The organism is Ruegeria sp. AM7, assembly GCF_056535965.1.
This window is the reverse complement of sequence record NZ_JBQFJE010000001.1, coordinates 286,928-343,436: the sequence shown is the minus strand read 5'-3', so window position 1 is coordinate 343,436 and position 56,509 is coordinate 286,928. Positions and strand designations below refer to the sequence as shown.

The window sequence follows — 56,509 nt, the reverse complement described above, 5'->3', positions numbered from 1 at the left end:
AAAATATGTCGTTCATCAAAAACTATATCGCGCAGGAGACGATAACCCGTCGTAACCTGTTGCTGGCATCAGCGTATGGTGTTGGCGGTGCAGCAATCTCTAGCATGTTGGGTGGAATGGCGCGTGCTGCCATCACGGACCCAACTGTTGCTTGGTCTTATCGCAATCGCACGAACCCATATTGGAATGAGATCGTGTCCGGCGGCGAGGCTTTTGTCGAAAGCCTGGGTAAACCTAAGGATTTCCTGACGCACCTGATCAACGAAGGCTCGTCTGAGAAATCGCTGGCTGATGTAAAAGCGCTTTTGTCCAAGACAAATGGCGAACTCGCGTTGGCCATTGACACCAACGATGCTCCGAATGCGCGTCCGGTTGTGGAATCCTGTGTCGAAGCAGGGGCCTATGTTTCGACCCTGTGGAACAAGACCGACGACCTGCACCCCTGGGATTTCGGCGACAACTATGTCAGCCACATGAGCTGGTCTGACGAAGGCCCGGCCGAGCAAACCGCGCGCATTCTATTGGATGCCATGGGCGGTTCCGGAGGCGTTGTTCATCTGGGCGGTATCGCCTCGAACAACCCAGCGATCGAGCGGCTGGCCGGTCTGAAGAACGCGTTGAAAGACTACCCGAATGCCGAGTTGCTGGCGGCAGAGCCCGCCGACTGGGATACGCAGAAAGCCAATCAGGTCATGAGCGCCTTCCTTACCCGGTATGGGGATGACATCAAGGGTGTTCACTGCGCCAATGACACCATTGCTTACGGCGTGCTCGAGGCCCTGCGCGCGGAAGGCATCGAAGATATGCCCATCGTATCCTATGATGGTAACCCGCAGGCGGTTGAGCTGGTGGGCGAGGGCAAGATCTTGGCCACCGTCTTCACCAACCCGCATTGGGGTGGCGGTATCACGGCGGCATTGGCGTATTACGCGGCCACGGGTCACTTCAAGCCCTCTGACGAACCAAACGAACACCGCGAATTCTATGGCCCGACCATCATGGTCCGCCCAGAAGACGCTCAAGCGTTCAAGGCCGAGTATCTGGACAGTGTCCCGACCTATGACTGGAAAGATTTCTGGTCCACGTCGAACGGTCAAATTCAATACAAATAATGTGATTGCGAGCCGGTCTCAGAGCCGGCTCGTACATTCGGGTTCGACTTGATCGACCACCACCAGTTCACTCAGTGGGAGGAAGCACGTGAGCAATGTGCTGACACGGGATGTACTGATCAAATGGGCGCCCCTGATCGTCCTTTTGGTTTTGGTCCTGTTCTTTACAGCGATGGAGCCGCGCTTTTTTTCACTGCGCAACTTTGCGCGGATCGGAATTTCTTCGGCTCCGGCGCTGATGGTCGCTATTGGCGTGACATTCATCATCATTATGGGATCGATCGACTTGTCGATGGAGGGCACAGTTTCGGTTTGTGCCGTGGTGTTTGCTTTTGCTTTCATTGCTTTGGGTGGCACTTTGGCGTCCTGGGCGTGGCTTGCCATCCCTCTGGCCTTGCTTGTCGGCGGGGCAATCGGGTTGGTGAACGGGCTTGTGCATGTCTTGCTGAAGATACCGTCGTTTATGGCGTCTCTGGCAATGGGTTTCGTCGGCACTGGTTTCGCGCTGCTGTTGACAGGGGGCGACCGCATCCGAGTGGAGGATGACCTGTTCCGTTCGCTGCTGACCGAGCGTTGGTTCGGATTTCCCATCATGTGCTATGTCGCACTTTTGTTTCTACTGATCGCTTGGTTCATCCAGTCCCGCACGACACTGGGCCGTAACTTCTATGCTGTTGGCGGGGGCGAGGAACTGGCTCATGCTTCGGGTCTAAACGTCAACCGCGTGCGGATCATGGGGTTTGCCCTGGCCGGTGTCTTTTATGCGGTTGGCGCGTTGTTGGCCGTAGGGCGGATCGGTATTGCCGAGACAGCGACAGGGTCGAATTTCATGTTCGTGTCGATCACCTCGGTTGTGGTGGGTGGTACTGCTCTGTGGGGCGGGATCGGCGGTGTCTGGAATACACTGATCGGCGTGTTGATCGTGAATGTCATAAACAACGGCATGGTTGTGATCGGGTTGCCCGGCTACGTGCAAGACGGTGTTCTGGGCATATTGGTCATCGCCGCGGTGGTTCTGTCGACCGACCGCAAATCCGTAACCTTCGTGAAATAGGGGCGGGCAGATGTATGAACTGATCAATGTCGACAAGAAATTCCCCGGCGTCCACGCTCTGAAATCCGTGGACTTCAAGATCGGGCGCGGCGAGATCGTGGGCCTCGTTGGCGAAAACGGTGCGGGCAAATCCACCCTGATGAAGGTCATCTATGGGGCATACCAACCCGACGGCGGCGACATCACCATCGACGGCACGAAAGTTCGGTTCCAGAACCCGCGTCAGGCGATGGATCACGGTATCGGCATGGTGTTTCAGGAACAATCGCTGATCACCAACCTGACCGTGATGGAGAACATCTTTCTGGGGTTCGAGCAGCAATTCGTCAGCTACGGCGTTATCAACTGGAAGGCCATGGCCGAGGCCGCGCGCAAGCAGTTGGCTAAGGTCAAACTGGACATCGATCCGGCGATGACAACGTCGAAACTATCCTTTGCGCAGCGCCAGTTGGTGGAACTGGCCAAGGTGCTCACCCTTGAAGAACGGATCGACGGCGATCTGGTCATTTTGCTGGACGAACCGACCTCAGTTTTGGCAAAGGAAGAGGTCGAGTTGTTATTCTCGCTTGTGCGTGAGCTGACAAAACGGGCGTCGTTCATCTTTGTCAGCCACCGAATGGACGAGGTTCTGGACCTGTCCGACCGTATCTATGTGATGAAAGACGGCGAGGTTGTAGACGTCGTCGCCCATGACGATGCGAATGTTGATGCGATCCAACACAAGATGGTCGGGCGCGATGTCGACAAGGAATATTACCGCGAGCAGAAGCAAAAACCTTATCAGGCTGAGGGACAGCCGCTGGTTGCCTTCCAGAACGTGACTGCAACGGGAAAGTACTCGGACATTTCATTCGATCTGCGCCCCGGCGAGGTTTTGTGTCTGGTCGGTACCGAAGGCTCGGGACGCGAGGCGATTTTGCGCACGATCTTTGGGCTCGAAACTCCATCTACCGGTGCCGTAAGCATCAAGGGCGTGCCCGTCAGCAAATTCAACGCGCAAGTCGGGGTCGCAAACGGCGTTGGTTACATCCCTCGCGAACGCAAGGTTGAAGGGATCGTCGCAGGCATGAGCGTTTATGAAAACATGACGCTCAGCCAGATGGGAAACTATGCCAATTCGGGCGTGTTGCGGATTGGTGAGGAAAAAACGCTGGCTCGCCGATGGATCGATCGTTTGGCGATCAAGACACCAGATGTCTACAAGGATTGTGGTGGGTTGTCGGGCGGCAACCAGCAAAAGGTTGTGCTGGCCAAATGGCGCTCGGCCGGGTCCGATATCATCCTGCTGGATCACCCGACGCGCGGTCTGGATATCGGCGCCAAAGAAGATGTCTATGACATGGTACGCGAGATGTCGGATGACGGCGTCGGCATCATTCTGGTCGCTGACACTCTGGAAGAGGCCATTGGTCTCAGCCACACGATTATCGTCCTGAAGGACGGTATCGCCCAGAAACGTTTCGATTGCAGCCCAGGGGACAAACCGTCGCTGTATGACCTTGTCCATCACATGATCTGAGGGCGAACACATGAGTTTTGAACGTATCAAACCGCATTTGCCCTGGATCACTCTGTTGGTTCTGGTTTTGGTCGTCGGGGCTGCAGATTCCAACTTTTTGCGCCCTTCCAACTTGATTTCGATGGCTGCAGATATCGTGCCGCTGTTCATCATGGCGCTAGGCATGACGTTCGCGATCTATATCGGCGGGATAGATTTGTCTGCGCAGTCGGTTGCCAACATGACCACAGTCGTGGCTACGATTGCCCTGCCAACCTTTGGCATTGGCGCCGCGTTGATCTGCATTCTAGCCGGTGTTGTTCTGGGCGGGGTTTCGGGCTTTGTCACTACGCGCTTGTTTGTGCCGTCCTTTATCTCGACTCTTGCGGTTGGCGGCATCGCCTTTTCCGCCGCACAATACATGTCAGGGCAGCGCGCGCTGTTCATGGACGCCACACTTCGGGATTCGACTTTTGGTTGGATGACCGGATCGCTGGCGGGCATCCCCAGCGAATTGTTCATTGCCGCCGCGTTGGTTCTGGGTGCATGGTTCCTGCAATCACGCACCACCTTTGGCCGTGCGCTCAAGGCTGTGGGGGCGGGGGAACCTGCCGCCGTAGCCTCGGGCTTGAATGTCAATCGCATCAAGATCATGGCGTTCGCTCTGTCCGGTGGACTGGCGGCGATTGCGGGCTTGCTGTTTGCAGTGAAATTGTCCGGAGGCTCTCCCACTCTGGCAAACGGGTTCCTGCTGCCTGCGATCGTCGCGGTTTTGGTGGGTGGGACACCGCTGACAGGTGGTGTGGGCGGAGTGATCAACACCCTGATTGGCACTCTGATCGTGGCTGTGATCCGGTCTTCGATGCTTTATTTTGAGGTCGACGCGACACAACAGCAGATGGTGTTTGGCCTTATTCTGATTGTGGCCATCGCACTGACCATAGACCGAACCAAGCTGAGGGTTGTGAAATGACCCCGACCATGCGAGCGGCGGTGCTGACCGAACCCGGTCGGTTCGAGGTCACTGACGTCGCACGCCCCAACCCAGGCCGGGGTGAAGTTCTGGTTCGCATCATACGGGTCGGGATTTGCGGGACCGACATCCATATCTTTAACGGCCACTACGCGGCCGACAGTCTGCCCCTGATACCCGGTCATGAATTTACGGGCACAATTGCCGAGTTGGGCGAAGGCGTAGCCGGTCCGACGGTTGGTGCGCCGGTTGTGGTCGATATGAATATCGGTTGCGGCACCTGCTATTGGTGCCGCCGGAATGAAATCCTGAACTGCCCCGAGATGCAGCAGATGGGTATCACCATGGATGGCGCCTTTGCGGAATACATCTGCGTCCCCGCGCGCCTTGTTATTCCAGCTCCGCAGGACACAGCTGCCGAAGTGTTGGCGTTGACCGAACCTTTGGCCTGTGTTGTGCGCTGTGCGCGTAAAGCCAACATCACATTTGGCCAGTCGGTCGTGGTGCTGGGCGCGGGCCCCATCGGTAACCTGCACGTACAACTCTTGCGTACGATTGGGGCGGCGCCGATCATCGTTGCGGATTTGTCCAATGCGCGTGTGAACATGGCGCTCGAGGTCGGGGCGGATGTTGGTGTCACCGATCCAGACCAACTGGAACAGGTGGTCAGAGATCATACGGATGGGCGCGGTGCTGATGTGGTGATCGAAAGCGTTGGCCTGCCTGCTCTTTATCAACAAGCTACCAAACTGGCTCGAAAAGGGGGTCATATTGCAGCCTTTGGACTGACCGGCGCAGGAGAGACCCTGCCTGTCGATATCCTGCAAACCATCCTGCAAGAGAATTCGATCAAAGGTTCTGTCGCTGGAATGGGGCAGGATATGCACGACGCACTGACCCTGTTGACCCACGGTCGGATAAAAACTGAACGCTTTACCCAAGCGATTTATCCGCTGGATCGCATCCAGGAAGCCTTCGACAGTTTCCAGGATCGTCCGACTGATCTGAAAACCCAAATAACGTTGACGTAAACGCCAGAGAGGGAGGAGCTCAGCATGACCGTCGAAGTCTATACATCCAAACCAGAAGGCATGATCCCAAACAGCCGTTTTCCCCTGCTGATCCATCGAGGAGCGATCCCAGGTGGCGGAGTGGATGCCGTCAAGGCCCGGTTCCGTGCAAATGGCTGGGGCAACAACTGGGAATACCCGGGTGTCTACGAGTACCCGCATTTCCATTCGACATCTCATGAATGTCTGGGATGTGCGCAGGGCTGGATGGAGTTTAATCTCTCTGTCGAAGGTTGGACTCGGGTCCGGATCGAGACTGGCGATGTTATCGTCATGCCTGCGGGTGTCAGTCATGAGATGGTCGGCCGATCCGACGACATCATGATGTGTGGCGGTTACGCCGGGGGCCGCGACTGGGATAATATTCAAGAGGCCTTTTTGACCCCGGAAATGTTTCAGGCGGCCGCCAAACGGATCATGATGCTGCCGATTCCGGATAAAGACCCCGCGACCGGTGAAATCCTGCACCAATGGCATGACGCGCCGTCCTCGGTGGATGGTGGGTGGAACGATTTCCGCGATGGCCTGGACGCCTCAGCCTGACCTATTTTTCGGAGCCCCGACAATGGACCAAAACGCACAGATACTTACACCGCCTTCCGAGCCCCGTGAATTTGGGTTCTTCATGGATGGCAAATGGGTTCCCGCCGGTGATCGTGACGTGTTCGAGCGGTCCTCGCCGGGTCATGGCGTGCCGGTCACGCGCATCCCGCGCTGCAGCGAGGATGATCTGAACGAGATCGTCGCATCGGCGCGCACGGCGTTCGATGATCGCCGCTGGTGCGGGTTGTCCGGGTCGGACCGCGCGGCTGTTTTATTGAAAGCGGCCGATCTGATCCGTCAGCGCACCGATGAGATCGCCTATTGGGAAACGTTGGAGAATGGAAAGCCCATCGCGCAGGCGCGGGGCGAGATTGGCGGTTGCGTTGGTATGTTCGAATTCGCTGCCGGTCTGGCGCGAGCTTTGCATGGGGAGAGTTTCAACAACAGCGGCGATGGCGCGTTGGGCATTGTCACCCGTGAGCCGGTTGGCGTTGTCGGCCTGATCACGCCTTGGAACTTCCCTTTCCTCATCCTGTGCGAGCGGGTGCCGTATATTCTGGCCTCTGGTTGCACCATTGTCGCAAAACCCTCTGAAGTGACAAGCGCAACGACTCTGCTGTTGGCCGAAATCCTGTCCGAGGCGGGCTTGCCGGATGGTGTGTTCAATGTGGTTACCGGATCAGGCAGCGTGATCGGCCAGAAGCTGGCGGAACACATGGATGTGGATATGCTGTCCTTTACCGGCTCGACCGCTGTTGGCCGCTCGGTCGTTGCGGCGGCGGGGCAGAGCAATTTCAAAAAGCTGGGGTTGGAACTTGGGGGCAAGAACCCTCAGATCGTCTTTGCCGATGCTGACCTAGAAGACGCAGCCGATGGCGTAGCTTTCGGCATCGCATTCAACACGGGCCAGTGTTGTGTATCCGGCGCGCGTTTGCTCGTTGAACGCTCGGTCGCAGACCAATTTGCAGGCATGGTCGCTGACAAACTGCGCAAGGTTCGCGTGGGCGATCCGTTGGACGAGCGCACCCAGGCGGGCGCGATCACGACAGACGCGCAGAACCGCACCATTCTGTCCTACATCGCCAAGGGTCAGGAAGAGGGCGCGACCCTGCTGATCGGGGGCGGAACGCCCGAAATCTCGGGCGGGCAATATATCGACCCGGTGGTATTCACTGATGTGACCAACGACATGGCCATAGCGCGCGAAGAGATTTTCGGCCCGGTTCTGGTTGTGATCCCGTTTGATACGATTGACGAAGCGATCTCGATTGCCAACGATACTGAATACGGTCTGGCGGCAAGTGTTTGGACCAAGAATATCGACAAGGCGCTGACCATCTCTCGCCGCGTTCAGGCCGGACGGTTCTGGGTCAACACAACTTTGGCTGGGGGGCCTGAACTGCCGATTGGCGGGTTCAAAGCATCTGGTTGGGGCCGCGAGGCCGGGATGCACGGCGTCGAGGAATACACGCAGATCAAGTCGATCCATGTCGAGATCGGCAAGCGGTCGCATTGGGTAGAGTAATGGCAAACGGATTTGACTATATCATCGTTGGTGGCGGATCAGCGGGCTGTGTTTTGGCCAATCGCCTGACCGAAGACGGCGCCGTCAGGGTGTTACTGCTTGAGGCGGGCGGAAAAGACAATCACCCGTTGATCCACATGCCTGTGGGCTTTGCCAAGATGACGGACGGGCCGCATACGTGGGGTTTTAACACCGTCCCGCAAGTCAACGCCAATAACCGCGAGATCCCCTATGCTCAGGGCCGGGTGATCGGTGGTGGAAGCTCGATCAATGCCGAGGTGTTCACGCGCGGCAACCCGGTCGACTATGACCGTTGGGCCAATGAGGAAGGGTGCGAGGGTTGGGCCTTCAAAGACATCCAGAAATACTTCATTCGCTCCGAACGCAATGCGATCCTGTCCGGAGACTGGCACGGGACCGAAGGGCTTTTGGGTGTGTCCAACATCCCGGACCCGCAAGAGATGACCCGCGCGTTTGTGCGATCGTGCCAAGAGGCGGGCATCCCGTATAACCCGGACTTCAACGGGGCGGTTCAGGAAGGGGCAGGCGTTTACCAGACGACCACCTGGAATGCGAAACGTTGCTCGGCTGCTGTAGGATATCTGAAACCGGCGATGTCGCGCGGGAACCTGACGGTCAAAACTGGGTGTCAGGTGCATCGGATTGTCATCGAAAATGGCCGGGCGACCGGGGTTGAATTCGATCAGGGCGGAAAGGTTGAAACCGCATCGGCGGGTCAGGAAGTGCTGGTCACTTCGGGCGCTATTGGAACACCCAAGCTGATGATGCTGTCAGGCGTCGGCCCCGCCGCGCATCTGCGCGAGCACGGGATCGAGGTGAAGCTAGATTTGCCCGGTGTAGGTGAGAACCTGAACGACCATTTCGGTATCGATATCGTGGCCGAACTGAACGGGCATTATAGTCTGGACAAGTACAACAAGCCTCATTGGGCGGCTTGGGCAGGAATACAGTATTACCTGTTCGGATCGGGGCCAGTGACCTCGAACGTGGTTGAGGGCGGGGCGTTTTGGTATGGCGACAACACAGCCCCCGTGCCGGATTTGCAATTTCATTTCCTTGCAGGGGCCGGTGCCGAGGCCGGAGTGCCCAGCGTGCCCAAGGGCAGCTCGGGCATCACGCTAAACTCGTATACTGTCCGTCCGAAGGCGCGCGGCACCGTACGTCTGCGGTCGAACAAGGTCGAGGATATGCCGCTGGTTGATCCCAATTTCCTGGGTCACCCGGATGATCTGAAAATCTCGGTCGAAGGGGTGAAGCACAGTGTCGAGATTTTCCGGCAGAAAAGTCTGCAAAACTACATCCGCAAAATTCACTTCCCCGGTGACACTGTGAAAACACAGGCCGAGTACGAGGCTTATGCCCGCCAATATGGCCGGACATCTTATCACCCGACATGTACCTGCAAAATGGGCGTGGATGAGATGGCCGTCGTAGACCCGCAAATGCGGGTGCGCGGGATTGACGGGCTGCGGATCTGCGACAGTTCAGCCATGCCCAGCCTGATTGGGTCTAACACGAACGCACCGACGATCATGATGGCCGAAAAAGCGGCGGACATGATCCGTGGCAATCACTGAAATCGATTTACCTCCCCGAACTGGCGGCGCCTTGAATGGGCGCCGCTTTTTTCTTTAGTCCCAATCGGGGGCCCAAGGCACCAAGTCTTCGGTGACGATCCGATAACCTGCCTGGGTCATGGCGTCGATCCGATCCATATCGACGTTGGACAAGATGAAATCCATCACGTCAAAATTGGCCTGAATGTTGGCGCGTTTTGTAGACATGGTGTTGATCGGAACACCCTTTTGCAAAATCCAACGCAATACGACCTGTCCGGCGGTTTTTCCGTAGCCTTGACCGATCTCGGCAAAAATCGGGTGCTTGAAAACCTCTCCGCGCGCCACCGAGCAATAGGACGACAAAGGGATGCCCGTTTCAGCGGCGGCTGCCAGAAGCACATCTTGGTTGAGCAGCGGGTGAAACTCGACCTGATTTGACACGATCGGTGTCTCGATGATCTTGACTGCGTCGCGCATCATCTGCGCGGTATAGTTTGAGACGCCGATGTTCTTTGCCAGACCCTTTGCATGAGCCTGTTCAAGCAATTTCAAAGATAGCGTGATATCCCCCCCTATAGGTGGCCAGTGCAACAGCAGGACGTCCACGTAATCAAGGCGAAGCTTCTTCAGGCTTTCTTCCACGGATGGCAGGAACGCGTCGTCACTGAAATTGTCCGGATGCACTTTGGTCGTGACGCACATTTCATCTCGTTTCAGGCCAATTTCGGCCAGTGCGTCACCAGTTTCCTTCTCATTTTCATACATTTGAGCGGTGTCAAAGGACCGATACCCGATCTCGGCTGCGATCGCCATCGAATCGCGAAGTTCTGCTCCGGTCAGGGGGAATGTACCGAAGGTACGCTGATAGGTGTTTTGAAAATAGATGTTCACGGTGATCCTCCCAAAGAACAAACTCAACAAGTAACTTATTAGTTACTTGAGGTTCGGTCAATTCCCTTGTTTTGGTTATTTTTGTTGCTTTTCGGTGCACCTGAAGGCATAACTTATAACCAATTAGTTACTTTCGTGAGGATCGCATGAGCAAGCAGATGACGGCACGCGAAGCGGCAAGTCTTGTACCTGATGGTGCGACGGTCGCGGTGAATTCTTCAAGTGGTTTGTGTTGTCCGGATGCAGTTCTGAAAGGCCTTGGCGAGCGCTTTGATGAAGAGGGCGCGCCTGCAAATCTGACGACCATTCATCCCATAGCTGCAGGTGACTTTTTTGGCACGAAGGGGGTAGATCATATCGCCAAACCGGGTCTGCTAAGTCGGATCATTGGCGGTTCTTACCCATCGGGGCCGAGCAATGCGGAACCGCCGCTTGTCTGGCAGATGATCACGGGCGAACAGGTGCGCGCGTATAACGTTCCGTCGGGTATTATCTTTGATATGCTGCGCGAGGCTGCCGCCAAACGTCCGGGTGTCCTGACTAAAGTTGGTATGGAAACCTTTGTTGACCCCGAGATCGAAGGCTGCGCAATGAACGCCGCTGCGCGTGCCGAGCCCATCGTGAAACGGATGGAGTTCGAAGGCGAAGATTGGCTGTATTTCAAATCAATGGCACCGAATGTGGCGATTATTCGGGCAACCACAGCCGACGAAAAAGGCAACCTGAGTTTCGAACACGAGGGGGCTTATCTGGGCGCGATGGAGATGGCCCTGGCGGCACGCAACAACGGTGGCGTGGTGATTGCTCAGGCCAAACGCATTGCGGCGGCAGGAAGTATCCGACCACATGACGTGCACGTACCCGGTATTTTGATCGACGCGATTGTCGAAGCGCCCGACCAGTTACAGACCACGGCTACGGAATACGATCCGGCAATTTCGGGCGAATTGACCCGCCCGATCTATAGCTTTCGAACGGCCGATTTCAACGTCGGGAAAGTCATAGCGCGCCGTGTGGCGAAAGAGTTGAAGGATGGTTGGGCCGTAAATATCGGGTTCGGCATCTCGGCCAACGTTCCGCGTATTCTGGTCGAAGAGGGTTTGCATGGCTCGGTCACATGGATGATCGAGCAAGGCGCCGTTGGCGGGGTTCCATTGTTGGATTTCAAATTTGGCTGTTCCGCCAATGCCGAGGCCTTCGTGCCGTCGCCACATCAGTTCTGTTATTTCCAGGCGGGCGGGTTTGATGCCTCGCTGCTGTCTTTCCTCGAGGTTGACAAACACGGCTCGGTCAACGTCTCGCGTCTGTCAGCCATTCCGCACCGGACCGCCGGAGCAGGAGGGTTCGTGGATATCACAGCGCGGGCGCGCAAGATCGTTTTTTCTGGCAACTTCAACGCAGGAGCCAAGATGGCCATTGAGGATGGTCAGCTGAAAATTCTGAAAGAGGGGAAAGTGGCCAAGTTTGTGGATGAGGTCGATCAAATCTCATTTTCAGGTAAGCGGGCACAGATGCAGGGGCAGGACGTGACATACGTGACCGAGCGCTGCGTGATCAAACTGACTGAAAAGGGCCTTATGGTGACCGAGATCGCGCCCGGGCTGGACCTGCAACGCGATATTCTGGATCAGGCGGCGACACCCTTGTTAGTTTCAGATGACCTTGTCCGGATGGACGCGGCCCTGTTTGACCCGGCCCTGATGGGGCTGCAACTCGCGGCGGGCTAATGGAGCATTTCCTTCTGGATATACGGGACGGCATCGCGCGGTTGACCCTGAACCGCCCCGAGCGCCTGAACGCCATGGATGAGGCGATGATGGATTCGCTCATGGCGCTGTGCCGTCAGATCGAACACACCCGGGACGCGCATGTTGTGATCCTGACCGGTGCAGGAAAGGCGTTTTGCGCAGGGGGCGATATCGACGCGTGGTCCAGCCAGTCGGCGGACACCTTCGGCCGCCACTGGCTCCGCGATGGGCATCAGGCGCTGGATGCCCTGACGCGGCTGCGACAGCCTGTGATTGCGGTGTTGAACGGGCATGTTTTGGGCGGTGGTCTGGAACTTGCGGCGTGCGCCGATTACCGCATTGCCGAGGATCACATTCGGATCGGACAGCCTGAACCGGCGCTGGGGATCATTCCCGGCTGGTCCGGCACTCAGCGCGCGGTTCGGCGGTTCGGTGCCCAGCTTGTCCGGCGCATGGCGCTGTTCGGTGAGCAGTTCTCGGCCCATGATGCGTTGACCGCGGGGATTGTGGATCAGGTCGTCGAAAAAGGGCAGGGCCTTGCCGCTGCGGATGAGCTGGCCAACCGGATGCGCCATCGTGGGCCGGTGGCGACAGAGCTTGTCAAAATGCTGATCAACGCCGCTGAGGGCGAGGAACGTGAGCGTGTTTTCGAAGCGCTGGCAGGTCGGATCGCTGCCGTCCAACCCGAGTTGAAAACCGGTTTGGCCGCGTTCAAGGTTCGCAAAAAACCTGATTTCTGGTAAGCATCAAATCATGAGGGCCTAAATATGATACGTCACCTTGTTCACCTGCGCTTTAAGGACGACGTGTCCGACGAAGAAAAGGCCACGCTCTATCGGGATCTGGCCGGCCTGTCGGGTCATATCGAGGGCATTCTGGATTTCCAAAGCCGAAGCAATGTGTCGGTCGAGACCGATCTGGTGCGGGGCTTCAATGACATGTTCTGGTTTGACTTCCGCGACGAGTCCGTGCGCGATGTTTATTTGGTCGACCCTGCGCATCAGGAGGTCGGAGGCCGGATCGTGGCCAAAACGGTCAATGGCCCGGACGGTGTATTCGTGTGTGATATCGAGGTGTAGAAGACGCGGCTACACCAATGTCAGCAACAGGTGCGGAACCGGTCCACGATCACGTCCAATACCTCGTTTGGGTCGCGTTTCCACCAGTTGCCGGCCGAGAAGATCTCGACTTCGCACAGCCCTTTGTAGCCTGCGTGTTCTACAGCGGAGCGTAGGGCCCGAAGATCCGCGACACCGTCGCCCATCATGCCGCGATCCAGCAGGATATCCGTGGTATCGGCCAGCCAGTCACACAGGTGATAGCCCAGAATGCGCCCGTTCGCGCGTCGCGCCAATGTATCGGCCAGCGTTGTGTCCCACCAGACATGATAAACGTCGAGGGCAATGCCCACATTCGGTGCGCCTATCGCATCGCATACATTCAAAGCATCGGCTGCTGTCATCAGGCAAGTGCGGTTGCCCGCGGTGGCGGGGTTCAGCGGCTCGAGCGCCAGGTTTACGCCGCGGTCGGCTGCATAAGCTGCGGCCCGTGCGACGCGGTCCGCCAGGATTTTCTGGCTGTCCAGAACGCCCTTGGTGCCAGGCTCTGGTCCGCCGGTGACAATGGTCAGGACATCCGTGCCAAGCCCTGCTGCTTGGTCGATAGAGAGGTGAAAGTCATCCATGATCTGTTGGTCCGACGGCAGCGCCAGTGGTCCGGTCAGGAACGGCGTTCGGCATAGGCCAACCACTTGCAGCCCGGCTGCGCGGACCTTGTCGCCGATCTCGGCCTCACGTCCGCCCAGTTCTCGCCGCCAGAAGGTGATGCCTCCATACCCATGCGCGGCACAGGCGTCGATGATCTGCTCGGGCGACCATCCCGCACCAAACCCGTCCAGATTATGGCCCAGTGTCGCGGTATTCAGCGCGAGTGCAGAATGATCCTGCGAGAAATCGCGCATCCGGATCAGACCCCGTAGAGTTTCAGCATGTGGCGCATCCGTTCGACGGCCAGATCGGGATCGCGCAGCAAACCGCATTCGTCAGCCATTTTAAAGCAGTCAGTAAAATAGGGCAGAGACCGCGTTGCCTGCGCCCCATTCAGCATGATGAAGTGATCCTGAAACCCGTTCAGCCAGGCCAGGAATACTACGCCCGTTTTATAATATTGTGTGGGTGCCCGAAAGATATGGCGTGCTAGCGGCACAGTGGGGTCCAGCGTGGCGCGAAAGGTTGCCGCGTCACCTTCGCTCAGTTTGCTGATCGCATAGGCGGCCGCTGGGGCAAGTGGATCGAAGATTCCAAGCAGGGCATGAGAATATCCCTGATCATCACCTTCGATCAGTTCGGGGTAATTGAAATCGTCGCCGGTATACATCCGAACGCCAGCGGGAAGGCGGCGACGCATGACGACCTCTTTTTCAGCGTCCAGCAGCGAGATTTTGATCCCGTCCACCCTGTCCGCATTTGCGCTGATAACGGTCAAAGCGGTGTTCATCGCATCTTCAAACGCGTCGGAACCCCAGTACCCGGTCAGTTGCGGATCAAACATCTCTCCCAACCAGTGCAGGATGACCGGTTCGTCACAGGCGGCCAGAACATCACTGTAGACCGAGATGTAATCCTCTGGACCCCGGGCCACCCTGGCCAGCGCACGCGAGGCCATCAGGATAATGCGACCGCCAATCTTTTGGATGGCTTCGACCTGCTGCAGGTAGGCGCGGCGCACGTCGTCCAACGTCTTGGCATCTGCAGGATCAAGGTGGTCGGTGCCGCACCCATTCCCGACCAGGGCATCCGGCAGTTCCTCTTTGGTGCGCCGGATCAGTTCTAATGCGCCTGTCCAGTCCAGACCCATGCCGCGTTGGGCGGTATCCATCGCTTCGGCAATGCCCATCCCCATATCTGCAAGATAGCGTCTGAACTCCAACGTCTTTTCCCAGTCCACACGGGCTGGACCCGTAGGGTCGTGGTCGCCGAACGGGTCTGCGACCACATGCGCCGCAGAATACAGCACCCGTGCGGAATTCGGCGTCAGTTTCGAGGGCGCAACCGGCGTGCCTGTCAGGTGATAGTCCTGCAAAGCGCCGGTTGTATCGGGAAGCTGAATTTTCATCGAAACACCTTAGAACCGAGGGACCAGCATACCGGCATCCGCCGAGATCGCCTGTCCGGTTGTGTAGGGAAGCTTGCCGCTGGCCAACGAGGCTATGATGCGCCCCATATCTTCGGGCTGGCCGACGCGGGGGAACAGGGTCAGGCCATCTTTGGCGCGCTGATCATACATCTCGATCACCGGTGCGGTCATATCGGTTGAGATCAGTCCGGGCTGCACGTCATAGACCGCGATATTCTCCTGGCCCAACCGCACTGCAAAGGTTTTCGAGATCATCGCAGCGGCTGCTTTCGAGGCGCAGTATTCCGCACGCGGCGCCGCCACCGCCACGGCGTTGGATGAGGTGACATTAACGATGCTGTGGAACGCGTTGGCGTCGCGCGTGCGGCTTAGCAGCCGCTTGGTGAAGGCTTGCGACAGAAAGAACATCGCTTTGGTATTCACAGCCATGCAGCGATCATAGCTTTCTTCGGTCACTTCAAGAAGATCACCGCGTTGCATAACGCCAACGCCTGCATTGTTCACCAAGGTCGTAAGCGGGCCGATTTCTGCCTCGATTTCCGCCAGCTTGCTATCGTGTACGGCGATATCGGACACGTCGAAAGGTGCCGTGACGACCGGTACGCCCATGGCGCGAATGGTTTCTGCGGCAGCTGCAAGTTCGTCATCCGCAACGGGGCCGTTCAGGGCGATCGAGAACCCCTCGTGCGCCAGTGCAACCGCAGCGGCCAAACCGATCCCACGGGACGACCCGGTCACAAGTGCGGCCTGAGCTGTCATGCTGCGGCCCCTTTCGCCAATAGCTCTCGCGCGATGATCATACGCTGAATTTGATTTGTGCCTTCGTAAATCTGCGTGATCTTGGCGTCCCGGTAAAGGCGCTCGACTTCGAACCCCCGGATATAACCAGATCCGCCAAACACCTGCACCGCGTCCGAGGATCGCTGCACGGCCATATCCCCAGCAAAACACTTGGCCATCGAGCACGCCTTGGTCGCATCCAGCCCGGCGTCGATCTTGTAAGCGGCGGAATGTACCAGCAGCCGGGCGGCTTCGACATCTTTGGCAATATCGGCCAACAGCCATTGAACGCCCTGGAAATCCGCAATTTGCTTGCCGAATTGCTTGCGTTGTTGGGCATAATCAGTGGCGGCCTCCAAGCCGGCCTGGCCAATCCCAACGGCCAACGCAGCTATGCCGACGCGACCCTTGTCCAGCACGCTCATCATCATGTGGAACCCGCGTCCCTCAGTGCCCAGCAATGCGTCGGCGGGTAGCCGGACATCGTCAAAGGACAGGGGGCCTACCTGACTGGCGCGCTGGCCCATCTTGATCTCTTTCGGCCCGCGCGTCACACCCGCTGCGTGCAGATCGACGACAAAGATCGACATGCCGCGATGACCGGCTTCGGGATCGGTTCGTGCAAGGACAAAGCCCAGATCAGCCACGGGCGCGTTGTGAATCCAGATTTTACCACCGTTCAGAACCCAGCTGTCCCGATCGCGTACGGCTGTTGTTCGGATGCCGGACACATCCGTGCCAGCCTCGGGTTCGGTGATACAGTAAGCGGGGCGCAATTTGGCAGCCAGCAGGTCAGCCAACCACTTATCCTGTTGGTCCGCGGTGCCGTGGCGCACCAGCAAGGTGGTGACCAGCTCCAGCAATCCACACTGATCCGCAATGGAGGCATAGCCGCGCGAAAGCTCTTCCATCACCAGTGCGTAGGTGATCGTGTCAAAGCCGGGTCCGCCCATTTCTTCTGGAACGCAGATTCCAAACAGGCCCAGCTCGGCCATTTGGTCGTAGATTTCGGCTGGAAAGCGGGAATCCCGATCCAGCTCTTCGGCCAGTGGTCGGATCACATTGTCGGCGAACTGGCGGGTCATGTCCCGGACCTGAATGTGGGTTTCCGTGAGAAACATAGTTGCGTCCCATAATGTAACTAATCAGTTACTAATATGCGTTGCACCCCTGCTGCGTCAAGTGGGTTGATCGCGTCAGTCGATTGCGATAAATAACCAAACAGTTACTTATTTGAAGTGCAGTTGGGCGGGCGTAGGCTTGCTTTAGGGAGGCTTGCATGAATCCGAACACAAAAAACAAATTTGGCCGCGTCGATCTGGAGGTTACCGCATTTGGCTTTGGTACCGCGCCCATCGGGAACATCTTTCGTGAGATCGACGAAGAGACTTCGGATGCGATGATCCAGCATTCGTGGGACAAAGGCGTTCGGTATTTCGACACCGCGCCGATGTATGGCCACGGGCTTTCGGAATTGCGAACAGGCCAAAGCCTGCGCTGGAAGAACCGGGACGATTATGTGTTGTCGTCCAAAGTTGGCCGCGTACTGAAACCGGCCAAACGCAGTGATATCAATTTTGAACCGTGGACCAATGCGGCCCCATTCACGATGCATTTCGATTATACCTATGACGGTGTTATGCGATCCTTCGAGGACAGCCTGCAGCGCATGGCGCTGGAGCGGATGGATATTTGCTTCATCCACGATATCGACGTTTTTACCCGCGGCGACGAACAGCCTGAGGTGTTCAGACAGGCGATGGATGGGGCTTGGAAAGCACTGGAATCTTTGCGTGATCAGGGTGTTGTCAAAGCCATTGGCGTTGGGGTGAATGAATGGGAGGTCTGCCACGCCGCACTCGAGCAGCGAGACTTTGACTGTTTCCTGTTGGCCGGGCGCTACACGCTGCTAGAACAGGATGCATTGGATAAGTTCCTGCCTTTGTGTGAAGAACGTGGCGCGGCCGTGGTTGTAGGAGGAGGTTTCAACTCGGGCATTCTGGCAACGGGCGCGAAAGACGGGGCCAAATATAACTACGCTCCAGCCCCGGCCGAGATTATGGAAAAAGTTCGCAAGATCGAGGCGGTCTGTGCAGACTACGACGTGCCATTGCCCGCCGCTGCATTGCAATTTGTTGTAGCGCACCCGGCAGTTCCCACCTTTATGGCAGGCACCCGCACGGTCGAACAACTGGACCAGAATCTCAACTGGTTCAGCCACGACATTCCGGCTGCCTTCTGGGCGGATCTGAAAGCCAAAGGGTTGTTGCGCGAGGACGCGCCCGTTCCGCAATGACCAAAGGGCTTTCAGCGGGGCAATACGGGTACAACGACCTAAATGTCGGCGACGTGATGAAAACCGGTTCTGCTACGATAACCACGGACTTGATATCGTCCTTTGCTGACCTGACCGGAGACAAATACGCCTTGCACATCGACGACGACGTGGCGCGCGGGCTTGGGTACAAGGCTCGCGTTGCGCATGGGCTGTTGGTGCTGTCGGTTGTCGATGGGCTCAAGTTTCAATCGGATGCGAAGCCGGCAGGTCTGGCGTCGCTTGGGTGGAACTGGCGTTTTGAACAGCCTGTCTTTGCCGGAGATGAAATCAGAGCCGAGTTGACTGTAACCGCCAAACGCCTGACTTCATCGCAAAGTCGCGGCATCGTCACGTTTCAGTTCAATGTGTTCAATCAACACGATCAAATAGTGCAATCGGGCACCAATGACCTGATTTTTGACCTGTAGGTGGAGGCGATATGGTTGTTTCGATCCCTAGGCGCGTAATTTCCCAGATGGCGGCAAATAAGGCTGTCCAAACGGCCTTGGCGTTTGCTGATGAAAATGGGTGGAATGTCGCTGCGATCGTGGTCGACCTGAACGGGGATATGATCGCGGCGGGCCGCATGGATAAAACCCCCGCACCCGTTATGGCTTTCGCAATGGATAAGGCCCGAACAGCTGTGTTGGGCAAGCCCACAACCGAATTCGCCAAGCGAATGCTGTCCAGCGCCGAATTGAACCTTGGCATGGTCAACCGTCCGGGTCTATGTGCTTGGGACGGTGGCTTGCCGATCCGCGAAGATGGCGAGCTGATAGGTGCAATCGGTGTGTCGGGGGCGGCTGGACCTGACGATGTTAAATGCGCCACAGCAGGCTTGGCGTCTATTGGGCTATAATTCGGCAGTGTTTGCACACAAGACATTCAGGAATAAAAGTGTCACCGGCACGCCTGTCATTCACGCCGATAATGCGTCCCATTCCAAACCGAACTTTTGCAGGTATTTGCGTAAACGATCTGCGTCGTTTTGGGTTGTCCTCCTTTGACGGGATACGGCAAATAGTGTGCGGCCTGCCGCGCTGAGGCTAGGCGAGTTTCGGCATGTTTGAATTACCTTGGCCAGTTGGGCCAGATCAAACGGATCGATATCGTCGACCGCCGGCCCCAGAAGATCTCGGACCAATGCAAACTCGGCATCCTGCGCCGAGGCGCGCCAGTCAGATTGCAGGGTCCGGATTTCCTCGGTCACCATGGAACGCGTAATGCGCCCTCTGGGCGCTAGGGTGCACAACCGTTTCACTGAACTGCTAAAATCGCGGAAGTTTCCCGGCCACGGAGTCGCGGGGTTGGTGGCGAACCGGACGAAAGCGTCGCGTGCGTCGACATTGAAGCCGACCTGAGTACCCATTGACCGTTCAGCCCGCCCCAGTTCGAAAGCAAGATTGGCCTCGACATCTTCGCGGCGGTCGCGCAACGCAGGCAACGTGAAGCTCCACATATTCAGACGAGCCAGCAGGTCAGAGCGAAAAGCGCCCTCGGCGGATAAAACTCGCAGATCTCGGCTTGCACCTGCTATGACCTGAAACCGGGTGGACACCTCGTGGTCCGAGCCCAAGGGATAGAACCGCCCCGTTTCAATCGCATGCAACAGGATGGATTGTTCGTTCCATCCGAGTTCGTCAATCTCATCCAGAAACAGAACACCCCCATCCGCTTCACGCAATAGCCCGCTTCGTTCTGTGCCTGCCTGACCCGTAAAGCTGCGCCGCTGCCCAAACAGTGTTGCCATGGCATCGGGGCCATTCAATGTGGCGCAATTGACGTGAACCATCCGGCCCTTGACCCGCCGCCGATCCAATTTGAGGTTGTAAATCCGCTGGGCCAGTTCTGTCTTTCCCGTGCCGGTTTCTCCTAGCAACAGGATGGGTTCGTTCGAGTTGCTGGCGATCAGCTCTATCCGGTCAATCAGTGCGTTATATCGCGGATTGCGCGTTTCAATTCCGCCCTTCAATTGGTCGCTGTACTCGCGGGACAATTGGTCGAAGCGCTGCTGCAGGGCGTTGTACCTGCTGAGGTCAAGGTCAATGATGTCGAACTTAGGGATGGCGTCATCCGGTCCGGGTGGCCCTGTCTGGATCAGTCGCGCGGGGATGTGGCGACTTTCAGTAAGCAAAAACCAACAGATTTGTGCCACGTGGGTGCCGGTGGTCAGATGGACGTGATACTGCTCGCGATCTTCGTCGAACCCATAGGCGCGGGCAAAGTCGAAAAGCTTGCCGTAGACCTCCTGAAAATCCCAAGGATCGGCCAGGTCCATACGATGCAACAGAACTTCGGTTTGGGGTGACAGCTCTTCGATCTCGCGTTTTATCTGATGGGCGAGGCGATTGAACTTGTGGTCGTGCAGCAACTCAAGCCGATCGACGTTGAAGTGGTCATGGATGGTCAAGCTGGGCGTCGGTTTCCAGCGCCGCTTCTTGCCCATGTCCAGCTGCGTTCCTAGGAATCCAATGACAACGTTTTTCATGGTCTATCTAAATTTATATCTTACGATCTTGTTTTATCGTATCTCTGGTTGTGAATTTCATCAATAGTCAGGAATATCAATTAAAAACAACAAGATACCACGTTTTTAGTTTCTTTTCTTGTCGCGAGCCGTTCCGTGCCAAAACATCCTCACAAACCAATGAGGATAAGGAAATGGCGAACAAATCCGTGTTTGCATCGTTGAAGGGCCGGTTGCTGCCAAAGGCAACTGCAGTGAACGCTCATGGCGCTCCGGCTTATGCGTATTCCGATGCCCATGCTCTGGCACAGGTCGCCGTGACCGGGACTTTCGGGGGCATGTTTTATCAGTCGCCGCAAGAAGAACTGGAATACGTTCTGGATGTGGCTGAAACCGTTGAGCCAAAGTACCTGGCGCAGGCTGCGATCTATGCCCGTCAGTCGGGATATATGAAGGACATGCCTGCTGTCTTAATGGCTGTTCTGGCCCGGCGTGATCCGGTTCTGTTTCGGGCGGCTTTCACTCGCGTGGTTGATAACGGCAAGATGCTGCGCACGTTCGTGCAAGTTATCCGGTCGGGTCAAACGGGACGCAAGTCTCTGGGGTCGGCACCGAAAGCGATGGTGCAGACCTGGTTGAACACAGCGTCTGACCGGGCGCTGCTGAATGCCAATATCGGGAATGACCCGTCTTTGGCGGACGTGATCAAGATGGTGCACCCGAAACCGGCCTCGGCCGAGCGGGAGGCGCTGTTTGCCTGGATCGTCGGGCGGCCGTGCAATCTGGCATGGCTGCCGCAGGCCCTGAGGGATTGGATCGCGTTTCGGGAAACGGGCACGGGTCCGCTGCCGGACGTACCGTTCCAGATGCTGACGCAACTGGAGCTGACGCAGGTCCAATGGGCGCGGATTGCGCGCAAGGGCTCGTGGCAGATGGTGCGGCAGAACCTGAACACATTCCAGCGTCACGGCGTTTTCGACGTGGCCCGCAACGTGGATCACGTGGCTGCTTTGCTGCGCGACCCAAAAGCCATCGCCAAGGCACGGGCCTTTCCGTACCAGTTGATGGTGGCCGCGCAAAACGTGGTGCCGGATATGCCGCGCCCGATCGTGGACGCGCTGCACGACGCGATGGAGATCGCCGCGCAGAATGTGCCGCAGGTTGCGGGGCAGGTGGTTGTGTGCCCGGACGTGTCGGGCTCGATGACGTGGTCCGTGACCGGGTATCGTCCGGGGGCGACCTCGGCCGTGCGGCACGTGGATGTGGCGGCGCTGGTGGCGGCGTCCTTCCAACGGGTGAACCGCGGGTGTCAGGTGTTGCCGTTCGATTTCGACGTGCGTGATGTGCGTCTGGAACCGCGCGACACGATCCTGACCAATGCCGAGCGTCTGGCCGCACTGGCCGGAGGTGGGACGAACTGTTCCGCGCCGCTGGCCTGGCTGAACAAGCGTGGTCGCGCACCGGATCTGGTGGTGTTTGTGTCTGACAACCAGTCGTGGGTGGATGCCCGCGCTGGTGGTCAGGCCACAGCGATGTTGAAGGAGTGGGAGGTGATCAAGCGTCGCAACCCGAAGGCCAAGCTGGTCTGCATCGACATTGCCCCATACGGGACCACGCAGGCGCAGACGCGTGCCGATGTGTTGAATGTCGGCGGGTTCTCGGATGCGGTCTTTGACCAGATCGCGGCTTTTGCCAGCGGTCAAACCGGCCCGGATCATTGGGTCGCTGAGATCGAAAAGATCGACGTATAAACAAGGCTCGGGCGGTGCGCCGCCCCGGCCATCAGAACAACATCAGGCAGAATGCCGGTGGGACTACATCGCTGTTACCGATCCGCGCCCGTTGCGGGCGCTGTCTCACCACCCCTTGTCTGCCTGACCCGAACAAAAGGACGTATCTCGGCGAATGCCGGTGGAACTACAGATTTCGACTCTCCAGGTCGCGGGTTCGAATCCCGCTCGTCCGAGCCCCACGGGGACGGACGGTAGCTCAGTCGGGTAGAGCAGGGCGTTTCACCAAACTCTTGTCGTCGAGACCCAAAACGAAAGGACACCCCCGGCGAATGCCGAAGGAACTACATGGCACCTCAGGGACAGGTCGAGCGGGTTCAACTCCCCTCCGTGCCGGCGCCCATATGGCAAACGCATCTGCCCATTCAGATGCGGGGCGGGCCTCCCGAACTGTTTCTTCCCCACTTGTCGCCGGGGCCTGAATTTGAGTGAATATGATGATGGAAAACACATTTGATCCCGTAACGGGCGAACACCTGAAAGACTGGGGGCATCGCCCGGGCAAGCAATTCCCCGCACTGCTGGCGCGCGCGAATGAGATGCGCGCCGAAGGCTTTGGCCTGGTGCGCATCCGGCAGGAGCTGGAGGGCGAGATCCCTCCGATCCCACCAACAATGGATCTGCGCGGGCCCGGCGAGGTGCAGTTTCACGAGAATATCGACGCCAGTGCCCCGGATGAGGAAGACAATGTCGACAAAGTCCGCGAAACGATGACCGCGCTGATGCGGACCCCGACGATTGAGGCCGGGGCGATCATGCCCGATGCTTGTCCGGCCGGTCCGATCGGCACGATCCCGGTTGGCGGCGTCGCCGCGGCGCGCAATGCGATCCATCCGGGGATGCACTCGGCCGACATTTGCTGCTCGGTTATGATCACCGATCTGGGGAATGCTGACCCAAAGGCCGTGCTGGATGCGGCGCAGTCAGTGACCCATTTCGGTCCGGGCGGTCGGCCGCAGGGCAAGCGCTTCACAACCTCGCTGAAACTGCTGGATGCGTTCCGTGAAAATCCGTTTTTGGACAACCCGAAATCGCTGCGCATGGCGCAGGAGCATATGGGGACGCAAGGCGACGGGAACCATTTCCTGTTTGTCGGCAGGTCACGCAAAACCGGGCGGACGGCGATTGTGACCCATCACGGCTCGCGCGGGCCGGGGGCAGTTCTGTATAAGAACGGCATGGCCGTCGCGCATCGCTTCCGCAAGGAGCTGTCGCCGGGTACGCCGAAGCAAAACGCCTGGATTCCGGCTGACACGCAGGAGGGGCGCGACTATTGGGATGCCCTGCAACTGATCCGCAAATGGACCAAAGCCAACCACAACGCGATCCATCAAGCAACGGTTGAGGTCGCGCGTGTGGGCGATGTCGGGGACCGGTATTGGAACGAACACAACTTCGTCTTCAAGCGGGGCGATCTGTTCTATCACGGCAAGGGCGCAACCCCAGCGTGGGGTGATTATGCCGCCGATGCGACCGGGCTGACTCTGATCCCGCTGAACATGTCCGAGCCGGTTCTGGTCGTGCGCGGCAAAGATGCGGGTCATGGTCTGGGCTTCAGCCCACATGGGGCGGGGCGGAATTTTTCGCGTTCCGAACATAAGCGCCGGATGGGGTCCGTTACGCCGGATGAGATGTTGAAGGCGGAAACCGAAGGTCTGGATATTCGCTTCCATGCCGGCGGTGTGGATGCCTCGGAACTGCCGTCCAGCTATAAAAGCGCGGACAGCGTTGTGGCGCAGATCAAATCCTATGATCTGGCCGAGATCGAGGATTATATCGACCCCTACGGCTGCATCATGGCCGGTGATGTGCCGCCGTTCTGGAAAAACAAGAAGAAAGGCCGCAGGTAGCTGCGGCCTTCGTCATTTGTACGCGTTGGTCGGGATTTTGATGAAGCCCTCATTTGTATCTAGCTCGGTCGTTCCCGAAAGCTCTAGTCAGCTGTGCTTCGCCAGCTGGTTGGGGTAATAACCAGCCCGGCCGACGTCTGCGGGTCGCAGTTGATTTAGGTTAAATCCTCAACCCGTGCGTCAGGTGCATTTCGTTTAACGGATTCGATCCCGTTGTCGCGTGCAGAGGTGGTTGTGTAGCTTTCGCTTGTGCCGATTACCTGACCATTGCTGGCTTTCAGATTGAACATATGGCCACCGGATTTGGTTTCCTTGCGTTCGAATCTTTCGTCGCTCGGTGCGTTTGTCTTGACGGATGAAATACCGTTCTCGGCGCTTGCTTTCTGGACATAGCCTTCGCTGGCCAGAATGATCTCACCGTTTCCGGCTTTCAGCCGAAACCTGAACTCTCCAGCCTTGTCTTTGTAAATCTCAAATTTGCCAGCCATGTGATATCCCTCAATACTATTGCAATCCTTGCTTGCGATGTTGCTACGTTTGCAACGCGGCAACAAGAGTTTTCAGGATATTCAGGGTTTGCACGTGACTAGAGCCGAGATTCATCAAAGACGAGCCGCGATTGCATTGCCCGACTAATCTGAATTTACCGCAATCAAATGAGCGATTGGTAGGATTTGCGCTGCGATCTGATCTCTGAGTTGCGCGAGTGTCATATCGTCATTCTTGATGAACTCGACGAAAGCCTGATTCAGGGCATTGAAGATCAGCGTACCCAAGTCTGACGTAACAAGGCTTTGGCGCACTTGGCCCCGGTCTTGCAGGGCGGCGATCAGCTCGGTCACTTGTGCCGCGAGGCGGCGATCCTGCTCTGCGTAGCGCCGACCGCTTGGCGTATTGGGGTGCTCGATTGAATGCGCGATCGCCGCACGCCACATCTCTTTCGAGAGATATTCGAGGGAGTGGTCGTAATACTGGTAAATCAGCCCTAGGATCGCGTCCTCGACGCGTAAAGGCGGGTTTGCCAGGATCGGCGCGCCCGCTGTGATGACCTCTTCGACCTCCATGGCGACCGTGGCGATCAGGATGTCCCCTTTGGTTTCATAGTAGTTGTAAACAGTGCCGACCGAGACCTCGGCCATCTCAGCCAGATCTTCGATTTTCACGGACCGATACCCGTGTGACCGGAATTTCGCAGACGCAGCTTCCAGGATGCGCCGCTCGCGCGCCGCCTTTTGCCGCTCTCTTAATCCTGCCATTTGGAAAAACGACCTCGTTTGGCATAAATCTAAGTTTAGAGTTGACTACAAAGGTGAGGCTGTTCAAGTTTTTTGTGACAGACCCGGAAAAAAACAGGGCAAACCGAAATCAACAGGAGATGAAACGAATGCAAATTGGACGTAAAATCCTTGGTGCGTCGGCGCTGGCCCTGATGGCTGGTACGGCCTGGGCCGAAGGCGAACTGAATGCTCTGGTGTGGTGCGACCATACCGATCCCGAACTGATCGCTCCGTTTGAGGCGAAGCACAACGTCAAGGTCAATCTGCGGGAATACGAGGGAACGGGGGCGGCACTTGCGTTGCTCGAGCAATCTAGACCCGGCGACTGGGACGTACTTGTGGTCGACGGGATCGATGTGTTTCGCGCTGTTGAGGCTGGTGTTCTGGCCCCGCTGCCCGAGGGCGCGATCTCGACTGCGGATTACTTCCCCGAAGTTGTCATGGCCGAAAACAACACCATTGACGGCGTGACCTATGCCGTGACCGAGAAATTTGGCTACAATACGATCTCGTACAACTCGGCCAAGGTCGATCCCGCAGATATGGAAAGCCTGAGCACTGTCTGGTCCGAGAAATACGACGGGCGGATTTCGATCTATGACTACTACCTGCCCGTGATGGGGCTGGCCGCCATTGCCGAAGGCATTGCAACGGACGCAATTGGCGCGGGAGATCTGGCAAAGATCGATGGTGTCCTTTCAACCATGCGAAGCCGAGCTGCCTCGGTCGCGGGGGTGGTTGCGGCGCAAACGGCACTGGCGACAGGCGAAGTAGATATCGTTGTGGGTGGGGGTGAGTGGCTGACGGCCGTGCTCGCCTCGGAACAGCCGGAACTGACATGGACCATCCCCAAGGAGGGCGCGGTTCGCTGGGCGCAATCCATCGGTGTGGTCGAGGGGGCCAGTAATCCCGATCTGGCGGTCGAGTTCATCAAATACATCACCAGCCCCGAAGGGCAGGCCCGTCTGGCGACATCTTCGTGCTTTTGGGGAATGCCCGCAAATGCCAAGGCCGGAGACGTTCTGACCGACGCACAAAAAGACATCCTGCGCTGGGATCAGCAGCCTGACTATCTGGCGCTGACACAGCTTTACCCTGCACCGGATGCAGATCTGGACATCGAAATGCAGGATCTGTGGCTGGAAACTCTGCAGCAGTGAACATATCCAAGGACCAGGTGCGCGGCTGGGGCTTTGTAACCCCGGCCCTGGTGTGGACCATCGCCTTTTTCATCGTGCCTTTCGTTGTGATGGGCGCGATGAGCCTTGCTTCGCTTGAAGGGCGAACGCTTGTTTGGGATCTGTCACTGGCCAACTACGCCAAGCTGCTTGAAAAGAAATATCTATGGCGGGCGATCCTGGTTTCGCTGGAAATCACACTGACGGTGACGGTGATCTCGGTCTTGCTGGCTTATCCGCTGGCCTGGATCATTGCGTTTCGGGTGTCGCCACGCTGGCAGCGCTTGGCCTTGCTGCTGGCGATCCTGCCGTTCTGGACATCTTATGTGGTGCGATCCTATGCGTGGCTGCTGGTACTGGCGCGTGAGGGTGTGGTGAACGAAACGCTGATGTGGATCGGAGCCATCGCCGAGCCGATCACACTGGCAAATACGCGCTTTGCGACGGTGACGGGCTTTGTGCATTTCTTTGTCATGCTTCTGACCCTGACGATCTATGCCAACCTGATCCAGCTGTCCCCGAACTATCGCCGGGCGGCAATGGACCTTGGCGCCAACGCGTTTCAAACCTTCCGGCACGTGATCCTACCGCTGACCTTGCCGGGTATCGTCACGGGGGCGTTCCTGACTTTTGTCCTATGTATCGGCGACTACGTCACGCCGCAGATTCTGGGCGGCAATACCGAATTGACCGTGCCACAGGTCATCATGGTGCAACTGGGACGGCGTGCGGATTTCCCGCTGGCTTCGGCGCTGGCCATTGTCTTGATGAGCATCGTCGCGCTGGCCTATTTGCTGTCCGCCCGCTGGTTAAGGCTTGACCGGCTATGATGCGCTTTCTGCCCTGGGCCTACCTGATCGCCGCTTTTGTATTTATCTACCTTCCGGTGGGCGTGCTGGTCCTGTTCTCGTTTCAGGAAGGATCGCTGCCAGTACCACCGTTCAACGGGCCGTCCCTGCAATGGTACCAGACTATTCTGGGGGACGAGGATTTGATGGCGGCGCTGCGCAATTCGATCCTTGTCGCGTTCGGGTCGTCTGCGGTTGCCGTGGCGCTTGGGTTTCTGGCGGCATACGGGCTTGCGCGGCACGTTCTGCCGGGATCGGCCCTGATCCGAGGGCTGCTGATCGCACCCCTGACGGTCAGCTACCTGATCGTCGGGCTGGGCCTGCTGATCGTTCTGACGCGCTCGGGCTTTGGCGTTTCTCTGTGGACGGCGGCCATTGGCCACGTGGTTATCAACCTGCCGCTGGCTTTCGCCATCATCTATGCCTCGATGGGAGCGCAACAGCAAAACGCCGAGCGCGCCGCCCGCGATCTGGGCGCGTCCGAGTCCAAGGTGATCGCGTTGATAACAGTACCGATGTTGCTGCCCTCGATTGCGGCGGCCTTCTTCCTGTCGGTCACGTTAAGCTGGGATGAGTTCATCATCGCCTTCCTGCTGACCCGCTTTGATGTAACCCTACCGGTTGAGATCTGGTCTCTGCTCAGATCGGGCCTTTCGCCGCAACTGAACGCAATCGGCAGCTTTGTCTTCCTCATATCAGTGGCCGTTGTCTTGCTGCTGGAACTCACCATCTTTCGGAAAGGCCGCCAATGACCGCGTCTGTCACGTTTTCGGGTCTCAATCACTGGTTCGGTCAGTTTCAGGCGCTGTCCGGGATCGACCTGCAGATCGAGGCCGGTGAATACGTGACTCTGCTGGGCCCGTCCGGCTGCGGTAAGACCACTCTTTTGTCGATCCTTGGTGGCTTTCTGGAGCCTACCCAGGGCCGTGTGCTGATCGGCGGTCAGGACATGACCCGCGTAGCGCCGGTCAAACGTCCCACGACCACGGTGTTTCAGGATTATGCCCTGTTCCCGCACATGTCCCTGCGCGACAATGTGGGCTTTGGCCTGCGTATGAGCGGTATGGGTCGGAAAGACCGCCACGCACGCGCCGAACAGATGCTGGATCTGGTTGGCCTGAAGGATGCGGCGCTCAAACGTCCTCATGCGCTGTCCGGTGGGCAGCGACAGCGCGTCGCCCTAGCGCGGGCGCTGGCGGTCAATCCGGACGTTCTGCTGCTTGACGAACCGTTGGGCGCGCTGGACCTCAAGCTGCGGCGATCCATGCAGGACGAGTTGAAAAGCATTCAGCAACAGATCGGCACAACTTTTGTCCATGTTACCCATGATCAGGAGGAAGCCATGGCGATTGCCGACCGGATCGTGGTTATGAGCCGGGGCCGGATCGAAGATCACGGTACCCCGGACCGGGTCTACCGCTATCCGGCAACCCTGTTCACGGCGGATTTCATGGGCGAAAATAACCACATTTCAGGTGTGAAATCCGGGGCGGGTGTTGAAACGCCGTTTGGACTTTTGCCAACCCTGAACGCCCCGGCCTCGACCAAAGCCGCAATCTGCCTACGCCCCGAGGATATCCGCGCCGACGATCAAGGCTCGTTCCCGATGGGGCAGGCTACGGTGACGGCGGCGGCGTTTTTCGGAACCTATTGCCGGGCGCATCTGTCGCCGGCCTGTGCCCCTGACCTGAGCCTGACGGCCTATCTGGCCCCCGACCGCCACTGGGCGCAGGGCGATGTGGTATCGTTATCCGCAGATGTCGAGAATTTTCGCCTGTTCGAACCGGAGACCCCCTGATGCAGCGCGCGCAACCGCAGGATTGGTACCGCACCACCCGCAAAGGTGAAGACGTTACCCTGATCGATGAGCCTTTCATCACGCCTTTCTATCGCTGCAACATGTGGCATGTACGTGGACGCGACCGCGATATGCTGGTCGACAGCGGCATGGGCGTTGTGTCGCTGCGGACATGGGTGCCTCTGGTGACCGAACGTGCGTTGACGGCGGTCGCAAGCCACACCCATTTCGACCATATCGGCTGTCATCATGAGTTCGAGGACCGCGCGGTCCACAGGGCCGAGGCCGATATTTTGGCCAACCCGACGCGCGTGGCGACGCTGGCCGACCCCTACGTGACGGATGAGATTTTCGACTGCCTGCCGCCATTGCCCTACCGATCCGACACATATGCGGTCAGCGGTGCGCAGGCGACGCGACTGTTGGACGATGGCGATATCGTCGATCTTGGGGACAGGCATTTCGAGGTGATCCACACGCCGGGTCATTCGCCGGGCGGAATTGCTTTGTGGGAGGCCGCGACAGGCATCCTGTTCTCGGGCGATATTGTCTATGATGGCGAGTTGATCGAAGACACCTATCACAGCAATGCCCAGGACTACTACCGCTCGATGGTGCGCTTGTATGATTTGCCGGTGGAAACCGTGCATGGGGGTCACTTCCCCAGCTATGGCCGAGACCGCCACCGCGAAATCATTCGCGCGTGGTTGGATGGAAAGAACGCGTCGACGGCGTAAGGCTTTCAGTTTTTTGCCATGTAGGTCACGACCCCGTTGCAGATCGTAGCCTCAACGGTGGTTTCGCGTGCGTTGTCATCCGTCAGCACCCGGTCCAGAACTACGATATCAGCTAGCATGCCGGGGGCCAGACGCCCGAACTGATCATCGCGGCGGCAGGCATATGCCCCTTCGCTGGTATAGGCGGCTAGGGTATCTTCAAAACTCAGTCGCTCGTCCTTTTGATCGGCGTCCCAGACCTGCCGGGTCAGGGCGATGTCGATCCCGGTCAAAGGTGGCAGGGCGGCAATCGGCCAATCGCTTGAGAAACAGACCCGCGCACCCGCCTCTTTGAGCGTCCGCCACACATAGGCGTCAGGCCATTGGTCCCAGCCGATGATCGAGGCCAGAGGCTCTAGCGGGAAATCCCCGCATCCCGGCGGATGCGGCGGCATGAACGAGGCGACCACATCAAGCGCGGCAAAGCGGGGCCGGTCTGCAGGGTCGAGCAATTCAATATGTTCCACCCGGTGCCGATTACCCTGTGGGCCGTTGGCAGAGTGGGCGGCCTCATAACCGTCCAACACCACGCGCACGGCCCCATCCCCAATGGCATGAACCGCGATTTGGAACCCGCGCTTGTCCAGTTCCACCGCCAGATCGGCAAATTGGGCCGGGTCATGCAGCGGCGCGCTTTTGTGGCCGGGTGTGTCGGGGTAATCCCGCAGCCGGTATCCGGTGTGCACGTCCAGCGTACCGTCCATGAAAAACTTGACCCGGTTGCACCACAGCATCGGGCTGTCCAGCTTACGCCGCATCTGCTCGGCTATTTCAATGTTTTCGACGGGTTCGCCGGGCGTGAAGTGATAGGGCAGCTCAAGCCGGCAACATAGATCGCCTTCGGCCTCGATCTCTTGCAGAAGACTGGCCTGGTACAGGTTGCCGTCCATATTGATGATCGTCGTGATACCGTGCTGGGCGCAGTATTTCAGCCCTTCGCGCATCAATGCCTTGTCGGCCTCGCGCTGAGCTTGCGTCACTTCTTGGGCCGGTTCGACCCCCTCCAGCCCCAGAACCTCGCGCCCACCATGGCGGCCAAGCGCCTGTATCGTGGCAACGGCCGGAGGCTCAATCAGCGTGCCAGTGGCGATCCCGTCCGCGTCCAATTCAATATGCGAACCCGGTCCCAGATCGCGCCCCCACAAAACATTTGCAGCCTGTAGCGCTGCGGTATTTGCCCAGCCGTTGTGAAAATCCGCGCTTTGCAGCAACAGCGGGCGATCGGGGTATATCGCGTCAAGAATATGCCGGTCTGGGTTTTGGCCACCGTCAAAACTCGCATAGGCCAGACCCTGTGCCACAAGCAGGCTGTCATCAGGGTTTTGTGCGGCAAACTCCCGAATGGCGCGGGTCAGGCCTGCAGTGCCGGTGATCGTCTCAAGCCGTAATACCTTCAGGGAATAGGCGCCGAAAAACAGATGCATATGGCTTTCGACAAAGCCCGGCAGAACCGTTGCGCCCTCGGCGTCGAGGACCCGAGTGTCGACGGTACATAATGCCTTGATCTCTTCCGTTGAACCAACCGCTGCGACCCGATCCCCCGACACGAATATCGCCTGCTGCCGAGGGCCACCGGGCTCCATCGTGCGCAGATCGGCATTCACGATCGCAAGCGAAGAGGTCATGCGCGCGGCTTTCGACTAAGGGTGGGTAAGGTTCAGTGTCACGGCGTCCGACAAATAGGGGTTCTCGTCGCGCGATTGGGCATAGGCATCTGGATCAATCGAAGCCGAGATCACCTGCCCGCCTTCCCCCGCAAAACCCAACTGCTGACCGTCCGGGGCCACGATCGAGGACATGCCCTGATAGGCATAGCTTTCGTCAGAGCCCGCGTGGTTGGCATAAACGACAAAGACCTGATTTTCGAAGGCGCGTACCGGCACAACCTGTTGCGTGATGAACGCTCCGGCTGGGCCTTTGGCCATTGCGGTCGGCACAATGATAACCTGTGCCCCTGCATGCGCTAACCGACGCACGTTTTCAGGAAATTCGATATCGTAGCAGATCAGAAAGCCAAGGGTCAGACCGGCCATTGTGGTCATCACCAAAGACCGCTCGGGCGTCTGGAAGATACCTTTTTCATAGGGGCCATACAGACAGTTCTTGCGATAGATCAGCGGACTATCAGGGTCATCACGGTCGATGATCAAGGCGCTGATATAGCGGGCGTCGCCATCGGCCTCGGGGAAACCGGCAACCAGGCTGACGCCGCTGTCACGCACTACCTGCGTCAACTGTTGAACCCATGGTCCATCTTTTGGTTGCGCCAGATCGCGCAGAACTGCACCGCGCCCGTATCCGGTGATGGCCAGTTCGGGCGCAACCAGCAGATCGGAATCCGAATCGTGCAGGGCTTGTTCGATTTGGGCTAACCGATCCTCGGTGCTGCCTCCGGCTTGCATCTGAAATGCGGCGATCTTCATGGCACACGTTCCTATGTTCCGGCGCAGTTCGATCAAATTTTCAGCGCCCGCGGTCGTGACCGTATTCAGCGCGCCCGATTTTGCAAATAGTGCGTTGCAAAACGATACATTTCTCTGGCTCAATGCAAGGATGAAAATCACGGGTTCAGACATCCATCTATTGGCCGTTTTCGACAGTGTTGTACGCAACCGTGGCTTCTCGGCGGCGCAGGTTGAGCTGGGCCTCAGCCAGCCCACGATCTCGAACCACATAACCGCGCTTGAGGAACGTTTGGGCGTACGTCTGTGCCAGCGCGGGCGGCGCGGGTTTTTGCTGACTGAAAAAGGACAGATGGTGCATCAGATCGGTCTGGCGCTGATGGACTCGCTGGATCAGCATTCGACGCATCTGGCCGAGTTAAAAGGCAATCTGGTTGGGCGGCTGAAACTAGCTGTTGTGGATGCCACCACAACCGATGAGGCGTTCAAACTACCCCAAGCGATCAAACAGTTCACCGAGGCCGCCCCGGCCGTGCGTATCGACCTTGTGATTTCCGAACCGCAAGATATTCAGCAAGGTGTACTGGACGGTACCTACCATATCGGATTTGGTAGTTTTGACAATGTAAGTAATGGCTTAAGTCTAACGGACCTGTACCGCGAACATCATGCGCTCTATTGTTCGGACACTCATCCGTTGTTTGTGGTTCCGGAACACGCCCTTGGTGATGATGCCATTGCCCTGCACGCTTGGGTCCATCGCGGGTATTGGAACCAGCAAAGGCAAAAGACTCAGCATTCCTCGGACCGAGACCTTTTTGCGCAAGAAATCGAAGCGCAGCTGATCCTGATCCTCAGTGGGGCATATATCGGGTTGTTGCCGCTGCATCTGGCCTCGGGTTGGGAAAAGCAGGGGCGGTTGCGGCGCTTGCCCAACAGCAGCCGTGATTATTCTTGCCCCATGCAGATCGTCACACGGTCCGGAGCGGTACCCAAAGTAAACGGACTGTTCATCCAGACCCTTCAACAAATGTATGAGGGGGAATACATTGTTAAATGACAATGTAAGGGTTTGCGCATCGCTATTTTTTGGCCCAACCGAGCCAATTAGGGTCAAAAGGACTTTCGTATGACCTCAGCCGCAGGAACCATAATGCCAGACACGACCGAGCCGCGTTACAACCAGCCTTTGGGTGGCAACGACATGCCCCGTTTCGGAGGCGGCACGACAATGATGCGCTTGCCCGCGCAGGCAACCGCCGCCGGGCTGGACGCTTGTTTCGTGGGCATTCCGATGGATATCGGCACCTCGAACCGGACGGGCACGCGTCACGGGCCACGTGCGATCCGGGCCGAAAGCTGCATGTTGCGGCCCTTCAACATGGCCACGGGCGCGGCACCTTTTGCTAACATGCAGGTTGCCGATATTGGCGATGTGGCGATCAACACGTTTGATCTGAAGAAAACCATGGACATCATCACCGAGGCCTATGATGAGATACTCAGCCACGATGTAGTTCCGATCACACTGGGCGGTGATCACACGCTGACCTATCCGGTGCTGCGCGCGATCGCCCGCAAACACGGTCCGGTGGCCTTGATCCATGTGGATGCGCATTCGGACACGAATGACGAAATGTTTGGCGAAAAGATCGCCCATGGCACTCCGTTCCGCCGTGCGGTCGAAGATGGGCTGTTGCAGAATGACAAGGTGTTCCAGATCGGCCTGCGGGGGACGGGTTACGCGCCCGATGATTTTGACTGGGGCCGCAATCAAGGCTTTACTGTCATTCAGGCCGAGGAGTGCTGGCACAAATCTCTGACCCCCCTGATGCAGGATATCCGTGCACGGATCGGAGATGTGCCGACCTACCTGACCTTTGATATCGACAGTCTGGACCCGGCCTACGCGCCCGGAACCGGGACGGTCGAAATGGGCGGGCTGACCAATATTCAGGCGCTCGAAATCGTGCGCGGTTGTGCAGGGCTGAACCTTGTCGGCGCAGATCTGGTCGAGGTCTCGCCGCAATATGATGTCAGCGGCTGTACTGCGCTGATCGGGGCCAATCTGGCCTATGAAATGCTTTGCGTCCTACCCAAAAACCGGACCAACTGAACAAAACCAACAGGAGATCACAATGCCAACCACTTTTTCTCGTCGCCGATTTCTAGGTACCGCCGCCGCAACTGGGGCTGCCACACTGGCCGCGCCAGCCATCGTTCAGGCGGCGCAGCCGCTCAAGGTTGGAACCTATGGTGGGTTCTTTGAAGACAGCTTCAAGCAGTTCATCTTCCCCGAATTCACCAAGGCCACCGGGATCGAAGTGAACTCGGTCGCCGTTCCTACCGGCGAGACATGGCTGGTGCAGATCAAGAACGCTGCCCGCGCCAAGACCGCCCCGGCGGATGTGTCGCTGATGGCGGGTATTCCGCGCAGCCACGGGGCGGATCAGAACGTGTTCAAGGCTCTGGACGATTCCAAGATTCCGAACCTGTCCAACATGCCTGACCGGTTTAAGGACCGCTATGACGACGGTACTCTATACGGCGTCGGCGCGGTGTCGTGGTACATCACTCTGTGCACCAATTCAGACGAAATCCCTGACGCGCCGGATAGTTGGGCCGCGCTGTGGGATGAGACCTACAAGGATCAGATCGGTCTGCTGGGACTCGCGTCGAACTCGCATATGCTCGAAGTGACGGCGGCCACTTTCTTTGGTGGTACGGATATTCTGGACACCAAGGACGGTATCCAGCAGGTGTTCGATAAGCTGTCCGAACTCGTTCCCAATGTGCGGCTTTGGTACAAGGACGAAGGCGCGTTCCAGCAGGCGTTGCAGGATGGTGAGATTCCGATGGGCCAATATTATCACGATGTGGCGGGTCTTGCCGCTGCCGAAGGGTTCCCGGTGGTCTCGACCTTCCCGAAAGAAGGCGCGGTTGTGGACTCGGGCTATTGGATCGTGCCCGAACACGCCCAGCCGGTGGATGAGATTCACGAGTTCATCAACTTCATCTCGGCAGCTGAAACGCAGGCCCTGTTGTCGCGCAACGTGGGCACCGCGCCGGTCGTCGACCCCGCGCTGACCGATTTGACCGAAGAAGAACTGGCGGCCGTCAGCAGCCCCAAGGCCCCGATCGTGCCGCGCTATGACATTTACAAGGATCACGCGAACTGGATTTCCGACACCTGGAACCAGATGATCGCGGGCTAACACCACTCACGACACTGGCCCGCCCCGCGCAGGTGGGGCGGGCCGCTTCCCTTGTTGAAAGAAAAGACCCCAATGCCCGGTTTAAGCATCGAAAACGTCACCAAGAAATTCGGCACTGTGACGGCCGTCAAAGATGTGAACCTTCAGTTCAATACAGGCGAGATGATCTGTTTTCTGGGCCCGTCTGGTTGTGGCAAGACCACTCTGCTGCGGATGATCGCCGGGCTGGACGAACCCACGCAAGGCACGATCCGGTTCGAGGATCAGGACCTGACCGGAGTGCCTGTGCATCAGCGCAATATTGGTATGGTGTTTCAGTCCTTTGCGCTGTTTCCGCATCTGAATGTGGGCGAAAACATCAGCTATGCGATGCGCATTCGGGGACATTCCCGGTCGGAATGCGAGGATCGCGCGCGGCAGCTGCTGGATATGGTGCACCTGCCAGGGCTTGAGGACCGCAAGATCTCGCAGCTGTCGGGCGGTCAGCGTCAGCGCGTGGCGATCGCGCGGGCCTTGGCGCTGAACCCACAGGTGTTTCTGCTGGATGAGCCGATGTCGGCGTTGGATGCCAATCTGCGCGAGGTCATGCAGATTGAGCTGCGCAAGCTGCAGCAAGAGCTTGGGATCACCACCGTCGTCGTCACCCACGACCAGACCGAGGCGATGACGATGGCCGATCAGATCGTGGTCATGGGCAAGGCGCAGGTGCTACAAACCGGCACCCCGATGGAGATCTACAAGACCCCGGTCGACAAATTCGTGGCCGGGTTCATTGGCACCAGCAACCTGTTGCCCGCCAAAATGTCGGGGCCTGACAGCGTGCATGTTAACGGGGCCGATCTGATGGTGGGCGGCAACACTGGAACCTTCACCAAGGGCGATGAGGTATTGCTGATGACCCGCCCGGAAGAGGTGTTTGTGCATCATCCCTCGGACGTGGATGTGGCCAATTCGGTCACGGGCACGGTGACATTCGTGCGCGATATCGGGGCCACGATCGAGATTTTGGTGGATTGCGCCGGGCATGAGGTGATCTCGGTCCTGACGCCAAAGGACTGGCCCAATGTTAAAGTGGGCGATCAGGTCCATGTAGAAATGCCCGCTGCGGCCTGCAGCGTTCTGGCGGTGTAGGAGGGAGAGGATGCAGACAAGCGCGCTTTCCCGCTATATCGGCCTGATCCCATCCTCGGTGATGATCGGGGCGTTTTTTGTGATCCCCTTCGTCCTGATCCTGCTGACCAGTGTATCCACACCAACCGATGATGGCGGCTATGCCACCAGTTTTGACCTGCAGCATTTTGAACGATTTCTGACGTGGTTCTACATCGAACGGGCGCTGTTCTCGGCAGGTCTGTGCGCGCTGATCGCGGTGCTGAGCCTGCTGATAGCGTATCCCTTCACCTATTTCCTGACCACGTTCCCTCCGCGCTCGCAGACCTTTTGGTTGATCTACATTCTGGCGCAGCTGTCACTGTCCGAAGTGCTGATCGCTTTCAGCTGGCAAATTCTGCTGTCCCGCACCGCAGGCGTGGCCAACATACTTGTCTGGATCGGGGTGATCGAGAAAAGCTTTGCCATGACCCCCTCGGCGGGCGCTGTGGTAGCCGCGCTGGTCTATCTGACCGTGCCGTTTTCGGTTCTGCTGTTGTTTCCGGCCCTCAGCCGGTTGGACAGAAGCCTGATCGAGGCATCGCGCACGTTGGGGGCCTCGCCTTTGCGGACGTTTTTCACGGTGATCATTCCCGTTACGCGGCCTGCGATCATCTCGGGCGGGGTGACGGTATTTGTGCTGACGCTGGGGGCCATCATTGTGCCGCAGGTTCTGGGCAAGCCCGAACACTGGACGCTGTCAGTGCTGATCACGGATCAGGCTATATTCAATTTCAATATGCCCTTTGCCTCAGCGCTGGCGGTGGTGCTGCTGACCCTAAGCGCCACGGTCATCTGGCTGGTCACGAAATTCTCGGGGAAAAAGACATGAGGGCACTGCGCAGTATCTATCTGGCGCTGTTCGCGCTGTATCTGATCGGGCCGATCCTTGTGATTGCGGCCGTTTCTTTCAACGCCAAAAAGTTCCTGGCCTTCCCGCCGCGCGGCTTTTCCTTCCGCTGGTATGCCGAGGTTTTCGTGGCGAATGATTGGTTCACGGCGCTGAAAAACTCGGTCTTCATCGCCTTCGCCTCGGCCAGCCTGTCGGTTCTGATCGCGATGCCGGTGGCCTATTTCGCGTGGCGCTATGGGCTGCGCTATGCCAAGGCGCTACTGGCGCTTGGGGTGGCACCGTTTATCCTGCCGCCCGTCATCATGGCGCTGGCTTTCCTGTTGTTTTTCACCGGGATCGGTCTGAACGGGCTGATGATCAACGTCATCATTGCTCATGCGGTTTTCCTGCTCGCGCTGCCTTTGGTCACGATCTCGCTGGGATTGGAAAGCGTCGATCACGCGCTGATCGAGGCCAGCCAGACCATGGGCGCATCAAACGCGGTGGTGTTTCGCACGGTGATCTTGCCGATTGCGGCCCCTTTTGCCTTTGCCGGGTTTGCATTCTGCTTTGTCCTCAGCCTGAATGAATACATTATCGCACTGATGACCGTGGGCTTTTCGGTCGAGACGCTGCCGATTAAGATTTTCAACGCCCTGCGCTATGGCTACACGCCGGTCATTGCGTCGATTGCGGTGATCTTCATGGTGATCAACATTGTGATCTTCGCCCTGATCGCGCGGTTCTCGAACCTGGCTCGTATTTTAGGCGCGATGGAGTAACCGAGCCATGCCCCATGATCACGACCCGTTGGAAGAAGGCCCCGCTCTGCGCGTGCGTGCGCTGGAAGAGTTGATGGTGGCCAAAGGCTTGGTCAAACCCGAAACGCTGGACAGTATCGTTGAATATTATGAGCGCGAAACCGGCCCGCGCAATGGCGCGGCTGTTGTGGCGCGGGCGTGGACAGACCCAGAATACAAAGACTGGCTGCTGCGCGACGGAACCGCCGCGATCAACGCGATGGGGTTCAGCGGCTTTCAGGGCGAACATATCCGGGTGGTCGAAAACACCGATGCTGTGCACAATGTCATCGTTTGCACCTTGTGTTCGTGCTATCCGTGGCCGGTTTTGGGCCTGCCGCCCACATGGTACAAAAGCCCCGCCTACCGGTCGCGTGTGGTGCGTGAACCTCGTGCGGTTCTGGCGGAATTTGGTGTCAGCCTGCCCGATGAGGTGCAGATCAAGGTTTGGGACAGCACGGCCGAGATCCGCTATCTGGTTCTGCCACGCCGCCTCGACAGGACCGAGGGGCTTTCCGCTGCGGAACTGGCTGATCGTGTCACCCGCAACGGCATGATCGGCACGGCTTTGGTTTAGGGGCAGGGTATGGACGGCATTCATGATATGGGCGGGATGCACGGGTTTGGACCGGTTCCCTGCGATCAGGATCGGGCCTTTGATCACGATTGGCAAAAGCGCGCTTTTGCCCTGACCGAGGCTTTGGCGTGGTCTGTGCCTTTCTGCGCCGATGAACACCGCGCGGCAATCGAACGGATTGCCCCCGCGGATTACCTGCGGCTGGATTACTTTGAAAAATGGACCGTGGCCGCGACTGCGCTGGTACAAGCTGCGGGTCTGGTTGACCCCCAGGAAGTCGCGTCGGGTCTGAAACGGTTCGATATCCCGCAGGGTGATCATCCGGCGGTCGGTCCGGCTGACATACTGGCGGCCACCAAGGCAGGGGCCGAGATGACATTCCCCCCAACCACTGCCACGCCACGCTTTGCCGTCGGTCAGTCGGTGCGCGTTCTGGCCAACAGTCCCGTTGGTCACACGCGGGCGCCTCGTTATGTGCGCAACCACGTCGGGAAGGTCATCGCCGATATGGGGGTGTTTCAGTTCGCCGACTCGATGGCAAGCGGGCAAGGCCCTGACCCTCAGCACTGCTATACGGTCGAATTTTCGTCCAAGGATTTGTGGGGCAGTGCTGCAGACGCCAATGGTTGCGTCTGTCTTGATCTTTGGGAGAGTTATCTTGACGATGTGTGACGCCCATGACGTGGCGTTGCAAAACGTCCGTCGCTCGATCCCCGGGCTGGATGAAAACGGCCCTTTGTTCCTTGCTCCATGGCAGACTCGGATATTCGCTCTTGTCGTGGCCATGGTCCAACAAGGGCATTTCCCCTGGGCGACGTTCCAATCCCACCTTGCGGCCCTGATCACAGAAACGGAAAAGTGCAACAGCGCAGGTACGGCACGGGCCGTGGAAACGGCTTACTTCGATTGCTGGCTGCGCGCTGTAGAGGATACCTTGACCAGTGAGGGTTCTCTGAATGCACCGGAATTGGAAAACAAAATTTTGGATATTCAGCAAACAGTGGCCAAGATCAGAGCGGCACAGTTTGCGTAGATCCAAAGGTCCAGCGTTCGGGATTAGCATCGGGGTAAAGGCGGCAGGTCCTTCTGCTTAGATCACGGATTTGATGCGTCCCTATCGCTCGGCTGTGGTGATAAAGAAATAGACCCACTCTCCTTTGAAGTCGGGGTTCACGTCCCGAGCTTCGGCGACGCGAGATTTGAGGAACTTAAGGTAAGCATCTGCCGGTTCGATTAGTGGGCGATCCTGTTGGTATAGCGGATCTGACGCAGCAAAGGCGACGGCGATTTCCTGTCCGTAAGGTGGACCTATCGTGATGAAAAGGCCGGGATCACCCGGCGCGGCCGCGCCCACGCGCAATGCGGACTTTGCGAGTGTCGGCTGCATCGGGGTTGATGCATTCGGTCGCAAATGGATGACTTGCCCTTGGGCATCAAAGTAGTCGACATAGACGTATGCGTCGTAGTCTGCTCCGGTCAGATCAAGAACCAGTTGTTGACCGTTAACATAGCGAAACGCACGCGCATGGACATCTTCCCCGATCAATAGTGGATTGGTGATCTGGTCCGTTGATTGCGGCAAGCCAATATCGGCTATTCCGCTGAGTGCGCCGCATTGCGGGCGGGGCAGGATGCGCAACTTGTCCTCAACCTGAATGTTGGTACCCATCTGCGTCTGAAGGGCGGCCAGAACCGGGTTACGCAATCCATCCTCGGGGATATGTCCAATAAGCTGCAAAGTGTTTGTGTTTGGCTGAAACTGAACCTGCAGCCGTGCGCAGGGTACTTGAGCCAAAAGCCCATCGATCCCGTCGCGCAGATTTTCGGCCGATTTTCCGGCATCTTCCGGCTGCATAAAGCTTTGGATCGCGGCCAATGAGACCGGGTCTATCGGTCCTTCGCCAGAGGTTGAAAACACCTCGGATGCGGCAGTTTGCGGGATGTCGGGAACCGTTTGTGTCAGGACGACGGGTTGCGGTTGCACGGATTGCGAGACGTCCGCAGTGGGTTGCGCCGGAGGCACGGTTTGCGCCAGCGGTTGCTTCAATGAGACCGGATTGGCCTGTACCGCAGCAGAGACCAACTGCGATGCGGGTAATGCTGTCGCTTGCAGTGGCTGAGATGTGGCGGAAACGGGCTGCGCGGGGTCGAGCGTTGCCTCAGACGCCGACAATGTATCGGTGTTCGGAATAGTCACTGCAACTAGCTGCTGAGGAAGCTGAGCGGCAGTCGCTGTTGACTGTCGGATCGTGCTTTGGCCCAGCTGCGCGCCCGAGGCGTCCTTGGTTTGAGCGGTTTCTGAGTCTGGTTGGGATTCAACGGCCTCGCTTTGTTTTACCCGGTGGGCCGACAGCTGCATTTGTGTTTCGGGAACCGGCTGTTCAACAACCGGTTCGGGTTCGACGCTCCAAATCAGGGCGATGGCGCCTCCGACATGCAGGGCGAGTGAAACGATCAGCCCGATACCCCATAAGACGGCCCCCCGGATCATTGCGCCGCTCCCGGAGGGGTTACGACCAACACCACATCGCGGGCGCCCATAGCCTCAAACTGAGCAATACGGGGCAGGATTGATCGCAACGTTGCTTCGCGATGCGCATTGATGCGGATCAGAATGTCTGGTTGGGCCAACAGCAACGACTGAACGCGACGCTCGATGTCTTCCGGCGCTACGGTCTCACCGTCCAATGCGATTGTGCCATCTGCTGCCACCGAGATTGTGATGCCGCCTGCGGGCATGTCCGCGCCGGTCACCGCGACGGGCGGAGCCACGTCAAAGGGTGCCGTGGCATCCATACGACCGATCAGCATGAAGAAGACCAGCAAAAAGAACACAACGTCGATCAGGGCAATGATCGTTTCGGGGTGGTGACGTGGGCCAGGGCGGGTGATTTTCACGGGCTAGCCTCCAGTCGAACCACGCGCATGTTCACTGTCCCGGCCTGGGTGACTGTATCCATGACCGAGACAAGGGATTGTAGCCTGGCCCCTCCGGTAGGCAGCACAATGACCTGAAGACCGGGGTCCCGGCTGAGGCGTCGGGTCAATAGGTCGGACAAGTCATCATGCGATACCGCTTGGCCCTGATGAAACGGAGCTCCGTCCGTGCCTATGCGGATCAGTAACGTTTCAGCTGCGCCCTCTCCGGCCGTCCCTTGTGAGGGACTGTCGCGTTGCGCCAGCGCCGGGATCATGTCGAGGTTCAAATACGTCGACGTAACCATGAAGAACACCAGCAAGATCAACATGACGTCGATCATCGGCACCAGCGAGATCAATGGCCGGGTTGGCTTGCGTCTGTTCAGGCTGAGATCGCTGTCCATCGACATCTTCCTAATGCGCGCCGCGCTCCTCCAGTACCATGAGTTGTCCCACCGCGTTCTCGATGGATTGCGCGCCGGCTTCGGCCCGACCTGACAGTAGTGAAGCCCCAATCGCGGCTGGAATGGCGACCACCAACCCTGCTGCAGTCGTCAAAAGTGCTTGCCAGATACCACCTGCCAGAACCGAGGCATTTGCAGCGCCCTGTGCCAGCTCGAGCTCTTGAAAAGATTGGATCATGCCGGTCACTGTACCCAGCAAACCCAGCAGGGGTGATATCATTGCAATCAATTCCAGCACGCGAATCCAGCTGTTCATTGTGGCAAATTCCAAATTGCCGCGCCGTGTCAGCTCGGCCATTAAGGCGGGGCCTTTGAAGCCGTCGATAAGCCCCTGCATCGCGTAGGCACACACCCGGTCCGCTGGGGATTTGCCCGCGGCGACAGCCTGCTGCGCTGCTTGCCGTTCGCCCTTGGACCATTGAACAAAAGCGGAGTCCCTTACTGGTCCGCCCGAATTGACAGGGGCCAGTTTGATCACTTTGACGACGATTACGGTCAGAGACAGCAGGGATAGCAGCCCCAGAATGGCGATGATTGGGCCTCCGGTGCCCAAGTTTTCCAAGCCCGGCATGACTTATTGCGCCAGATTGGCAGCGGTCTTGCTGTCCAGCGCCAAAAGCGGGAAGCAATCGACAGGGTCAGAATTCTGCGGTTTGCATACAGGCAGGTCGTGCAGCAGAATTTCAGAAATATCCGAGCACTCAATCTCGGGGATTTCGAACAGTTTCAGAGTGGTCCGCTGAACGGGCAGAGGGGCGGCGTCAATCGACAGAAGCCGGTCGATCACCCCATCTTTGTCAAGGATCGCGAGCGACATTTCAAATTCTTCGAAACTGTTGTCTGTCTGATTGCGAAAAAGGAAAAATGCGCGGCAGCCTCCGGCTTCGCCGGGTTCGAATTTGTTAAGCTCGATTGAAAGCCTGCTTTCGTCCGCCTGCGCCATTAAAGCTGCACATGAAAGCGCGATGGCTGCAATAAGTCTTGTTCTCATTCTTCTCCCCATTCCCGATTGGCGGCCTTGCGCCGTAGTTCCGAAACACCGCGTCGTCCGACTTTGAGCAATCATTGCAGCATTGAACCGCAGGCAAGAAGAAAAAAATACATTGCAACTACATCTAAATCCGTCAGCCAAAAGAAAAATCGTGGATGCCCACCGTAGCGGCCAAGCAATGTCTTAGAAAAAACGTATTTTTTAGGTTTGACTTTGTGCCGGGTGTGCGGCTGATTCAACACAATGACTGGGCTTAAAACGTGAAATGTGTGCAAGTTTTGTCACTCTGTGAAATAGTTCATATTGGTAGTCGGGAACATCACGTTAAGCGGTGCCAACAAACGAAAAAGCGGTTCTCAACCGCCACGTTATTGGGGAGAGTATGAATTTATCGTCTTATCTGGAGCCCAGAAACGGAGACCAGCCGAGCGGCGAAAACCTGGAATATGATCCGGCGTTTACCGATCTGGAAATAGCTGCGCAGCCCGGCGAAGAGCGGCAAATGGGTGACGAGGTCGTCGCTGCCGAAGAACAGGACTGGGGTGATGTCGAGTCCAAAGCGCTGGCGATCATGGAGCAAAGCCATGACCTGCGTGCCGCAGTTTATCTGGCCGAGGCCGTATTGCACACCAAGGGCCTGCCTGCATTTGCGACCTCTCTGAATTATATCAAATCCCTGCTCGAAGATTTCTGGGAGACATGTCACCCCGAGCTGGACGAAGATGATGGCGATGCGACAATGCGGATCAACGCGGTGCGTGGTCTGGCTTCGTCGGATCGCATGGTAAAAGCGCTGCGTCGCACGGGTCTGACGGACAGCCGTATGTTTGGGCGCATGACTCTGCGCCACTTGGACGTGGTGGATGGCCGGATCAATATGCCCGCCGATCTGGATGACATCCCGGACGCCAACAGCGTTGCTGCAGCCTTCAAAGACACCGATGACGAGGTGCTGTCTGCAAATGCCGATGCGGTTTCGTCAGCACTTGAGGATGTCAGCGCGATTGACGCTGTGTTCTCGGACAAGACGCCGGGAGAAGGCCCCGATCTGGATCCTTTGATTGTGGCGCTAAAGAGCATCAAGCAAGCACTGGCCCAATATGCCGATGTTGGTGAGGTTTCTGCCGATGACATGGCAGAGGCAAGCGTTTCAGCGCCTTCTGCGGCCCCGACTGGTGGTGCGGCAGCGCCGGCACCTGCGGGCGGGGGTGCGATCAATTCGCCCGACGATGTGACCCGGATGCTGGATCGCATTATGGACTACTATGCGCGGTGCGAGCCATCCAGCCCGCTTCCCATTTTGCTGGAGCGGGCCAAGCGATTGGTCAATGCCGACTTTCTTACGATCATCGAAGACATGGCCAAGGAAGGCCTGGACGAAGTACGCCAGATTGGTGGCCTGAAAGATGATGATGACGATGGATTTTAATCCGCGCCCGGCAGCGCCGGGGCGGGGACCGAAACAAAAAACTGACGGATGAATCGAGGAGCAACAGATGGCTGACAGTTCACAAAAATTCATAGCCCGGAACAGGGCTCCGAGGGTTCAGATCGAATACGATGTGGAGCTTTACGGAGCCGAGAAAAAGGTGCAGCTGCCCTTCGTTATGGGCGTCATGAGCGATTTGGCCGGTAAGTCCGAGGTGGAACAGCCTGCGGTTGCCGACCGGAAATTCCTGGAGATCGACGTCGACAATTTCGATGACCGGATGAAGTCGATGGCGCCGCGTGCAGCGTTTACCGTGCCGAACACGCTGACCGGTGAAGGTAATTTGGCTGTGGATATCACCTTTGAAAGCATGGACGATTTCAGCCCCGCTGCTATCGCCGCCAAGGTTGCTCCGCTGAAAGAGCTGCTGGATGCGCGGACGCAGCTGTCCAACCTGATGACGTACATGGACGGCAAGACCGGGGCCGAGGATCTGATTTCGAAAATCATGCAGGACCCCAGCCTGCTGAAAACACTTGCAGCCCAGCCCAAACCGGGCGGCGACGCTGCCGAGGAGGAATAAAAGATGGCCGATCAAGAAGCCAATGTAGAAGCCGCCGAAGGCGCAACAGCGTTTGGATCCTCAGAGTTCGAAGCGCTGCTGACCAAGGAATTCCGTCCGAAATCGGATCAGGCGAAAACGGCCGTGGAAAGCGCGGTTAAGACGCTGGCCGAGCAGGCGCTGGCCAATACCGGCCTGATTTCGGATGACGCTTTGCGCTCGATCGAAGGGATCATTGCCGAGATCGACAAGAAGCTGACCGAACAGGTCAACCTGATCTTGCACCACGAAGAATTCCAACAGATGGAAAGCGCGTGGCGCGGCCTGCATTATCTGGTGAACAACACCGAAACCGACGAGATGCTGAAAATCCGCGTGATGAACATCTCGAAGAAAGACATGCACAAAACCCTGCGCAAATTCAAAGGGACCGCATGGGATCAGTCGCCGATCTTCAAGAAACTCTATGAAGAAGAATTCGGCCAGTTCGGGGGCGAACCCTATGGCTCGCTGGTGGCGGATTACCATTTCGACCACAGCCCGCAGGATATCGAACTGTTGGGTGAGATGTCCAAGATCGCCGCTGCGGCGCATGCGCCTTTGATCACCGGGGCCAAGCCGAGCCTGTTCCAGATGGACAGCTGGTCGGAACTGGCCAACCCGCGCGATCTGACCAAGATCTTCCAGACCCCGGAATACGCCGCATGGCGCTCCCTTCGGGAAAGCGAGGATTCCAAATATGTCGGTCTGGCTATGCCGCGTTTCTTGGGGCGTTTGCCTTACGGTTCTAAAACCGAACCGGTCGAGGCATTTGCGTTTGAGGAAGACACAAGCGGTGCTAACAGCGACAGCTATAGCTGGGTGAACGCGGCCTATGGCATGGCGGTCAACATCAACCGCTCGTTCAAGGAATATGGCTGGTGCTCGCGCATTCGCGGTGTGGAAAGCGGCGGTACGGTCGAAGGCCTTCCCGCACATACCTTCCCAACCGACGATGGCGGCGTGGATATGAAGTGTCCGACCGAGATTGCAATCTCGGACCGGCGCGAGGCGGAATTGGCCAAGAACGGCATGATGCCCCTGATCCATCGCAAGAACAGCGACTCGGCGACGTTTATCGGCGCGCAGTCGCTGCACAAGCCTGCGGAATACGATGATCCGGATGCAAGCGCCAACGCAAACCTTGCCGCGCGCCTGCCGTATCTGTTCGCGACCTGCCGTTTTGCGCATTACCTGAAATGTATGGTGCGAGACAAAGTCGGGTCATTCAAAAGCCGTCAGGACATGGAAAGCTGGTTGCAGGACTGGATCAACCAATATGTTGACTTCAACGCCGACATTTCCGCCGAAGCCGAAAAGGCGCGCAAGCCACTGGCCTCGGCCGAGGTTGTGGTCGAAGACGTGGAAGGAAACCCTGGATATTACACGTCCAAGTTCTTCCTGCGGCCGCATTACCAGCTTGAGGGGCTGTCCGTATCTCTGCGATTGGTATCAAAGTTGCCATCAGAAAAAGCAGGTTAAATCAAAAACTTCGGCGGCGAGTGAAGTGGTTCACTGCCGCCGAATCAAACCTCGAATATCTCAGAGTCATCTCTAGTCCTTAAAGGAAGGTAAAATGGAAAACGTATTCATCAAAATGGACTTCCCTGGTGAAGCCCGCGAAAAGCAGCATACTGACTGGATCGCCTGTAAAGAGATCAGCTGGGAAGTTGCGCGCACCCTCGATATGGGCGACATGGGGACCACTCAGCGTGGATACGCGAACGCGAATTTCGGCAAGGTTTCGTTGACAACCGAACTCAGCAAAGCATCGGCCAAGCTGATGACCTATGTTGCATCGGGCAAAGCCAATGGTGAGATGACAATCCACCTGTGCCGGTCGGGCGACGACGAAAAGAAAGGCATGGAGCCTTATCTGATCTTCACCCTGCGTGACGCGATCGTCGACAGCTATTCGGTGTCGGGTGGCGAGGAATCGATTCCGTCGGAAAACTGGACCGTTGCGTATCGCGGTATCTCGATCAAATACCGCATCGCCGATTTCAAAACCGGCAAGCTCAGCGATTGCAACGAGTTCAAGTGGAACCTGGAAACCGGCGACGTCAGCTGATTTTCACCACGATCCGGGCTTTGGCGGCGCATGTCGCCCAAGCCCTCTTTAATTATTATCCTGACGACGCGAGGGCCGCATGACGCCGGAAGACCATCTAAGAACAGGCGATCTGACTGCCACGCTTACTGCGCTGCAAGACAAAATCCGCGCCAATCCCGCAGATGCCAAACTGCGGATTTTCCTATTTCAGCTTTTGTGCGTTATGGGCGACTGGAAACGCGCAATCACGCAGTTGAAACTGAGCGCCGAAATGGATGAGGCGGCCACGATGATGGCCAAGACCTACCGCGAGGCGATCATCTGCGAAGTGTACCGCGAAAAGGTTTTTGCAGCCGAAAAGACACCCATGGTTTTCGGCGAGCCCGAAGAGTGGCTGGCCCACCTGATCGAAGCGCAGAAACTGACGGCCGGAGGTAATTTCGAGCAAGCTGCCGAAATGCGGGCGAAAGCCTTTAATGCAGCCCCGGCAACCTCGGGAACTGTCAACGGTGAGGCATTTGAATGGATCGCTGATGCAGATATGCGTCTGGGTCCGGTTCTGGAAGTTATTGTAAACGGTCGTTATTTCTGGCTCCCGTTTTCACAAATCGCCCGGTTAGAGATCGAAGCCCCCAGTGATCTGCGCGATGCCGTCTGGACGGCCTGCACATTGACTGTCGCCAGCGGCGGAGAAGTCGCTGCGCTGATCCCGACACGGTATCCCGGTACAACCCAGCAGGGTGATGATGCAGCACGTTTGGCGCGGGCGACAAGTTGGATGGATGCGGGCTCTGATACATTTGTGGGCGTGGGTCAGCGTCTGCTGACAACGGATCAATCCGATGTCGCCTTGTTGGATGTGCGCGAACTGGTACTGAACGTGGCCACCGAGGCCGGGGAAACGGCAGGAGATGGCTGAGAAGACCCTTGCCGAACGCCTGCAGCCTTCGCTTCTTGATCGGCTGACGGACGATGCGCCGGACCAGCAAAAAGAGGGTCGCGACGCACGTGTGATCGACGTCGGAAGGCTTAGGGAAATCATCCAGCGCGATTTGTCTTTGCTTCTGAACACCACTGATCAGTCCGATCTGATCGATGAAGACGTTTACCCGCACGCGGCGAAATCTGTCCTCAACTATGGCATTCGCGAGACGTCGGGCGCCTTTTCCACATTGCGGCAAGCGCAACGTATTCAGCGTTCGATTTCCGATTCCATCGAGGTTTTTGAGCCACGGATCGTTAAGGGTTCAGTTGCAGTGGATTTGCGTTCTGAAAAGGGCTCGGGTGAAATGCATGTTGAATATGACATCCGTGCCGTCATGTGGGCGCAACCGATGCCCTTGGAACTCTATTTGCGCAGCCGTGTAGATATAACGACCGGCGAAGTCGCAATCGAGCGGAGTTGACGTAATGGACACCCGTTTGCTTAAGCACTACGAAACCGAACTGGCCTTTCTGCGCGAAATGGGGGCCGAGTTTGCGGCCGCTTACCCCAAGATCGCGTCGCGTCTGGGCATGGAGGGGATTGAGGTCGTCGATCCCTATGTAGAACGGTTGCTGGAAGGCAGCGCCTTTCTGGCGGCCCGGGTTCAGTTGGAACTGGACATGCAGTTCCCGGCCTTTACCTCGAACCTTCTCGAAATCGTGTATCCGCATTATCTGGCCCCTACGCCCTCGATGATGATTGCCCAATTCGAGCCTGACATTGGCAACGCGGCGCTGAAAGAAGGTTATGAAATTCCCCGTGGTACGACGCTGCGTTCGCATTTGGCCGAAGGCGAACAGACAGCATGTGAGTTCACGACCTCAGCCGATATGACGCTGTGGCCCATCGAGATTACCGAGGCCGAGTATATCGACGGTCGAGGTGAACTGGTCGCAGCTGGGGTCGCAAAAGAAACTGACGCACGGGCTGGTATAAGGCTTCGTCTTAATCGGACCGATGGCGAGCCCATGTCAGAGCTGGCCTTGGACAGGCTTGTACTGCATCTGGACACTCAAAGCGGCAAAGCTTGGGCGCTGCACGAACTTCTGGCGACACAATGTGTCGGTTTGACTGGACGGTCGACGGATCGGCGTGCTGACTGGACCGTCCGCTTGACTGGAGCGGATGCGGTTCCCAAAGGGTTTGAACGGGAAGAGGCCCTTTTGCCGACGCCGCGCCAATCCTTTGATGGCTACCGGTTGCTTCAAGAATATTTTTCAATGCCTGAACGGTTTCTGTTCGTAGAGCTGACAGAGTTGCAGCCAGCGTTGCGGCGATCAACGGGTACCGATGTCGACATCTACGTTCTGTTGCGCGACGGGATGCGTGATGTTGCTCCGGCGGTCGCACCTGCAGCGTTCGCGTTGAGTGCTGTTCCAGCCGTCAACTTGTTTCGTCGCAGATGCGACCGGGTGCACATTACCCAAATGGATATCGAACATCACGTCGTTCCTAACCGAACAGCAGGGCTGGACTTTGAGATTTTCGCGATAGACCGGGTAACTGGAATTCAGTCCGACGAGGAAGGGGACGTCCCATTTCGTGCCTTTTACAGCGAAACTGATCTGACGGCTGCGGGCGATAATCATTCGGCGTACTACACGGTCAAACGCCGTATGCGTCAGCGCAATGAAAAAGAGCGTCTGCGCGGCGTGCGCACCTCGTATCTTGGATCCGAGGTGTATCTGTCTTTGGTAGACCGGGCCGAAGCACCTTATCCAGGAACGCTGGATCAGTTGGCGGTCGAGGCTTTGTGTTCGAACCGCGATCTTCCCATGCTTCTGGCAGCAGGTGGCGCGGATGTTTTCCACTTGCCCGAAGGGGGCCCAGTCAAATCCGTGCGCACACCGGTGACGCCCACACGCCCTCATGCAACGCTGGCACAAGGCGACGCGGCCTGGAAACTGATTAGCCATCTGAGCCTGAACTACTTGTCCATCGCCGGCGACGGCAAGGAAGGCGGCGCTGGGGCGCTGCGCGAATTGTTGGGAATTTACGCCCCTCTGGGCAACCGCGTGACGGAAAAGCAACTAGAAGGTGTTGTGTCCGTTAGCAGCCGTCCGATTGTGCGGCGCATGAGCGACGAAGTTCTCAGCACCGCCGTTCGCGGGCTTGAGATCACATTGGGCTTTGATGAGAGCTTTTATGAGGGCACCAGTGTTTATGTTCTGGGTGCGGTGCTGGAACGGTTTTTTCGAAAGTACACAACCATCAACAGCTTTACGGAAACTGTTCTTAAGACCGAAAGACGAGGAGAGATTGCCAGATGGCGACCAGCGGCGGGCCTGGGCAGGGTCATTTGAACCTGCTTGCCGCTCTGGCGGCACATCCTGAAAGGCATCACGTCTTTCAGGCGCTTCGCGTGATCGAGGCGCATTACGCCGACGCGCCGCGTCTGGGTGAATCCCGCCGTCCGCACGAAGACAAGGTGCGACTGGGTCAGGACGTGTCGTTGGCCTTTCCGCCCACCACTCTGACCCGGTTCGAACCGGCAACGGATGGCGCACCCGGCAAGCTGAGCAATCTGTTTTTTGGCTATTTCGGCCCGCAAGGGCCTTTACCGCTGCATCTGACGGAATTCGCTCGCGACCGGTTGCGCAACCACCGAGATCCGACCTTTGTTGCCTTCGCCGACATGCTGACGCATCGAATGATGAGTTTGCTTTACCGGGCATGGTCGGCTGCTGAACCAGCCCCCAGTTTTGACCGTGGGGATGATCCCTTCGAACAACGCGTTGCCGCTTTGGCCGGGTTCAAAGGAGACGGGTTCGATGACCGGGACGAAATGCCTGACATGTTGCGTCGGTTTTTCGCCGGACATCTGGGATCAGGAACCAAGACCGTCGAAGGGCTTATAGCGATTCTGTCTGATTATTTCGGCGTCGAGGCTCATGTGCAGCAATTCGTCGGCAGCTGGCTTGAACTTGAACCCGACGATACATGGCAGTTGGGTGGACCCGTGCGTTTGGGGCAGTCCACAAGTATTGGCAACCGGGTCTGGTCGCGCTCTGCCAAGTTTCGCATCCGACTGGGGCCGGTCTCTTTCGAGGATTACAAACGCCTTCTGCCCGGAGGTTTGTCGCAAAAACGGCTCGAGTCCATTCTTCGCACGTATGTCGGTGATACACTGGATTGGGAGGTCAATCTGGTGTTGGCCGGTGACGAAGTCCCACGTGCCTCGCTAGGCGGTACGACGCAGCTGGGCCATACAAGCTGGATCAGAACCCGCGACGACCCGGATGAAATGCGTCCGGATGTCGACGATCTGATCCTCTACCCCGGATACATGAACCAAGAATTTGAGGCCGCTGAACCGGTCCACAACGAGAGGTAATGAAGATGACGGAAATCAGCCGCGTGTCGCTGTTCGGCAAGCTGAACAAGCTGGGGTATCAAGCGATCGAAGGGGCCACTGTGTTCTGCAAGATGCGGGGTAACCCTTATGTCGAAATCCAGCACTGGCTGCACCAAATCCTGAATGGTCAGGACAGTGACATTCACCGCATCATCCAGCATTACGATCTGGACCCCGGCAAGATTGCGTCCGAACTAACCCGTTCGCTGGATATGCTGCCGCGTGGGGCGTCCTCGATCTCGGACCTGTCGGACCATCTGATGGACGCGATGGAGCGGGGCTGGGTCTGGGGCTCGCTTCTGTATTCCGACAGCAAGGTGCGCACCGGCTATCTGATCCTTGGTATGCTGAAGACGCCTGCGTTGCGCAACATTCTGGCCAGCATGTCGCCAGAACTGGCCAAGATCGGTGCCGATGATCTGGCCGACAAGTTTGCCGAAGCCACCGAAGGCTCGCCCGAGGACACGCTGGGCGCGCAGGATGGTTCAAACGTCGGTGGCGGGGCCGAGCCCGGCGAGGCCAGCGGCGCGATGGCCCCCGGTGCCATGGGCAAGGGTGAGGCGCTGGAGCAGTTCTGCACCGACCTGACCGAACAGGCTCGCAACGGTGAGATTGATCCGATCGTGGGGCGTGACGAAGAAATTCGACAGATCGTCGATGTGCTGATGCGCCGCCGTCAGAACAACCCGATCCTGACCGGTGAGGCCGGGGTGGGTAAGACCGCCGTGGTCGAAGGGTTCGCTCTGCGGATTGCGCGCGGCGACGTGCCGCCCGCGTTGAAAGATGTACGCCTGTTGGTGCTGGATGTGGGCCTGTTGCAGGCCGGTGCCTCCATGAAAGGCGAGTTTGAAAACCGACTGCGTCAGGTGATTGACGAAGTTCAGGCCAGCCCGACGCCCATCGTGATGTTTGTCGATGAAACCCACACCTTAGTCGGGGCAGGGGGTGCTGCAGGAACCGGTGACGCGGCCAACCTGCTGAAACCGGCGCTTGCACGGGGCACGCTGCGCACCATCGGCGCGACCACATGGGCCGAATACAAGAAATACATCGAAAAAGACCCGGCTCTGACCCGGAGATTCCAAGTCGTGCACGTTGAGGAACCCGATATCCCGAAAGCGGTTCTGATGATGCGCGGCATTGCCTCGATGCTGGAAAAACACCACCGCGTGCAGGTTTTGGATGAAGGGATCGAAGCGGCGGTGACTCTGTCCGCCCGTTATATTCCCGCTCGGCAATTGCCGGACAAATCGGTCAGCTTGCTGGACACGGCCTGCGCGCGGGTCGCGGTGTCTCAGCACGCGGTTCCAGCCGAGGTGGATGACAGCCAACGGCGGATTGAGGCCCTGACCACCGAGTTAGAGATCATCGAACGGGATGAAACCGCTGGATATGATGTCGCCGACCGGCGTGAGGCGGTGAATGCCGCGAAAGAGGCAGAAGAGGCGCGTTTGGCCGAACTCAACGGGCGTTGGGAGGCTGAGAAGAAAGTGGTCGAGGAGATCCTCGACCTGCGGGCCAAGCTGCGCGCAGGCGGGCAGGAGGTCGAAGGCACCGGCACCGCCGAGGGCGAAGCCGCAACCGACGAAGCGCCGGATGTGCAGCCCATCGACCGCGATGCGCTGCTGGCGGAGCTAAAAGCCAAGAACAACGAGTTGGAAGAACTGCAGGGCGACAGCCCCCTGATCCTGCCCATCGTTGATCATCAGGCGGTGGCGAGTGTTGTTGGTGATTGGACAGGCATCCCCGTGGGTCGCATGGTCAAGGATGAGATCGAGACAATCCTGAACCTTGAAACCCGTCTGGCCCAACGCGTCATCGGTCAGGACCACGCGATGAAGATGATCGCTAAGCGGGTGCAGACCAGCCGCGCGGGGCTCGACAATCCCAACAAACCCATTGGTGTCTTTATGCTCGCAGGTACCTCGGGCGTGGGTAAAACCGAAACCGCGTTGGCGCTGGCCGAGGTGCTTTACGGTGGTGAACAGAACGTCATCACCATCAACATGTCTGAGTATCAAGAGGCCCATACGGTCAGCAGCCTGAAAGGCGCGCCTCCGGGTTATGTCGGCTATGGCGAGGGTGGCGTTCTGACTGAGGCGGTGCGGCGCAAGCCGTATTCCGTGGTGCTGTTGGATGAGGTCGAAAAAGCCCACCCCGACGTACACGAGATCTTCTTTCAGGTTTTCGACAAGGGCGTGATGGAGGATGGCGAGGGCCGCGTGATCGACTTCAAAAACACGCTGATCCTGTTGACCTCGAACGTCGGCACCGAAATGATCATGGATATGTGCGCCGATCCCGACCTGATGCCGGAACCCGAAGGCATGGCCAAGGCGTTGCGCGACCCGCTGCTGAAAGTGTTCCCACCTGCGCTGCTGGGACGTCTGGTGACGATCCCCTATTACCCGCTCAGCCCCGATATGCTGGGCGAGATCACCAAGCTGCAACTGGGCCGCATCAAAAAACGCGTGCAAGAGGCGCATGGCGTGCCGTTCGAGTACACGGATGCGGTGGTCGAAGAGATCGTCAACCGCTGTCAGGAATTGGACAGCGGAGGGCGTATGATCGACGCGATTGTGACCAACACGATGCTGCCCGATATCTCGGCTGAATTCCTGAAAAGAATGATGGAGGGCCAAGAAGTTAGTAAAGTCGTGATCAATGTCACAGACGGCGACTTCACTTATGGATTTGACTGAGCGAGACCGCGCTTTTGACGGATCACAAACCAAAAGAATTTCGCCAGTGGAGGACCCCCTAGATGGCAAAGACAACAGTCACCAAACATAAGTTTTACGTCGTCGATCTGATCCGATCGAAGCCCAAGCTGGAATACATCGAAATCCCGAAATACCGGGTCGATGTGGCGTTTGAAATCACGAAATCGGGCAAGCTCAAGAAACCCGATCCGGTACCCTCGACGGCGTTGAAACGTTTGGAAGACGCCGGCCGGCAAGTGCTGGATGATTACGAAAAGACCATCACTCAAGAAGCTATCCGACTGGACAAGAAGGTCGGCGAATTGATGAAGACGCCTGGGAAAAAGTCCCAGGCTGAAGCTGAAAAGCTAATTCAAGGCGTCAACCAGTCGATCAAGAATGCCATGGCTTCCGCCGAAAGCGCGGCCCAGGTGGCGATCGAAAAAAAGCTGAAAGATGAGGCCAACAAAGACAAGCTGCTGAAAGAAGCGCGCGTCAAAACCACGGTCAAAGTGACCATGGGTGTGGTCAAGATCAGCGGAGCCGTCGCGCGTTTGGTGGCAACTTCAGGTGCGGATGCAATGGCGTATAAGACCATCGCCAAGCAGGTCTATTCCCTGGGCAAAGAGCTTCAGCAACAGCTGAAGGGCGAGGAAAAGCTACGTAAGGATTTGTACAAGGCAATCCAGAACTACATGAAGCTGCGCGAAAGCGTCATCATGCAGGCGGCAGAGCGTCAGGGCATTACGGATACTTCGGGTATTTCTGTGAAAAAGCCTCTGGAAGCGATTAAGAAGTTCACCGCCAAAGCGGTGGCGATGGGTGAGGAAGTCACCAAAGGCAAAGACCCCAAGACAATCGCAAAGAACATGCTGGATTTTGCGGCCAAGGCAGTCAAAGGCAAGGCGGATGACGCCAAGAAAGCCAGAGAGAAATATCGCGAACACACGACGAAGACGCGGCATAAAGTTGATGACCTGGGCGCATCTGCAGACAAGCTCATGAAGGCTGCCCGCGGGTCGAAAACCCTGAAAGAAGGCATCAAACTGGGCGCGGAGTGTATGAACGTGAAACGCTCGGCCAGTGAATTGTCGAAAAAGCTGGAAGATCGGGAAAATTTCCTGACCGAAATGAACACTCTGATGGAAGGTAACGGACTAAAGGTGGATGACACAGCGATCATCGACAAGATCAAGGCGCTGGACAAGAAAACGATCGCGACAGAAGCCAAGAACATGTTCACCAACATCAAGACCGTGAAAGGTATGATCGACAATATCAGTGATGCTGTAGGGTGATCGACATCTAAAAAGGCCGGGCGCATCACACGAGCGCTCGGCACAAGCAAGACGACAGGAGGCAAGGGTGGAAGACGGTATCGAGAAGAGCGAAACGCTCCGCGAAACCGTGCGCGCGTTCGTCGAACGCAAGGCGGTAACCAACACAATTCTGGGTGTGATCATTTTCAACGCAATCACGTTGGGACTGTCCACCTCACCTTCGGTTCAGGCCAATGTTGGCCATGTCCTTCGGGTTATCGACACTGTCGTGCTGGGAATTTTTGTGGCGGAATTGCTTCTCAAATTCTACGCTTACCGTCTGAGCTTCTTTAATAACGCCTGGAATATTTTCGATCTTGTGGTTGTAACGCTTGGCCTGCTGCCCAACCGTGATGGGTTGTCGGCGCTTAGGGGGTTGCGTGTTATTCGCGCGATGCGATTGCTGTCAGTCATTCCGCAGATGCGGTCGGTGGTGCAGGCGCTGCTGGACGCGCTGCCGGGGATGGGCGCGGTGATCATCATGATCTCGATCGTGTTCTATGTCT

Annotated in this window: 56 protein-coding genes (1 of these 56 only partly in view); 41 read left to right on the top strand and 15 right to left on the bottom strand. The window is 57.6% G+C overall.

The genetic code is table 11. The features are described 5' to 3' along the window. The first annotated feature begins 5 nt into the window (after window positions 1–5). The 8 genes from ACR3EG_RS01500 (at window position 6) to ACR3EG_RS01465 (ending at window position 9,373) form a co-directional block, all read left to right on the top strand. Window positions 6–1,112, top strand: a complete 1,107-nt coding sequence (locus ACR3EG_RS01500) for a sugar ABC transporter substrate-binding protein (RefSeq protein WP_170356329.1) — start codon at window positions 6–8, stop codon at window positions 1,110–1,112. An 88-nt stretch (window positions 1,113–1,200) separates the two neighbouring features. After that, the gene (locus ACR3EG_RS01495) at window positions 1,201–2,166 is read left to right on the top strand and encodes an ABC transporter permease (protein ID WP_170356330.1); all 966 of its coding nucleotides are present in this window, start codon (window positions 1,201–1,203) and stop codon (window positions 2,164–2,166) included. Window positions 2,167–2,176: 10 nt separating this feature from the next. Next, window positions 2,177–3,685 carry a sugar ABC transporter ATP-binding protein gene (locus ACR3EG_RS01490; protein ID WP_480482286.1) on the top strand — a complete coding sequence of 503 codons (1,509 nt, stop codon included), beginning with the start codon at window positions 2,177–2,179 and terminating at the stop codon, window positions 3,683–3,685. Window positions 3,686–3,695: 10 nt separating this feature from the next. Beyond that, window positions 3,696–4,637: an ABC transporter permease gene (locus ACR3EG_RS01485; protein WP_480482284.1), complete on the top strand. Its 942-nt coding sequence runs from the start codon at window positions 3,696–3,698 to the stop codon at window positions 4,635–4,637. Next, on the top strand, window positions 4,634–5,668 hold the full coding sequence (locus tag ACR3EG_RS01480; protein WP_480482283.1) for a zinc-dependent alcohol dehydrogenase: 1,035 nt from the start codon (window positions 4,634–4,636) through the stop codon (window positions 5,666–5,668). Before ACR3EG_RS01485 ends, ACR3EG_RS01480 begins: the two co-directional genes overlap by 4 nt. Window positions 5,669–5,692: 24 nt before the next feature. Beyond that, the gene (locus tag ACR3EG_RS01475; RefSeq protein WP_480482281.1) at window positions 5,693–6,250 is read left to right on the top strand and encodes a hypothetical protein; all 558 of its coding nucleotides are present in this window, start codon (window positions 5,693–5,695) and stop codon (window positions 6,248–6,250) included. A gap of 22 nt (window positions 6,251–6,272) precedes the next feature. Continuing rightward, window positions 6,273–7,775, top strand: coding sequence for an aldehyde dehydrogenase family protein (locus ACR3EG_RS01470; RefSeq protein ID WP_480482279.1), 1,503 nt, complete (start codon window positions 6,273–6,275; stop codon window positions 7,773–7,775). Continuing rightward, window positions 7,775–9,373, top strand: coding sequence for a GMC family oxidoreductase (locus ACR3EG_RS01465; protein WP_480482277.1), 1,599 nt, complete (start codon window positions 7,775–7,777; stop codon window positions 9,371–9,373). The genes ACR3EG_RS01470 and ACR3EG_RS01465 overlap by 1 nt, the downstream gene beginning before the upstream one ends. Before the next feature lie 54 nt (window positions 9,374–9,427). On the opposite strand, the gene ACR3EG_RS01460 is transcribed toward ACR3EG_RS01465, so the two are convergent. Continuing rightward, window positions 9,428–10,246 (bottom strand): aldo/keto reductase, encoded by an 819-nt coding sequence (locus ACR3EG_RS01460; RefSeq protein WP_480482275.1) that lies wholly within the window; start codon window positions 10,244–10,246, stop codon window positions 9,428–9,430. Window positions 10,247–10,392: 146 nt separating this feature from the next. On the opposite strand from ACR3EG_RS01460, the gene ACR3EG_RS01455 reads away from it, so the two are divergent. Genes ACR3EG_RS01455 through ACR3EG_RS01445 form a run of 3 tightly spaced genes read left to right on the top strand, consistent with a single transcriptional unit; the run spans window position 10,393 to window position 13,073 of the window. After that, window positions 10,393–11,973, top strand: a complete 1,581-nt coding sequence (locus tag ACR3EG_RS01455) for an acyl CoA:acetate/3-ketoacid CoA transferase (protein WP_480482273.1) — start codon at window positions 10,393–10,395, stop codon at window positions 11,971–11,973. Further along, a complete protein-coding gene (locus ACR3EG_RS01450) occupies window positions 11,973–12,737 on the top strand; it encodes an enoyl-CoA hydratase/isomerase family protein (protein ID WP_480482271.1) in 765 nt (254 codons plus the stop codon). The genes ACR3EG_RS01455 and ACR3EG_RS01450 overlap by 1 nt, the downstream gene beginning before the upstream one ends. Window positions 12,738–12,761: 24 nt before the next feature. Then, the gene (locus tag ACR3EG_RS01445; RefSeq protein ID WP_209197651.1) at window positions 12,762–13,073 is read left to right on the top strand and encodes a Dabb family protein; all 312 of its coding nucleotides are present in this window, start codon (window positions 12,762–12,764) and stop codon (window positions 13,071–13,073) included. 20 nt (window positions 13,074–13,093) lie between these two features. On the opposite strand, the gene ACR3EG_RS01440 is transcribed toward ACR3EG_RS01445, so the two are convergent. Genes ACR3EG_RS01440 through ACR3EG_RS01425 form a run of 4 tightly spaced genes read right to left on the bottom strand, consistent with a single transcriptional unit; the run spans window position 13,094 to window position 17,030 of the window. After that, window positions 13,094–13,954: a sugar phosphate isomerase/epimerase family protein gene (locus ACR3EG_RS01440; protein WP_480482269.1), complete on the bottom strand. Its 861-nt coding sequence runs from the start codon at window positions 13,952–13,954 to the stop codon at window positions 13,094–13,096. Window positions 13,955–13,959: 5 nt separating this feature from the next. After that, entirely contained in the window at window positions 13,960–15,108 is a 1,149-nt protein-coding gene (locus ACR3EG_RS01435; protein WP_480482267.1) for a dihydrodipicolinate synthase family protein, read from the bottom strand. A gap of 9 nt (window positions 15,109–15,117) precedes the next feature. Continuing rightward, window positions 15,118–15,888, bottom strand: a complete 771-nt coding sequence (locus ACR3EG_RS01430) for a 3-ketoacyl-ACP reductase (RefSeq protein ID WP_480482265.1) — start codon at window positions 15,886–15,888, stop codon at window positions 15,118–15,120. Then, window positions 15,885–17,030 (bottom strand): acyl-CoA dehydrogenase family protein, encoded by a 1,146-nt coding sequence (locus tag ACR3EG_RS01425; RefSeq protein ID WP_480482263.1) that lies wholly within the window; start codon window positions 17,028–17,030, stop codon window positions 15,885–15,887. The genes ACR3EG_RS01430 and ACR3EG_RS01425 overlap by 4 nt, the downstream gene beginning before the upstream one ends. 158 nt (window positions 17,031–17,188) lie before the next feature. Here ACR3EG_RS01425 and ACR3EG_RS01420 point away from each other — a divergent pair, with 158 nt between their 5' ends. The 3 genes from ACR3EG_RS01420 to ACR3EG_RS01410 are packed head-to-tail and all read left to right on the top strand — an operon-like array spanning window position 17,189 to window position 19,085. Beyond that, a complete protein-coding gene (locus ACR3EG_RS01420) occupies window positions 17,189–18,205 on the top strand; it encodes an aldo/keto reductase (RefSeq protein ID WP_480482261.1) in 1,017 nt (338 codons plus the stop codon). Next, window positions 18,202–18,654, top strand: coding sequence for a MaoC family dehydratase (locus tag ACR3EG_RS01415; RefSeq protein WP_480482259.1), 453 nt, complete (start codon window positions 18,202–18,204; stop codon window positions 18,652–18,654). The genes ACR3EG_RS01420 and ACR3EG_RS01415 overlap by 4 nt, the downstream gene beginning before the upstream one ends. Before the next feature lie 47 nt (window positions 18,655–18,701). Then, window positions 18,702–19,085 (top strand): GlcG/HbpS family heme-binding protein, encoded by a 384-nt coding sequence (locus tag ACR3EG_RS01410; protein WP_480482258.1) that lies wholly within the window; start codon window positions 18,702–18,704, stop codon window positions 19,083–19,085. Between the two features lie 60 nt (window positions 19,086–19,145). Here ACR3EG_RS01410 and rtcR read toward each other — a convergent pair whose 3' ends face one another. Then, complete coding sequence (gene rtcR / locus ACR3EG_RS01405) at window positions 19,146–20,714, bottom strand: RNA repair transcriptional activator RtcR (RefSeq protein ID WP_480482256.1); 1,569 nt, start codon at window positions 20,712–20,714, stop codon at window positions 19,146–19,148. A 173-nt stretch (window positions 20,715–20,887) separates the two neighbouring features. On the opposite strand from rtcR, the gene ACR3EG_RS01400 reads away from it, so the two are divergent. After that, complete coding sequence (locus tag ACR3EG_RS01400) at window positions 20,888–22,444, top strand: vWA domain-containing protein (protein WP_480482254.1); 1,557 nt, start codon at window positions 20,888–20,890, stop codon at window positions 22,442–22,444. Between the two features lie 479 nt (window positions 22,445–22,923). Then, a complete protein-coding gene (locus ACR3EG_RS01395) occupies window positions 22,924–24,333 on the top strand; it encodes an RtcB family protein (RefSeq protein ID WP_480482252.1) in 1,410 nt (469 codons plus the stop codon). 155 nt (window positions 24,334–24,488) lie between these two features. Here ACR3EG_RS01395 and ACR3EG_RS01390 read toward each other — a convergent pair whose 3' ends face one another. Beyond that, a complete protein-coding gene (locus tag ACR3EG_RS01390; protein ID WP_170356350.1) occupies window positions 24,489–24,821 on the bottom strand; it encodes a YegP family protein in 333 nt (110 codons plus the stop codon). A 144-nt stretch (window positions 24,822–24,965) separates the two neighbouring features. Next, window positions 24,966–25,589, bottom strand: coding sequence for a TetR/AcrR family transcriptional regulator (locus tag ACR3EG_RS01385; protein ID WP_480482250.1), 624 nt, complete (start codon window positions 25,587–25,589; stop codon window positions 24,966–24,968). A 128-nt stretch (window positions 25,590–25,717) separates the two neighbouring features. Here ACR3EG_RS01385 and ACR3EG_RS01380 point away from each other — a divergent pair, with 128 nt between their 5' ends. Genes ACR3EG_RS01380 through ACR3EG_RS01360 form a run of 5 tightly spaced genes read left to right on the top strand, consistent with a single transcriptional unit; the run spans window position 25,718 to window position 30,171 of the window. Beyond that, window positions 25,718–26,770 carry an extracellular solute-binding protein gene (locus ACR3EG_RS01380; protein ID WP_480482248.1) on the top strand — a complete coding sequence of 351 codons (1,053 nt, stop codon included), beginning with the start codon at window positions 25,718–25,720 and terminating at the stop codon, window positions 26,768–26,770. Further along, the gene (locus ACR3EG_RS01375) at window positions 26,767–27,618 is read left to right on the top strand and encodes an ABC transporter permease (RefSeq protein ID WP_480482246.1); all 852 of its coding nucleotides are present in this window, start codon (window positions 26,767–26,769) and stop codon (window positions 27,616–27,618) included. Before ACR3EG_RS01380 ends, ACR3EG_RS01375 begins: the two co-directional genes overlap by 4 nt. Continuing rightward, entirely contained in the window at window positions 27,615–28,388 is a 774-nt protein-coding gene (locus tag ACR3EG_RS01370) for an ABC transporter permease (protein ID WP_480482245.1), read from the top strand. The genes ACR3EG_RS01375 and ACR3EG_RS01370 overlap by 4 nt, the downstream gene beginning before the upstream one ends. Next, window positions 28,385–29,434, top strand: coding sequence for an ABC transporter ATP-binding protein (locus ACR3EG_RS01365; RefSeq protein ID WP_480482243.1), 1,050 nt, complete (start codon window positions 28,385–28,387; stop codon window positions 29,432–29,434). Before ACR3EG_RS01370 ends, ACR3EG_RS01365 begins: the two co-directional genes overlap by 4 nt. Further along, a complete protein-coding gene (locus tag ACR3EG_RS01360) occupies window positions 29,434–30,171 on the top strand; it encodes an MBL fold metallo-hydrolase (RefSeq protein ID WP_170356356.1) in 738 nt (245 codons plus the stop codon). Before ACR3EG_RS01365 ends, ACR3EG_RS01360 begins: the two co-directional genes overlap by 1 nt. Before the next feature lie 5 nt (window positions 30,172–30,176). Here the strand turns inward: ACR3EG_RS01360 and ACR3EG_RS01355 are convergent, their stop codons facing one another. Both ACR3EG_RS01355 and ACR3EG_RS01350 read right to left on the bottom strand, forming a co-directional pair. Next, on the bottom strand, window positions 30,177–31,835 hold the full coding sequence (locus tag ACR3EG_RS01355) for an amidohydrolase (protein ID WP_480482241.1): 1,659 nt from the start codon (window positions 31,833–31,835) through the stop codon (window positions 30,177–30,179). 15 nt (window positions 31,836–31,850) lie between these two features. Next, window positions 31,851–32,633: a carbon-nitrogen hydrolase family protein gene (locus tag ACR3EG_RS01350; RefSeq protein WP_480482239.1), complete on the bottom strand. Its 783-nt coding sequence runs from the start codon at window positions 32,631–32,633 to the stop codon at window positions 31,851–31,853. 130 nt (window positions 32,634–32,763) lie between these two features. Here ACR3EG_RS01350 and ACR3EG_RS01345 point away from each other — a divergent pair, with 130 nt between their 5' ends. From ACR3EG_RS01345 to ACR3EG_RS01305, 9 genes are all read left to right on the top strand, one after another. Continuing rightward, a complete protein-coding gene (locus ACR3EG_RS01345) occupies window positions 32,764–33,672 on the top strand; it encodes a LysR family transcriptional regulator (protein ID WP_480482237.1) in 909 nt (302 codons plus the stop codon). Between the two features lie 93 nt (window positions 33,673–33,765). Then, window positions 33,766–34,728 carry an agmatinase gene (speB, locus tag ACR3EG_RS01340; protein WP_480482235.1) on the top strand — a complete coding sequence of 321 codons (963 nt, stop codon included), beginning with the start codon at window positions 33,766–33,768 and terminating at the stop codon, window positions 34,726–34,728. Between the two features lie 22 nt (window positions 34,729–34,750). Then, entirely contained in the window at window positions 34,751–35,827 is a 1,077-nt protein-coding gene (locus ACR3EG_RS01335) for an ABC transporter substrate-binding protein (protein WP_480482233.1), read from the top strand. 72 nt (window positions 35,828–35,899) lie between these two features. Next, window positions 35,900–36,958, top strand: a complete 1,059-nt coding sequence (locus tag ACR3EG_RS01330) for an ABC transporter ATP-binding protein (protein WP_480482231.1) — start codon at window positions 35,900–35,902, stop codon at window positions 36,956–36,958. Between the two features lie 10 nt (window positions 36,959–36,968). Further along, entirely contained in the window at window positions 36,969–37,808 is an 840-nt protein-coding gene (locus tag ACR3EG_RS01325; RefSeq protein ID WP_480482229.1) for an ABC transporter permease, read from the top strand. Continuing rightward, window positions 37,805–38,590 (top strand): ABC transporter permease, encoded by a 786-nt coding sequence (locus tag ACR3EG_RS01320; protein WP_480482227.1) that lies wholly within the window; start codon window positions 37,805–37,807, stop codon window positions 38,588–38,590. Before ACR3EG_RS01325 ends, ACR3EG_RS01320 begins: the two co-directional genes overlap by 4 nt. A gap of 7 nt (window positions 38,591–38,597) precedes the next feature. After that, window positions 38,598–39,185, top strand: coding sequence for a nitrile hydratase subunit alpha (gene nthA, locus ACR3EG_RS01315; RefSeq protein WP_480482225.1), 588 nt, complete (start codon window positions 38,598–38,600; stop codon window positions 39,183–39,185). 9 nt (window positions 39,186–39,194) lie between these two features. Beyond that, complete coding sequence (gene nthB, locus ACR3EG_RS01310; RefSeq protein ID WP_480482223.1) at window positions 39,195–39,857, top strand: nitrile hydratase subunit beta; 663 nt, start codon at window positions 39,195–39,197, stop codon at window positions 39,855–39,857. Further along, window positions 39,850–40,218: a nitrile hydratase accessory protein gene (locus ACR3EG_RS01305; protein WP_480482854.1), complete on the top strand. Its 369-nt coding sequence runs from the start codon at window positions 39,850–39,852 to the stop codon at window positions 40,216–40,218. The genes nthB and ACR3EG_RS01305 overlap by 8 nt, the downstream gene beginning before the upstream one ends. A gap of 81 nt (window positions 40,219–40,299) precedes the next feature. Here ACR3EG_RS01305 and ACR3EG_RS01300 read toward each other — a convergent pair whose 3' ends face one another. From ACR3EG_RS01300 to ACR3EG_RS01280, 5 genes are read right to left on the bottom strand one after another with little or no spacing between them, the layout of a single operon-like run. Next, window positions 40,300–41,676, bottom strand: coding sequence for a DUF4384 domain-containing protein (locus tag ACR3EG_RS01300; protein WP_480482221.1), 1,377 nt, complete (start codon window positions 41,674–41,676; stop codon window positions 40,300–40,302). Continuing rightward, window positions 41,673–42,083, bottom strand: coding sequence for an ExbD/TolR family protein (locus ACR3EG_RS01295; RefSeq protein ID WP_480482219.1), 411 nt, complete (start codon window positions 42,081–42,083; stop codon window positions 41,673–41,675). Before ACR3EG_RS01295 ends, ACR3EG_RS01300 begins: the two co-directional genes overlap by 4 nt. Next, complete coding sequence (locus ACR3EG_RS01290; RefSeq protein WP_480482217.1) at window positions 42,080–42,508, bottom strand: ExbD/TolR family protein; 429 nt, start codon at window positions 42,506–42,508, stop codon at window positions 42,080–42,082. The genes ACR3EG_RS01295 and ACR3EG_RS01290 overlap by 4 nt, the downstream gene beginning before the upstream one ends. A 10-nt stretch (window positions 42,509–42,518) precedes the next feature. After that, window positions 42,519–43,139, bottom strand: a complete 621-nt coding sequence (locus ACR3EG_RS01285; protein ID WP_480482215.1) for a MotA/TolQ/ExbB proton channel family protein — start codon at window positions 43,137–43,139, stop codon at window positions 42,519–42,521. A 3-nt stretch (window positions 43,140–43,142) separates the two neighbouring features. Beyond that, entirely contained in the window at window positions 43,143–43,559 is a 417-nt protein-coding gene (locus ACR3EG_RS01280; protein WP_480482213.1) for a hypothetical protein, read from the bottom strand. A gap of 382 nt (window positions 43,560–43,941) precedes the next feature. Between ACR3EG_RS01280 and tssA the strand changes: the two genes are divergently transcribed. The 11 genes from tssA to ACR3EG_RS01225 form a co-directional block, all read left to right on the top strand. Next, a complete protein-coding gene (gene tssA / locus ACR3EG_RS01275; protein ID WP_480482211.1) occupies window positions 43,942–44,988 on the top strand; it encodes a type VI secretion system protein TssA in 1,047 nt (348 codons plus the stop codon). 67 nt (window positions 44,989–45,055) lie between these two features. Continuing rightward, window positions 45,056–45,571 carry a type VI secretion system contractile sheath small subunit gene (tssB, locus tag ACR3EG_RS01270; protein ID WP_170356373.1) on the top strand — a complete coding sequence of 172 codons (516 nt, stop codon included), beginning with the start codon at window positions 45,056–45,058 and terminating at the stop codon, window positions 45,569–45,571. A 3-nt stretch (window positions 45,572–45,574) separates the two neighbouring features. Further along, entirely contained in the window at window positions 45,575–47,071 is a 1,497-nt protein-coding gene (gene tssC, locus ACR3EG_RS01265) for a type VI secretion system contractile sheath large subunit (RefSeq protein WP_170356374.1), read from the top strand. A gap of 94 nt (window positions 47,072–47,165) precedes the next feature. Continuing rightward, window positions 47,166–47,660 carry an Hcp family type VI secretion system effector gene (locus ACR3EG_RS01260; RefSeq protein WP_480482209.1) on the top strand — a complete coding sequence of 165 codons (495 nt, stop codon included), beginning with the start codon at window positions 47,166–47,168 and terminating at the stop codon, window positions 47,658–47,660. A 79-nt stretch (window positions 47,661–47,739) separates the two neighbouring features. Beyond that, window positions 47,740–48,561 (top strand): type VI secretion system accessory protein TagJ, encoded by an 822-nt coding sequence (locus tag ACR3EG_RS01255; RefSeq protein WP_480482207.1) that lies wholly within the window; start codon window positions 47,740–47,742, stop codon window positions 48,559–48,561. Continuing rightward, complete coding sequence (gene tssE / locus ACR3EG_RS01250) at window positions 48,554–49,048, top strand: type VI secretion system baseplate subunit TssE (RefSeq protein ID WP_170356377.1); 495 nt, start codon at window positions 48,554–48,556, stop codon at window positions 49,046–49,048. The genes ACR3EG_RS01255 and tssE overlap by 8 nt, the downstream gene beginning before the upstream one ends. A 4-nt stretch (window positions 49,049–49,052) precedes the next feature. Further along, a complete protein-coding gene (gene tssF, locus ACR3EG_RS01245) occupies window positions 49,053–50,930 on the top strand; it encodes a type VI secretion system baseplate subunit TssF (RefSeq protein WP_480482205.1) in 1,878 nt (625 codons plus the stop codon). Then, complete coding sequence (gene tssG / locus ACR3EG_RS01240; protein WP_480482203.1) at window positions 50,894–51,961, top strand: type VI secretion system baseplate subunit TssG; 1,068 nt, start codon at window positions 50,894–50,896, stop codon at window positions 51,959–51,961. Before tssF ends, tssG begins: the two co-directional genes overlap by 37 nt. 5 nt (window positions 51,962–51,966) lie before the next feature. Beyond that, window positions 51,967–54,684, top strand: coding sequence for a type VI secretion system ATPase TssH (tssH, locus tag ACR3EG_RS01235; RefSeq protein WP_480482852.1), 2,718 nt, complete (start codon window positions 51,967–51,969; stop codon window positions 54,682–54,684). 62 nt (window positions 54,685–54,746) lie between these two features. Continuing rightward, window positions 54,747–55,982: a hypothetical protein gene (locus ACR3EG_RS01230; protein WP_170755847.1), complete on the top strand. Its 1,236-nt coding sequence runs from the start codon at window positions 54,747–54,749 to the stop codon at window positions 55,980–55,982. A 67-nt stretch (window positions 55,983–56,049) separates the two neighbouring features. Beyond that, window positions 56,050–56,509: the 5' portion of an ion transporter gene (locus ACR3EG_RS01225; RefSeq protein ID WP_170356381.1), read on the top strand. Its footprint extends 395 nt past the window's final position; only the first 460 of its 855 coding nucleotides appear in the window; the start codon lies at window positions 56,050–56,052; its stop codon lies off the right edge, out of view.

Bases quoted from the DNA above. Each gene is read 5' to 3' on its own strand.
- ACR3EG_RS01500 (WP_170356329.1), top strand. From the start codon at position 6: ATGTCGTTCATCAAAAACTATATCGCGCAGGAGACGATAACCCGTCGT.
- ACR3EG_RS01490 (WP_480482286.1), top strand. From the start codon at position 2,177: ATGTATGAACTGATCAATGTCGACAAGAAATTCCCCGGCGTCCACGCT.
- ACR3EG_RS01485 (WP_480482284.1), top strand. From the start codon at position 3,696: ATGAGTTTTGAACGTATCAAACCGCATTTGCCCTGGATCACTCTGTTG.
- ACR3EG_RS01480 (WP_480482283.1), top strand. From the start codon at position 4,634: ATGACCCCGACCATGCGAGCGGCGGTGCTGACCGAACCCGGTCGGTTC.
- ACR3EG_RS01475 (WP_480482281.1), top strand. From the start codon at position 5,693: ATGACCGTCGAAGTCTATACATCCAAACCAGAAGGCATGATCCCAAAC.
- ACR3EG_RS01470 (WP_480482279.1), top strand. From the start codon at position 6,273: ATGGACCAAAACGCACAGATACTTACACCGCCTTCCGAGCCCCGTGAA.
- ACR3EG_RS01465 (WP_480482277.1), top strand. From the start codon at position 7,775: ATGGCAAACGGATTTGACTATATCATCGTTGGTGGCGGATCAGCGGGC.
- ACR3EG_RS01455 (WP_480482273.1), top strand. From the start codon at position 10,393: ATGAGCAAGCAGATGACGGCACGCGAAGCGGCAAGTCTTGTACCTGAT.
- ACR3EG_RS01450 (WP_480482271.1), top strand. From the start codon at position 11,973: ATGGAGCATTTCCTTCTGGATATACGGGACGGCATCGCGCGGTTGACC.
- ACR3EG_RS01445 (WP_209197651.1), top strand. From the start codon at position 12,762: ATGATACGTCACCTTGTTCACCTGCGCTTTAAGGACGACGTGTCCGAC.
- ACR3EG_RS01440 (WP_480482269.1), bottom strand. From the start codon at position 13,954: ATGCGCGATTTCTCGCAGGATCATTCTGCACTCGCGCTGAATACCGCG.
- ACR3EG_RS01435 (WP_480482267.1), bottom strand. From the start codon at position 15,108: ATGAAAATTCAGCTTCCCGATACAACCGGCGCTTTGCAGGACTATCAC.
- ACR3EG_RS01430 (WP_480482265.1), bottom strand. From the start codon at position 15,888: ATGACAGCTCAGGCCGCACTTGTGACCGGGTCGTCCCGTGGGATCGGT.
- ACR3EG_RS01425 (WP_480482263.1), bottom strand. From the start codon at position 17,030: ATGTTTCTCACGGAAACCCACATTCAGGTCCGGGACATGACCCGCCAG.
- ACR3EG_RS01420 (WP_480482261.1), top strand. From the start codon at position 17,189: ATGAATCCGAACACAAAAAACAAATTTGGCCGCGTCGATCTGGAGGTT.
- ACR3EG_RS01415 (WP_480482259.1), top strand. From the start codon at position 18,202: ATGACCAAAGGGCTTTCAGCGGGGCAATACGGGTACAACGACCTAAAT.
- ACR3EG_RS01410 (WP_480482258.1), top strand. From the start codon at position 18,702: ATGGCGGCAAATAAGGCTGTCCAAACGGCCTTGGCGTTTGCTGATGAA.
- rtcR (WP_480482256.1), bottom strand. From the start codon at position 20,714: ATGAAAAACGTTGTCATTGGATTCCTAGGAACGCAGCTGGACATGGGC.
- ACR3EG_RS01400 (WP_480482254.1), top strand. From the start codon at position 20,888: ATGGCGAACAAATCCGTGTTTGCATCGTTGAAGGGCCGGTTGCTGCCA.
- ACR3EG_RS01395 (WP_480482252.1), top strand. From the start codon at position 22,924: ATGGAAAACACATTTGATCCCGTAACGGGCGAACACCTGAAAGACTGG.
- ACR3EG_RS01390 (WP_170356350.1), bottom strand. From the start codon at position 24,821: ATGGCTGGCAAATTTGAGATTTACAAAGACAAGGCTGGAGAGTTCAGG.
- ACR3EG_RS01385 (WP_480482250.1), bottom strand. From the start codon at position 25,589: ATGGCAGGATTAAGAGAGCGGCAAAAGGCGGCGCGCGAGCGGCGCATC.
- ACR3EG_RS01380 (WP_480482248.1), top strand. From the start codon at position 25,718: ATGCAAATTGGACGTAAAATCCTTGGTGCGTCGGCGCTGGCCCTGATG.
- ACR3EG_RS01370 (WP_480482245.1), top strand. From the start codon at position 27,615: ATGATGCGCTTTCTGCCCTGGGCCTACCTGATCGCCGCTTTTGTATTT.
- ACR3EG_RS01365 (WP_480482243.1), top strand. From the start codon at position 28,385: ATGACCGCGTCTGTCACGTTTTCGGGTCTCAATCACTGGTTCGGTCAG.
- ACR3EG_RS01360 (WP_170356356.1), top strand. From the start codon at position 29,434: ATGCAGCGCGCGCAACCGCAGGATTGGTACCGCACCACCCGCAAAGGT.
- ACR3EG_RS01355 (WP_480482241.1), bottom strand. From the start codon at position 31,835: ATGACCTCTTCGCTTGCGATCGTGAATGCCGATCTGCGCACGATGGAG.
- ACR3EG_RS01350 (WP_480482239.1), bottom strand. From the start codon at position 32,633: ATGAAGATCGCCGCATTTCAGATGCAAGCCGGAGGCAGCACCGAGGAT.
- ACR3EG_RS01345 (WP_480482237.1), top strand. From the start codon at position 32,764: ATGAAAATCACGGGTTCAGACATCCATCTATTGGCCGTTTTCGACAGT.
- speB (WP_480482235.1), top strand. From the start codon at position 33,766: ATGCCAGACACGACCGAGCCGCGTTACAACCAGCCTTTGGGTGGCAAC.
- ACR3EG_RS01335 (WP_480482233.1), top strand. From the start codon at position 34,751: ATGCCAACCACTTTTTCTCGTCGCCGATTTCTAGGTACCGCCGCCGCA.
- ACR3EG_RS01330 (WP_480482231.1), top strand. From the start codon at position 35,900: ATGCCCGGTTTAAGCATCGAAAACGTCACCAAGAAATTCGGCACTGTG.
- ACR3EG_RS01325 (WP_480482229.1), top strand. From the start codon at position 36,969: ATGCAGACAAGCGCGCTTTCCCGCTATATCGGCCTGATCCCATCCTCG.
- ACR3EG_RS01320 (WP_480482227.1), top strand. From the start codon at position 37,805: ATGAGGGCACTGCGCAGTATCTATCTGGCGCTGTTCGCGCTGTATCTG.
- nthA (WP_480482225.1), top strand. From the start codon at position 38,598: ATGCCCCATGATCACGACCCGTTGGAAGAAGGCCCCGCTCTGCGCGTG.
- nthB (WP_480482223.1), top strand. From the start codon at position 39,195: ATGGACGGCATTCATGATATGGGCGGGATGCACGGGTTTGGACCGGTT.
- ACR3EG_RS01305 (WP_480482854.1), top strand. From the start codon at position 39,850: ATGTGTGACGCCCATGACGTGGCGTTGCAAAACGTCCGTCGCTCGATC.
- ACR3EG_RS01300 (WP_480482221.1), bottom strand. From the start codon at position 41,676: ATGATCCGGGGGGCCGTCTTATGGGGTATCGGGCTGATCGTTTCACTC.
- ACR3EG_RS01290 (WP_480482217.1), bottom strand. From the start codon at position 42,508: ATGGACAGCGATCTCAGCCTGAACAGACGCAAGCCAACCCGGCCATTG.
- ACR3EG_RS01285 (WP_480482215.1), bottom strand. From the start codon at position 43,139: ATGCCGGGCTTGGAAAACTTGGGCACCGGAGGCCCAATCATCGCCATT.
- ACR3EG_RS01280 (WP_480482213.1), bottom strand. From the start codon at position 43,559: ATGAGAACAAGACTTATTGCAGCCATCGCGCTTTCATGTGCAGCTTTA.
- tssA (WP_480482211.1), top strand. From the start codon at position 43,942: ATGAATTTATCGTCTTATCTGGAGCCCAGAAACGGAGACCAGCCGAGC.
- tssB (WP_170356373.1), top strand. From the start codon at position 45,056: ATGGCTGACAGTTCACAAAAATTCATAGCCCGGAACAGGGCTCCGAGG.
- tssC (WP_170356374.1), top strand. From the start codon at position 45,575: ATGGCCGATCAAGAAGCCAATGTAGAAGCCGCCGAAGGCGCAACAGCG.
- ACR3EG_RS01260 (WP_480482209.1), top strand. From the start codon at position 47,166: ATGGAAAACGTATTCATCAAAATGGACTTCCCTGGTGAAGCCCGCGAA.
- ACR3EG_RS01255 (WP_480482207.1), top strand. From the start codon at position 47,740: ATGACGCCGGAAGACCATCTAAGAACAGGCGATCTGACTGCCACGCTT.
- tssE (WP_170356377.1), top strand. From the start codon at position 48,554: ATGGCTGAGAAGACCCTTGCCGAACGCCTGCAGCCTTCGCTTCTTGAT.
- tssF (WP_480482205.1), top strand. From the start codon at position 49,053: ATGGACACCCGTTTGCTTAAGCACTACGAAACCGAACTGGCCTTTCTG.
- tssG (WP_480482203.1), top strand. From the start codon at position 50,894: ATGGCGACCAGCGGCGGGCCTGGGCAGGGTCATTTGAACCTGCTTGCC.
- tssH (WP_480482852.1), top strand. From the start codon at position 51,967: ATGACGGAAATCAGCCGCGTGTCGCTGTTCGGCAAGCTGAACAAGCTG.
- ACR3EG_RS01230 (WP_170755847.1), top strand. From the start codon at position 54,747: ATGGCAAAGACAACAGTCACCAAACATAAGTTTTACGTCGTCGATCTG.